General features: G+C 62.5%; 55 protein-coding genes, 1 tRNA gene and 1 pseudogene (1 of these 57 cut by a window edge). 35 read left to right on the top strand and 22 right to left on the bottom strand.

What is annotated here, in order from left to right:
* A protein-coding gene (gene metK, locus J7392_RS09585) for a methionine adenosyltransferase (protein WP_209217352.1) crosses the window boundary here: on the top strand, positions 1-1,165 show its 3' portion. It extends 17 nt beyond the left edge of the window; 1,165 of the gene's 1,182 nt are visible here — the last part of the coding sequence; its start codon lies off the left edge, out of view; its stop codon occupies positions 1,163-1,165.
* Positions 1,166-1,210: 45 nt separating this feature from the next.
* Here the strand turns inward: metK and J7392_RS09580 are convergent, their stop codons facing one another.
* From J7392_RS09580 to trmB, 4 genes are all read right to left on the bottom strand, one after another.
* Positions 1,211-1,837 carry a d(CMP) kinase gene (locus tag J7392_RS09580; protein WP_209217351.1) on the bottom strand — a complete coding sequence of 209 codons (627 nt, stop codon included), beginning with the start codon at positions 1,835-1,837 and terminating at the stop codon, positions 1,211-1,213.
* A complete protein-coding gene (locus J7392_RS09575) occupies positions 1,834-2,337 on the bottom strand; it encodes a hypothetical protein (RefSeq protein WP_209217350.1) in 504 nt (167 codons plus the stop codon). Before J7392_RS09575 ends, J7392_RS09580 begins: the two co-directional genes overlap by 4 nt.
* Positions 2,334-3,686, bottom strand: coding sequence for a 3-phosphoshikimate 1-carboxyvinyltransferase (aroA, locus tag J7392_RS09570; protein WP_209217349.1), 1,353 nt, complete (start codon positions 3,684-3,686; stop codon positions 2,334-2,336). Before aroA ends, J7392_RS09575 begins: the two co-directional genes overlap by 4 nt.
* A 106-nt stretch (positions 3,687-3,792) precedes the next feature.
* The gene (gene trmB / locus J7392_RS09565; RefSeq protein WP_209217348.1) at positions 3,793-4,494 is read right to left on the bottom strand and encodes a tRNA (guanosine(46)-N7)-methyltransferase TrmB; all 702 of its coding nucleotides are present in this window, start codon (positions 4,492-4,494) and stop codon (positions 3,793-3,795) included.
* A gap of 130 nt (positions 4,495-4,624) precedes the next feature.
* Here trmB and J7392_RS09560 point away from each other — a divergent pair, with 130 nt between their 5' ends.
* The 5 genes and pseudogenes from J7392_RS09560 (at position 4,625) to J7392_RS09540 (ending at position 9,045) form a co-directional block, all read left to right on the top strand.
* Positions 4,625-5,377 (top strand): response regulator, encoded by a 753-nt coding sequence (locus J7392_RS09560; protein WP_209217347.1) that lies wholly within the window; start codon positions 4,625-4,627, stop codon positions 5,375-5,377.
* Positions 5,378-5,774: 397 nt separating this feature from the next.
* Positions 5,775-7,469, top strand: a pseudogene (gene rpsA, locus J7392_RS09555) (30S ribosomal protein S1); the annotation flags it as partial.
* A gap of 284 nt (positions 7,470-7,753) precedes the next feature.
* Entirely contained in the window at positions 7,754-8,038 is a 285-nt protein-coding gene (gene ihfB, locus J7392_RS09550) for an integration host factor subunit beta (RefSeq protein WP_067261426.1), read from the top strand.
* Complete coding sequence (locus J7392_RS09545) at positions 8,038-8,388, top strand: lipopolysaccharide assembly protein LapA domain-containing protein (protein ID WP_067261428.1); 351 nt, start codon at positions 8,038-8,040, stop codon at positions 8,386-8,388. Before ihfB ends, J7392_RS09545 begins: the two co-directional genes overlap by 1 nt.
* A 9-nt stretch (positions 8,389-8,397) precedes the next feature.
* Positions 8,398-9,045 carry a phosphoribosylanthranilate isomerase gene (locus J7392_RS09540; RefSeq protein ID WP_209217346.1) on the top strand — a complete coding sequence of 216 codons (648 nt, stop codon included), beginning with the start codon at positions 8,398-8,400 and terminating at the stop codon, positions 9,043-9,045.
* A 76-nt stretch (positions 9,046-9,121) separates the two neighbouring features.
* On the opposite strand, the gene J7392_RS09535 is transcribed toward J7392_RS09540, so the two are convergent.
* From J7392_RS09535 to J7392_RS09515, 5 genes are all read right to left on the bottom strand, one after another.
* A complete protein-coding gene (locus J7392_RS09535; protein WP_209217345.1) occupies positions 9,122-10,618 on the bottom strand; it encodes a phosphomannomutase/phosphoglucomutase in 1,497 nt (498 codons plus the stop codon).
* Between the two features lie 30 nt (positions 10,619-10,648).
* Positions 10,649-11,482 (bottom strand): 3-deoxy-8-phosphooctulonate synthase, encoded by an 834-nt coding sequence (gene kdsA / locus J7392_RS09530; RefSeq protein ID WP_209217344.1) that lies wholly within the window; start codon positions 11,480-11,482, stop codon positions 10,649-10,651.
* Positions 11,479-13,215 (bottom strand): capsule biosynthesis protein, encoded by a 1,737-nt coding sequence (locus J7392_RS09525; protein WP_209217343.1) that lies wholly within the window; start codon positions 13,213-13,215, stop codon positions 11,479-11,481. The genes kdsA and J7392_RS09525 overlap by 4 nt, the downstream gene beginning before the upstream one ends.
* Positions 13,193-13,852 (bottom strand): ATP-binding cassette domain-containing protein, encoded by a 660-nt coding sequence (locus J7392_RS09520; protein WP_067261436.1) that lies wholly within the window; start codon positions 13,850-13,852, stop codon positions 13,193-13,195. The genes J7392_RS09525 and J7392_RS09520 overlap by 23 nt, the downstream gene beginning before the upstream one ends.
* 231 nt (positions 13,853-14,083) lie before the next feature.
* The gene (locus J7392_RS09515) at positions 14,084-14,890 is read right to left on the bottom strand and encodes an acyl-homoserine-lactone synthase (protein ID WP_209217342.1); all 807 of its coding nucleotides are present in this window, start codon (positions 14,888-14,890) and stop codon (positions 14,084-14,086) included.
* A gap of 210 nt (positions 14,891-15,100) precedes the next feature.
* On the opposite strand from J7392_RS09515, the gene J7392_RS09510 reads away from it, so the two are divergent.
* Positions 15,101-16,576, top strand: a complete 1,476-nt coding sequence (locus J7392_RS09510) for an ATP-binding protein (protein WP_209217341.1) — start codon at positions 15,101-15,103, stop codon at positions 16,574-16,576.
* A 126-nt stretch (positions 16,577-16,702) separates the two neighbouring features.
* On the opposite strand, the gene J7392_RS09505 is transcribed toward J7392_RS09510, so the two are convergent.
* Together J7392_RS09505 and J7392_RS09500 are read right to left on the bottom strand one after the other, a co-directional pair.
* Positions 16,703-17,734 (bottom strand): permease, encoded by a 1,032-nt coding sequence (locus J7392_RS09505; RefSeq protein WP_209217340.1) that lies wholly within the window; start codon positions 17,732-17,734, stop codon positions 16,703-16,705.
* A complete protein-coding gene (locus tag J7392_RS09500) occupies positions 17,727-18,068 on the bottom strand; it encodes a metalloregulator ArsR/SmtB family transcription factor (protein WP_093928568.1) in 342 nt (113 codons plus the stop codon). The genes J7392_RS09505 and J7392_RS09500 overlap by 8 nt, the downstream gene beginning before the upstream one ends.
* Positions 18,069-18,171: 103 nt before the next feature.
* On the opposite strand from J7392_RS09500, the gene J7392_RS09495 reads away from it, so the two are divergent.
* Positions 18,172-18,771 (top strand): uracil-DNA glycosylase family protein, encoded by a 600-nt coding sequence (locus tag J7392_RS09495; protein ID WP_209217339.1) that lies wholly within the window; start codon positions 18,172-18,174, stop codon positions 18,769-18,771.
* 28 nt (positions 18,772-18,799) lie between these two features.
* Positions 18,800-19,582 (top strand): SseB family protein, encoded by a 783-nt coding sequence (locus J7392_RS09490; RefSeq protein ID WP_209217592.1) that lies wholly within the window; start codon positions 18,800-18,802, stop codon positions 19,580-19,582.
* 74 nt (positions 19,583-19,656) lie between these two features.
* On the opposite strand, the gene J7392_RS09485 is transcribed toward J7392_RS09490, so the two are convergent.
* The gene (locus J7392_RS09485) at positions 19,657-20,271 is read right to left on the bottom strand and encodes a GcrA family cell cycle regulator (protein WP_209217338.1); all 615 of its coding nucleotides are present in this window, start codon (positions 20,269-20,271) and stop codon (positions 19,657-19,659) included.
* A 363-nt stretch (positions 20,272-20,634) separates the two neighbouring features.
* Between J7392_RS09485 and J7392_RS09480 the strand changes: the two genes are divergently transcribed.
* The 3 genes from J7392_RS09480 to J7392_RS09470 all read left to right on the top strand — a co-directional run bounded on the left by J7392_RS09480 (position 20,635) and on the right by J7392_RS09470 (position 23,820).
* On the top strand, positions 20,635-21,810 hold the full coding sequence (locus J7392_RS09480) for an aspartate aminotransferase family protein (protein ID WP_209217337.1): 1,176 nt from the start codon (positions 20,635-20,637) through the stop codon (positions 21,808-21,810).
* Positions 21,811-21,883: 73 nt separating this feature from the next.
* Entirely contained in the window at positions 21,884-22,789 is a 906-nt protein-coding gene (argF, locus tag J7392_RS09475) for an ornithine carbamoyltransferase (RefSeq protein WP_209217336.1), read from the top strand.
* On the top strand, positions 22,786-23,820 hold the full coding sequence (locus J7392_RS09470; RefSeq protein ID WP_209217335.1) for a 2-dehydropantoate 2-reductase: 1,035 nt from the start codon (positions 22,786-22,788) through the stop codon (positions 23,818-23,820). Before argF ends, J7392_RS09470 begins: the two co-directional genes overlap by 4 nt.
* Positions 23,821-23,839: 19 nt before the next feature.
* On the opposite strand, the gene J7392_RS09465 is transcribed toward J7392_RS09470, so the two are convergent.
* Positions 23,840-25,321 carry an inorganic phosphate transporter gene (locus J7392_RS09465; RefSeq protein WP_209217334.1) on the bottom strand — a complete coding sequence of 494 codons (1,482 nt, stop codon included), beginning with the start codon at positions 25,319-25,321 and terminating at the stop codon, positions 23,840-23,842.
* Positions 25,322-25,484: 163 nt separating this feature from the next.
* On the bottom strand, positions 25,485-25,946 hold the full coding sequence (locus J7392_RS09460) for an NUDIX hydrolase (RefSeq protein WP_067261455.1): 462 nt from the start codon (positions 25,944-25,946) through the stop codon (positions 25,485-25,487).
* 136 nt (positions 25,947-26,082) lie between these two features.
* Between J7392_RS09460 and gndA the strand changes: the two genes are divergently transcribed.
* Positions 26,083-27,531 carry an NADP-dependent phosphogluconate dehydrogenase gene (gndA, locus tag J7392_RS09455; protein ID WP_209217591.1) on the top strand — a complete coding sequence of 483 codons (1,449 nt, stop codon included), beginning with the start codon at positions 26,083-26,085 and terminating at the stop codon, positions 27,529-27,531.
* Positions 27,532-27,707: 176 nt separating this feature from the next.
* On the opposite strand, the gene truA is transcribed toward gndA, so the two are convergent.
* Entirely contained in the window at positions 27,708-28,481 is a 774-nt protein-coding gene (gene truA / locus J7392_RS09450) for a tRNA pseudouridine(38-40) synthase TruA (protein WP_209217333.1), read from the bottom strand.
* Between the two features lie 89 nt (positions 28,482-28,570).
* On the opposite strand from truA, the gene J7392_RS09445 reads away from it, so the two are divergent.
* The 3 genes from J7392_RS09445 to J7392_RS09435 are packed head-to-tail and all read left to right on the top strand — an operon-like array spanning position 28,571 to position 31,463.
* On the top strand, positions 28,571-29,998 hold the full coding sequence (locus J7392_RS09445) for a YcjX family protein (protein ID WP_209217332.1): 1,428 nt from the start codon (positions 28,571-28,573) through the stop codon (positions 29,996-29,998).
* The gene (locus tag J7392_RS09440; protein ID WP_348540697.1) at positions 29,995-30,459 is read left to right on the top strand and encodes a GNAT family N-acetyltransferase; all 465 of its coding nucleotides are present in this window, start codon (positions 29,995-29,997) and stop codon (positions 30,457-30,459) included. The genes J7392_RS09445 and J7392_RS09440 overlap by 4 nt, the downstream gene beginning before the upstream one ends.
* Positions 30,459-31,463, top strand: coding sequence for a TIGR01620 family protein (locus tag J7392_RS09435; protein WP_209217331.1), 1,005 nt, complete (start codon positions 30,459-30,461; stop codon positions 31,461-31,463). The genes J7392_RS09440 and J7392_RS09435 overlap by 1 nt, the downstream gene beginning before the upstream one ends.
* Before the next feature lie 4 nt (positions 31,464-31,467).
* On the opposite strand, the gene J7392_RS09430 is transcribed toward J7392_RS09435, so the two are convergent.
* The gene (locus J7392_RS09430; protein WP_209217330.1) at positions 31,468-32,247 is read right to left on the bottom strand and encodes a sulfotransferase; all 780 of its coding nucleotides are present in this window, start codon (positions 32,245-32,247) and stop codon (positions 31,468-31,470) included.
* 150 nt (positions 32,248-32,397) lie between these two features.
* On the opposite strand from J7392_RS09430, the gene J7392_RS09425 reads away from it, so the two are divergent.
* Genes J7392_RS09425 through J7392_RS09410 form a run of 4 tightly spaced genes read left to right on the top strand, consistent with a single transcriptional unit; the run spans position 32,398 to position 37,673 of the window.
* Positions 32,398-34,449 carry an HAD-IIB family hydrolase gene (locus J7392_RS09425; protein ID WP_209217329.1) on the top strand — a complete coding sequence of 684 codons (2,052 nt, stop codon included), beginning with the start codon at positions 32,398-32,400 and terminating at the stop codon, positions 34,447-34,449.
* Entirely contained in the window at positions 34,446-35,603 is a 1,158-nt protein-coding gene (locus J7392_RS09420) for a glycosyltransferase (protein WP_209217328.1), read from the top strand. The genes J7392_RS09425 and J7392_RS09420 overlap by 4 nt, the downstream gene beginning before the upstream one ends.
* On the top strand, positions 35,575-36,519 hold the full coding sequence (locus J7392_RS09415; RefSeq protein WP_209217327.1) for a galactosyltransferase-related protein: 945 nt from the start codon (positions 35,575-35,577) through the stop codon (positions 36,517-36,519). The genes J7392_RS09420 and J7392_RS09415 overlap by 29 nt, the downstream gene beginning before the upstream one ends.
* Positions 36,516-37,673, top strand: coding sequence for a glycosyltransferase (locus J7392_RS09410; protein WP_209217326.1), 1,158 nt, complete (start codon positions 36,516-36,518; stop codon positions 37,671-37,673). The genes J7392_RS09415 and J7392_RS09410 overlap by 4 nt, the downstream gene beginning before the upstream one ends.
* On the opposite strand, the gene J7392_RS24445 is transcribed toward J7392_RS09410, so the two are convergent.
* Positions 37,670-38,419 carry a Crp/Fnr family transcriptional regulator gene (locus J7392_RS24445; protein ID WP_209217325.1) on the bottom strand — a complete coding sequence of 250 codons (750 nt, stop codon included), beginning with the start codon at positions 38,417-38,419 and terminating at the stop codon, positions 37,670-37,672. The two genes, J7392_RS09410 and J7392_RS24445, sit on opposite strands and share 4 nt — an antisense overlap.
* Before the next feature lie 373 nt (positions 38,420-38,792).
* Between J7392_RS24445 and ileS the strand changes: the two genes are divergently transcribed.
* Positions 38,793-41,714, top strand: a complete 2,922-nt coding sequence (ileS, locus tag J7392_RS09400) for an isoleucine--tRNA ligase (RefSeq protein ID WP_209217324.1) — start codon at positions 38,793-38,795, stop codon at positions 41,712-41,714.
* 260 nt (positions 41,715-41,974) lie between these two features.
* Positions 41,975-42,430, top strand: a complete 456-nt coding sequence (locus J7392_RS09395) for a methylated-DNA--[protein]-cysteine S-methyltransferase (RefSeq protein ID WP_209217323.1) — start codon at positions 41,975-41,977, stop codon at positions 42,428-42,430.
* A 15-nt stretch (positions 42,431-42,445) separates the two neighbouring features.
* On the opposite strand, the gene J7392_RS09390 is transcribed toward J7392_RS09395, so the two are convergent.
* The gene (locus J7392_RS09390; protein ID WP_209217322.1) at positions 42,446-43,141 is read right to left on the bottom strand and encodes a CDP-alcohol phosphatidyltransferase family protein; all 696 of its coding nucleotides are present in this window, start codon (positions 43,139-43,141) and stop codon (positions 42,446-42,448) included.
* A gap of 269 nt (positions 43,142-43,410) precedes the next feature.
* Between J7392_RS09390 and rpmB the strand changes: the two genes are divergently transcribed.
* Both rpmB and J7392_RS09380 read left to right on the top strand, forming a co-directional pair.
* Complete coding sequence (gene rpmB / locus J7392_RS09385; protein ID WP_067268014.1) at positions 43,411-43,710, top strand: 50S ribosomal protein L28; 300 nt, start codon at positions 43,411-43,413, stop codon at positions 43,708-43,710.
* 255 nt (positions 43,711-43,965) lie between these two features.
* Positions 43,966-45,606 carry a BCCT family transporter gene (locus J7392_RS09380; RefSeq protein WP_209217321.1) on the top strand — a complete coding sequence of 547 codons (1,641 nt, stop codon included), beginning with the start codon at positions 43,966-43,968 and terminating at the stop codon, positions 45,604-45,606.
* 21 nt (positions 45,607-45,627) lie between these two features.
* Here the strand turns inward: J7392_RS09380 and J7392_RS09375 are convergent, their stop codons facing one another.
* Together J7392_RS09375 and J7392_RS09370 are read right to left on the bottom strand one after the other, a co-directional pair.
* On the bottom strand, positions 45,628-46,326 hold the full coding sequence (locus J7392_RS09375; protein WP_209217320.1) for an NAD-dependent deacylase: 699 nt from the start codon (positions 46,324-46,326) through the stop codon (positions 45,628-45,630).
* A gap of 6 nt (positions 46,327-46,332) precedes the next feature.
* The gene (locus J7392_RS09370) at positions 46,333-47,328 is read right to left on the bottom strand and encodes a LysR family transcriptional regulator (RefSeq protein ID WP_209217590.1); all 996 of its coding nucleotides are present in this window, start codon (positions 47,326-47,328) and stop codon (positions 46,333-46,335) included.
* A 163-nt stretch (positions 47,329-47,491) separates the two neighbouring features.
* Here J7392_RS09370 and J7392_RS09365 point away from each other — a divergent pair, with 163 nt between their 5' ends.
* From J7392_RS09365 to J7392_RS09320, 10 genes are all read left to right on the top strand, one after another.
* Complete coding sequence (locus J7392_RS09365) at positions 47,492-48,367, top strand: carbon-nitrogen hydrolase family protein (protein WP_209217319.1); 876 nt, start codon at positions 47,492-47,494, stop codon at positions 48,365-48,367.
* Positions 48,368-48,448: 81 nt separating this feature from the next.
* Positions 48,449-48,667 (top strand): translation initiation factor IF-1, encoded by a 219-nt coding sequence (gene infA / locus J7392_RS09360; RefSeq protein WP_005978431.1) that lies wholly within the window; start codon positions 48,449-48,451, stop codon positions 48,665-48,667.
* Positions 48,668-48,756: 89 nt separating this feature from the next.
* Positions 48,757-49,335, top strand: a complete 579-nt coding sequence (locus tag J7392_RS09355; RefSeq protein WP_209217318.1) for a Maf family protein — start codon at positions 48,757-48,759, stop codon at positions 49,333-49,335.
* Positions 49,332-50,366: a ribonuclease E/G gene (locus tag J7392_RS09350; protein WP_209217317.1), complete on the top strand. Its 1,035-nt coding sequence runs from the start codon at positions 49,332-49,334 to the stop codon at positions 50,364-50,366. Before J7392_RS09355 ends, J7392_RS09350 begins: the two co-directional genes overlap by 4 nt.
* Positions 50,363-50,554 (top strand): DNA gyrase inhibitor YacG, encoded by a 192-nt coding sequence (gene yacG, locus J7392_RS09345; protein WP_067268003.1) that lies wholly within the window; start codon positions 50,363-50,365, stop codon positions 50,552-50,554. Before J7392_RS09350 ends, yacG begins: the two co-directional genes overlap by 4 nt.
* A 115-nt stretch (positions 50,555-50,669) precedes the next feature.
* Positions 50,670-50,744, top strand: a tRNA-Phe gene (locus J7392_RS09340).
* Positions 50,745-51,051: 307 nt separating this feature from the next.
* Entirely contained in the window at positions 51,052-51,882 is an 831-nt protein-coding gene (locus J7392_RS09335; protein WP_209217316.1) for a ParA family protein, read from the top strand.
* Positions 51,872-52,390, top strand: coding sequence for a hypothetical protein (locus J7392_RS09330; protein WP_209217315.1), 519 nt, complete (start codon positions 51,872-51,874; stop codon positions 52,388-52,390). The genes J7392_RS09335 and J7392_RS09330 overlap by 11 nt, the downstream gene beginning before the upstream one ends.
* Positions 52,323-53,075: a hypothetical protein gene (locus J7392_RS09325; protein WP_209217314.1), complete on the top strand. Its 753-nt coding sequence runs from the start codon at positions 52,323-52,325 to the stop codon at positions 53,073-53,075. The genes J7392_RS09330 and J7392_RS09325 overlap by 68 nt, the downstream gene beginning before the upstream one ends.
* 236 nt (positions 53,076-53,311) lie before the next feature.
* Complete coding sequence (locus J7392_RS09320; protein WP_209217313.1) at positions 53,312-53,515, top strand: AlpA family phage regulatory protein; 204 nt, start codon at positions 53,312-53,314, stop codon at positions 53,513-53,515.
* Positions 53,516-53,692: 177 nt separating this feature from the next.
* On the opposite strand, the gene J7392_RS09315 is transcribed toward J7392_RS09320, so the two are convergent.
* A complete protein-coding gene (locus tag J7392_RS09315) occupies positions 53,693-53,995 on the bottom strand; it encodes a hypothetical protein (protein WP_209217312.1) in 303 nt (100 codons plus the stop codon).
* An 823-nt stretch (positions 53,996-54,818) separates the two neighbouring features.
* Here J7392_RS09315 and J7392_RS09305 point away from each other — a divergent pair.
* Positions 54,819-55,088, top strand: coding sequence for a hypothetical protein (locus tag J7392_RS09305; RefSeq protein ID WP_209217311.1), 270 nt, complete (start codon positions 54,819-54,821; stop codon positions 55,086-55,088).
* Between the two features lie 8 nt (positions 55,089-55,096).
* Here the strand turns inward: J7392_RS09305 and J7392_RS09300 are convergent.
* On the bottom strand, positions 55,097-55,831 hold a 735-nt coding region (locus J7392_RS09300; RefSeq protein WP_209217310.1), incomplete at its 5' end, for a hypothetical protein.

The following is a 55,831-nucleotide window of genomic DNA, read 5'->3' as shown; positions in this document are numbered from 1 at the left end:
TACTTTCACTTCGGAATCCGTTTCCGAGGGGCACCCGGATAAGGTCTGCGACCGGATTTCCGATGCCATCCTCGACGCTTTCATCAGCGAGGAACCCGAAGCGCGGGTCGCCGCCGAAACCTTTGCCACCACCAACCGCGTCGTGATCGGGGGCGAGGTCGGGTTGGCCAACAAGACCAAGCTCGATGAATATCTGACGGGTGTCGAGGATATCGCCCGCGCCTGCATCAAAGACATCGGTTACGAGCAGGACGAGTTCCACCACGCGACATGTGAGATCACCAATCTGCTGCACCCGCAGTCGGCGCATATCGCCCAAGGCGTCGATGCCGCCGATGGCAAGGAAGAAGGCGCAGGCGATCAGGGCATCATGTTCGGTTTTGCCACCGATGAGACGCCCGAGTTGATGCCGGCCCCGATCCACTACGCCCATGCGATCCTGCGCCGTCTGGCCGAGGTGCGCAAAGACGGGACCGAGCCGACCCTGCGGCCCGATGCGAAAAGCCAACTCTCGGTGCGTTACGAGAACGGCAAACCGGTGGGCGTAAGCTCCATCGTGCTGTCGACCCAGCATGAGAGCGAAAGCCAGACCAGCGCCGATATCCGCGAGATCGTGGAGCCCTATATCCGAGAGGCTCTGCCCGAGGGGTGGATCGACGCCGACACCGTTTGGCATGTGAACCCCACCGGCGTCTTCGTGATCGGCGGGCCGGATGGCGACGCGGGTCTCACGGGCCGCAAGATCATCGTCGACACCTATGGCGGGGCCGCACCGCATGGCGGCGGCGCGTTCTCGGGCAAAGACCCGACCAAGGTCGACCGTTCGGCAGCCTATGTGGCGCGCTATCTGGCCAAGAACGTCGTGGCGGCGGGGCTGGCGAACAAATGCACCATCCAGCTGAGCTATGCGATTGGCGTGAGCGAGCCGCTGTCGATCTATTGCGACACCCACGGCACTGGCGATGTGCATGACGCGGCAATCGAAAAAGCGATCCGCCAGATCATTGACCTGACCCCGCGCGGCATTCGTGAGCATTTGCAGTTGAACAAGCCGATCTACCAGCGCACGGCGGCCTATGGCCACTTTGGCCGCGCGCCCGACGCGGATGGCGGTTTCAGCTGGGAACGCCGTGATCTTGTCGATCAGTTGAAAGCGGCTGTGTAAGTATTGAGGGGGTGGGCGACAGCGCCCCCCCTTTCGCGGCGGAGGTCAGCCCCGTTTCGCCTCGACCAAGGCCACGGCGGCGGCCACCGCATCTTCGATCGCCATTTCCGTCGTGTCGATCTGTTTGGCGTCCTCGGCGGGTTTCAGCGGCGCTTGGTCCCGGCTCATGTCGCGCAGATCGCGCTGGCGCACGTCTTCCAACACATCTTCATAGCTGGTCTCGATCCCCTTGCCCGACAGTTCGGCGAAACGGCGCTGTGCGCGCACTTCGGGGCTGGCGGTGATGAAGAGTTTGACCGGCGCGTCGGGGCAGATCACCGTGCCGATGTCCCGCCCGTCAAGCACCGCGCCGCCCGCGCGGGTGGCAAAGCTGCGCTGGAACCGCACGAGGGCGGCACGCACCGCGGGGATCACCGCCACTTTGCTGGCCTCTTGGGCAACCTCGGGGCTGCGCAGTGTAGGGTCTTCCAGATCGACGGGGGCGAGGGTCTGGGCCGCTTCTTCCGGCTCCATCCCGGTAAGGGTCTTGGCCGCGACCGCGCGGTACAAAAGCCCGGTGTCGAGATGCGCAAAGCCGAAATGCGCCGCCACGGCCTTGGCCACGGTGCCCTTGCCCGCCGCGGCGGGGCCGTCGATGGCAACGGTGATGCCGTTGGTTTTGTTATCCGTCATTGCAAATTCCTCTTGTTCCGGGCCCGCAGGCCAAGCAGCAGGGCCGCCGTGAAACAGCCCGCCAGTATCACCCATTTCGCCTTTGTGAACAGGCTCGCCGTAGCGACGGCCTGTGCGGTGATCCGGTCCGGCCCCAATTCGACCAGCCGCCCGATCAGCATGTTTTCGGTGTAATCCGCCCCCAGATACAGCGCCACGGCCAGCGTCAGCCCCAGCCGCAGCCCGCCCGACGACCAGCGCCGGAACCACAGCAGCAAGGCCAGTGCCAAAAGGGCAGGAAACGCGGTGTCGGCCAGCCGGAACTGGCCCAGATACAGCGCCGTCTGATCGGGGCTAAGTGCTGACAGATAGGCGCGCACCTCGGGCAGATCGTAGCCCAGAAGCCGCCCGTCCAAGACGCCCATGCCTGCCGCGCGCAGATGTGTCTCGGCAAAGCCCGCAAGGGCTGCAAAGGCCAGTGCAGCGCAAAGGCTGAGCCAGATCAGCCGGTCGCCTGTCACGCAGGCAACCGTTCGACCTGCGCGCCCAAGGAGGCCATTAGCGGCTCGAAAATTGGGAAGGAGGTGGCGATGGGTCCGCCGTCATCCACCTGCACCGGCTGTTGCGCGACCATGCCAAGGATCAGGAAAGACATGGCGATGCGGTGATCGAGGTGGCTCTGGCAGGTTGCGCCTCCGGGGATGTTGCCGTGGCCCAGCCCTTTGACAGTCCACCAATCCGGCCCGTCTTCGACCGCGACCCCATTGGCGCGCAAGCCGCTTGCCATGGCCTCGATCCGGTCGCTTTCCTTGACGCGGAGTTCCTTGACGCCGCGCATCACGGTCTCGCCCGTCGCACAGGCCGCCACGACCGAGAGCACGGGGTATTCGTCGATCATGCTCGCCGCACGTTCGGGCGGCACTTCGATGCCCCTGAGGTTGGGCGAGAACTTTGCGCGCAGGTCGGCCACAGGCTCGCCGCCCTCGGTACGTTCGTTTTCATAAGTCAGATCCGCACCCATCTCGCGCAGGGTGGTGAACAGCCCGGCGCGGGTCGGGTTCAACCCAATGCCCGGCACCAGCACATCCGAGCCGGGCACGATCAGCGCGGCGCAAACGGGGAAAGCGGCGGAGGAGGGGTCGCGCGGCACGTCGATATGCTGCGGCTTCAACTCTGGCTGGCCGGTCAGGGTGATGACGCGGCCCTCGTCGGTCTCTTCAACCGTGATCTCTGCGCCAAAGCCCGCCAGCATCCGTTCGGTATGGTCGCGGGTGGCCTCGGCCTCGATCACCACGGTTTTGCCCGGCGCATTCAGCCCCGCCAGCAGCACCGCGGATTTCACCTGCGCCGAAGGCACGGGCACAGTGTAGCGCACCGGCACAGGCTCGGCGGCACCCACGAGCGTCATCGGCAGGCGGCCCCCGGCGCGGCCCACGGATTGCGTGCCAAACAGCGCCAGCGGGTCGGTCACACGCGCCATCGGGCGGCTGTTCAGGCTGGCGTCGCCGGTGAAAGTGACAGAGATCGGAGAGGTCGCCATCGCCCCCATCAACAGCCGCACGCCGGTGCCGGAATTGCCGCAGTCGATCACATTGTCCGGCTCGGCAAAGCCGCCGACGCCCACGCCGTGCACTGAGTAAGAGCCGCCGCCGTGGTCGACGACCTCGGCCCCGAAAGCGCGCATGGCTTTGGCGGTGTCGAGCACGTCTTGCCCCTCCAAAAGCCCGGTGATCGTGGTCTCGCCCACGGCCATGGCGCCAAGGATCAGGCTGCGGTGCGAGATCGACTTGTCGCCGGGCACTTCGGCGGTGCCGCTAAGCGGCCCGCAGGCGCGCGATGACATGGGAATGGGGCTGCCGTGACTGGACATGAGGTACCTCTGATCTGCTCAAGGTTCCTATTATCGCAGGCGGGCGGCAGCGTCCATCGCCGCGCGTGCGATGGATTGTAGACGGGGTGGTATCAGGCGCAAATACTTAGCGTTTGCGAAAGGTCAGGTAATGCGGGGTGCGCCCTTCGCGCAGCGCCTTTTGCTCATAGCGGGTCGAAATCCAGTCATCCCAAGGTGCGCGCCAATCGTCAGGCCCTTCGGCCAGCCAATCAAACCCATGCTGCGGCACCTGTTCGAGCGTCTGGCGGACGTAGTCTTCGATATCCGTCGCCACGCGGAAGATCGCACCGGGTTTCAACACGCGGGCCAGCGGCTCCAGATGCTCGGGCGTGACAAAACGGCGGCGGTGGTGGCGGGTTTTCGGCCAAGGATCGGGATAGAGCAGGAACGCCCGGTCGATGGAGGCTTCGGGCAGCACGTCGAACATATCGCGCACGTCACCGGGGTGAATGGCAAGGTTGTCCACGCCCGCGCGCCGGATTTTGCCCAGCAACATGGCGACGCCGTTGATGTAAGGCTCGCAGCCGATGATGCCTACATCCGGGTTTTGCCCGGCTTGATGCACCAGATGCTCACCACCGCCAAAGCCGATTTCCAGCCAGACCTTGCGCCCGACAAACAGCGTATCGAGGTCGAGGGGCCTACGGTCGGGATTGCTCTCCCAATCGACGGCCCCCGGCGACAATGCGTCGAGGTCTTCGTCGATATAGGTCTTTTGCGACTTCTTCAGCGCTTTGCCTTTGAGGCGGCCATAGAAGTTGCGGCGGGGGCGTGTTGTATCACTCATGGCGGCTCATGTAGCGGCCCCGCCGCGCCACCGCAACATTCCTCTGCGAGGCTGGCGGCGAATAGGGGCGGGTTAACCAATTGTTAGGCTCCGTGGGTCTAAATGCCGAGGCAAAGCAGGGGGACGGCTGATGAGCGTGGCAAGGCGCGGAAGCGGTGCAGGCGATAGGGCGGATGGCACGGCTGAGCCTTTGGCGGCGGCGCGCATCCTGATCGTCGATGACCAGCGCTTTGACCGGATGCGGATCAAACGGCTCTGCGGGGGCTTGGACTTTCCTGTCTCTTTGACAGAGGCGGAGAGCCTCGCCGCCCTTGCTCAGCAGTTGGATGAGGGGGCGTTCGACCTCATCTTGCTGGACTACAACCTGCCCGATGGGGATGGTCTGCGCGGCTTGCAGATGATCCGCGCCCACCCGCGCAACGGCGGTGTGGCCACGGTGATGGTCACCGGGACGGAGCAGAGTGACGTCGCGATCGAAGCGCTGCGCGGTGGTTGTAGTGACTATATCGCCAAGGATGAATTGTCGCAAAGCACGCTCAGGCGTTCCGCCTTTCACGCGCTTCACAAGACCGCGCTGCAACTGGGCGTGGCCACGCAGGAGCAAAAACGGTCTGAGCTGCAAAGCGTTCTACGGCGGTTCACCGAGGAATGCGCGCAGGATATCAAGCCGATGGTGAATGAGAACATGCGCGCGCTATGCGCCTTGGACCGGTCGAACCCCGCCGCCGTGGCGGAGGCGTTGGGAAAGGTCGATTACACTTTTCTGCGTCTGTGGGAGTTTGTTGAGGACCTTGCCAGCTATCAGGGCAGTGACCTTGCCGAAGGCGAACTTGCCGATCCGCCGAAACCCGCGCCGGGGCTGGGCGCGGGCTGGGGCGGGTGAGCGGCAAGCCTACCGCGGCGGAGGCTGTGCAGATTGCTATGAGAAGGTTGCAGCGCCCGGATGGCCCTAATCCGTTGTGGTGCCCTCTATCCCCGGGCGCGCTACGGAACCCTCGCCCGGCAGAACCCCGCATATCCCCCGGCCAGCACGCCATAGCCCTTGCAGGAGCGTCAAAATTCGCCTATACGCGCCTTGTCTAAGGGGCGGTTACAGCTTCGGACGCGATATAGCGGGCAGGGTCGGTACTAACCGGCCCTCTTTTGTTTGCGTTCGGCTGCGGGTCAACCGCTGTGCTTTTATGTCGGAGCTTCTCTGACAAGATCGGCACGGTGCCACCACAACGACCAATTGCAACTCCAGACCGGCGGAGACAACCGCGCGGCCAGAAACATTTGATAAGGATACGAAAAGCTACATGACCAAAGCAATGGACGAATTCGAAGCGCTTCTTAACGAGAGCTTTGAAATGGACACGCCCCAAGAGGGCACAGTCGTCAAAGGCAAGGTGATCGCTGTCGAAGCGGGCCAAGCCATCATCGACGTCGGCTACAAAATGGAAGGCCGCGTTGAGCTGAAAGAATTTGCTGATCCCGGCGAATCCCCCAAAATCGAAGTTGGCGACGAAGTCGAAGTTTTCCTTCGCCAAGTCGAAAACGCGCGTGGCGAAGCCGTCATCAGCCGCGAAATGGCCCGCCGTGAGGAAGCCTGGGATCGTCTGGAAAAAGCCTATGCTGCAGAAGAGCGTGTCGAAGGCGCGATCTTTGGCCGTGTCAAAGGCGGCTTCACCGTCGACCTCGGTGGCGCAGTTGCATTCCTGCCCGGCTCCCAAGTCGACGTGCGCCCCGTGCGCGACGCAGGCCCGCTCATGGGTCTCAAGCAGCCGTTCCAAATCCTCAAGATGGACCGCCGTCGTGGCAACATCGTGGTATCGCGCCGCGCGATCCTCGAAGAGTCCCGCGCCGAACAGCGTGCCGAAGTCATTGGCAACCTGACCGAAGGTCAGACCGTCGATGGTGTGGTCAAGAACATCACCGAATACGGTGCGTTTGTTGACCTTGGCGGTGTCGACGGCCTGCTGCACGTCACCGATATGGCATGGCGCCGCGTGAACCACCCGTCCGAGATCCTGTCGATCGGCGAGACCATCAAGGTTCAGGTCATCAAGATCAACAAAGAGACCCACCGCATCAGCCTCGGCATGAAGCAGCTGCAAGAAGATCCGTGGGATCTGGTTGGCGCGAAGTACCCGCTGGGTTCCGTGCACAGCGGCCGCGTGACCAACATCACCGACTACGGCGCATTCGTCGAGCTGGAGCCCGGTGTCGAAGGTCTGGTTCACGTCTCCGAGATGTCCTGGACCAAGAAGAACGTGCACCCCGGCAAAATCGTGTCCACTTCGCAAGAAGTCGAAGTCATGGTTCTGGAAATCGACAGCGCCAAGCGTCGTGTTTCCCTTGGTCTCAAGCAGACCATGCGCAACCCATGGGAAGTCTTTGCTGAGACTCACCCCGAGGGCACCGAAGTCGAAGGCGAAGTCAAGAACATCACCGAATTCGGTCTGTTCGTTGGCCTGCCCGGCGACATCGACGGTATGGTTCACCTCTCCGACCTCAGCTGGGACCAGCGCGGCGAAGAAGCGATCCAAGACTACCGCAAAGGTGACGTGGTTCAGGCCGTTGTCTCCGAAGTGGACGTCGAGAAAGAGCGCATCTCGCTCTCGATCAAGAACGTCGGCGGTGACAAGTTCGCCGAAGCCGTGGGCGGCGTGAAGCGCGGCTCGATCGTGACCGTGACCGTGACCTCCATCGAAGATGGCGGCATCGAAGTCGAATACGAAGGCATGAAGAGCTTCATCCGTCGTTCCGACCTCAGCCGTGACCGTGCCGAACAGCGCCCCGAGCGTTTCTCGGTCGGTGACAAGGTCGACGTGCGCATCACCAACGTCGACGCGAAAGCACACCGTCTGGGCGTTTCCATCAAGGCACGCGAGATCGCGGAAGAGAAAGAGGCGGTACAGCAGTACGGTTCCTCCGACTCCGGCGCGAGCTTGGGCGACATCCTTGGTGCGGCGCTGAAAGGCGACGACGAGTAACCATATTCCGCGTTGAATATGTAATCTTAGCGAAGGCCCCGCATGGCGACATGTGGGGCCTTTTGCTGTTCCGGGGGCAGGGTCGAATCGCGAAGCGGGTTTTGGCCCTTATGCCCAATCCCTACGCGCCTTGGCCTTCAGCGGCAGCAGACGGCGGAAAAAGGCCGAAATAACAGAGGTTTCGCTGCGAAAAATCTATCGCGGCGCTGGTGGAACACCTTCCCGTGTGGGGCGTTATTTCCTATAGTCGGGTAAGACATCAATAAATTCTCGGGGGACGTGCCATGATCCGGTCGGAACTGATCCAGAAGATCGCTGACGACAATCCGCATCTTTATCAACGTGATGTTGAGCGGATCGTAAACACGGTCTTTGATGAGATCACGGGCGCCATGGCGCGTGGGGACCGGGTCGAATTGCGCGGATTCGGTGCCTTTTCCGTCAAGAAACGCGATGCCCGTGTGGGGCGCAACCCGCGCACCGGTGAGACGGTGAATGTCGAAGAAAAGCATGTGCCCTTCTTCAAGACGGGCAAGCTCTTGCGTGACCGGCTGAACGGGAAAAGCTGATGCGTTACATTCGTTATGCCTGCATCGCGCTTTTCGCGATTGCGCTGGTTTCCGTTGCTTTGGCGAACCGGAATATCGTGACACTTCAAGTGCTTCCGACCGAGATTTCAGGTTGGTTTGCCGTGAACCCCTCTATCGAACTGCCGCTCTTTATCGTGATCCTTGGCGGGATCATCGTAGGGCTTTTGGTGGGCTTCGTTTGGGAGTGGATCCGCGAGCACGGCCACCGGGCCGAACTGGCACGGCAGGCACGCGAGCGGCGCCGGTTGGAGCGTGAGGTGATCCGCCTCAAGGAAGAGAAGCATCAGGGCAAGGATGAGGTGCTGGCGCTGCTCGACGAAGCAGGCTAAACCCCACCCATGCCTGAGAACGTTAATGTAAAAATCTGCGGTTTGACCGACCCTGCCGATGTGCCCGCCGCCCTTTTGGCGGGCGCACGCACCTTGGGGTTCGTCTTTTTCGAAAAATCCCCCCGCCATCTGTCGCTGGAGGCCGCGGCGCATATGACCGAGGCAGTGCCTGACGGCATTTGCAAGGTCGCGCTGACCGTCAATGCCGACGATGCGGCGCTGGATGCGCTGCTGGCCGCGGTGCCCTTTCTGGACATGCTACAGCTGCACGGCAGCGAAAGCCCGGCGCGGGTGGCCGAGGTCAAAGCGCGCTATGGGCTGCCGGTGATGAAAGCCGTCGGCGTGGCCGATCGCGATGATCTGGCGCTGCTGAACGACTATGTCACCGTCGCGGATCAGCTTTTGGTCGATGCCAAACCGCCCAAGGACGCGGTGCTGCCGGGGGGCAACGGGCTGGCTTTTGACTGGCGGCTGATCGCCGGGCGGCGCTGGCCGAAGCCTTGGATGCTCGCCGGGGGGCTGAACGCCGAGAATGTGGGGGAGGCGATTGCCCTCACCGGGGCGCGGCAGGTCGATGTCTCTTCCGGAGTCGAGAGCGCGCCGGGGGTGAAGGATGCCGATCGCATTCGCGCCTTCTGCGAAGCGGCGCTGAAGTAAGCTCTTTTAGTTCAAAGAAAAAAAGGCCCGGTGGCGATGCCCCGGGCCATTGTCGTTCTGGTGCCGTAAATGGCGATTAGATCGATTGATCGTAATCGCCCACGCCCGGCTCTGTGCGGATCACAGCATCGATATCAGCGAAGATCGCGCGCATTTCCGCGTCAGATTCGGGGCTTTCGCAGACCACGACAAGGTTCGGCGTGTTGGAGGAGGCCCGCACAAGGCCCCAGCCGCCGTTGTCGAGCATGACGCGTGCGCCATTGACGGTAATGACCTCGGCAATCGCGCGGCCGCCGATCTTCTCCCCGGCATCGGCCTTGGCTGTGAGCTTTTGCACGATCCGGTCGAGGATGTCGTATTTCTCGGTGTCCGAGGCATAGGGCGACATGGTGGGCGTCGAATAGGTCTGGGGCAGGGCGCGGCGCAGGTCCGACATGGATTTGTCGGGATTGCGGTCCATCAGCTTGCAGATTTCCACGGCCACGCGCATGCCGCAGTCATAGCCCCGGCCAATCGGCTCGGCCAAGAAATAGTGGCCGGACTTTTCGAACCCCGCCAGCGCGCCCAGTTCTTTGACGCGGCGTTTCATGTGGCTGTGGCCAGTTTTCCAATAGTCGGCCTTGGCCCCGTGTTTCTGCAACTCAGGGTCCGAGGCAAACAGGCCGGTGGATTTCACATCTGCGACAAAAGTGCTGTTAGGGTGCAGTTTGGCCAGATCGCGGGCCATGATGACGCCCATCTTATCGGCGAAGATCTCTTCGCCCTCGTCATCCACCACGCCGCAGCGGTCGCCGTCCCCATCGAAACCAAGCGCCAGATCAGCGCCGGAGGCGCGGACGCTGTCGGCCATGTCGTGCAGCATCTCCATGGCTTCGGGGTTTGGGTTGTAATGGGGGAAGGTGTAGTCGAGCGTGTTGTGGCTATCGACGACCTCGACCCCCAAGCGGCGGAACAATTCGGGGGCGAAGGCCGATGCGGTGCCATTGCCGGTGGCGCAGACGACCTTCAGTTTGCGGGTCATCTTGAAGTCTCCGACGAGGTCATCCAGATAGGCCTCGCGCACGCCGTCGACGAACTCATAACCCCCGCCCGGCCGCCGTTCACCACGGCCATTCAGGACGATGTCGCGCAGCTCGGCCATCTCGTCCGGGCCGTGGGTGAGGGGGCGCTGAAAGCCCATTTTGACGCCGGTCCAGCCGTTCGGGTTGTGGCTCGCCGTGACCATGGCAACGGCGGGGGCGTCGAGGTGGAACTGGGCGAAATAGGCCATGGGAGAAAGCGCCGGGCCGATATCCTTAACCGTGATCCCGGCCTGCATCAGCCCCAGCATCAGCGCGTTCTTGATCGAAAGCGAATAGTCCCGGTAGTCGTTGCCCACGGCGATCACCGGCGCGATCCCGCGCGCGTGCATTTGTGTGCCGAGACCGAGGCCAAGCGCCGTGATGCCGGGCAGGTTGATGTCGTCGGGGTATTTCCAGCGCGCGTCGTACTCGCGGAACCCCGTCGGGGTGATCATCGCGTCGCGCAGGAATTCCCATGTGTTCTGGGTCACGGTGGAGGCCGGTTTACTCACGTCAAATACTCGCTTTTTTTTAAGATAAATTTAGAAAGTCAGCGGATGGCTTTTGGCCAGCGCGTCGAATTGCATCAAAAGGTTGATCAGCCCCGGCATCTGGTCGAGGTAGATCATATTGGGCCCGTCGCTAGGCGCGCGGTCGGGGTCTTCGTGGGTTTCCATGAAGATTGCCGCGACGCCGATGGCGGCAGCACCGCGGGCCATGACGGGGGCAAACTCACGCTGACCGCCCGAAGAACCGCCCTTGCCGCCGGGCTGGGCGACCGAATGTGTCGCGTCCATCACCACCGGGTAGCCGGTCTGGGCCATCTGCGGCAGGCTGCGCATGTCGGCGACCAGCGTGTTGTAGCCAAAGGTGGTGCCGCGTTCGGTCAGCAGGATATTGCGGTTCCCGGTGCTTTCGATCTTGTCGACGATGTTCTGCATCTCCCAGGGGGCGAGGAACTGCCCCTTCTTCACGTTCACCGCCTTTCCGGTCTCCCCGGCGGCGAGCAGCAGGTCGGTTTGGCGGCAGAGGAAGGCGGGGATTTGCAGCACGTCGACCACGTCACCGGCCTGTGCGCATTGCGCCTCATTATGCACATCCGTCAGCACCGGCACGTCATTGGCGCGGGCGACAGATTGCAGGACTTGGAGCCCCTTTTCGATGCCCAGCCCGCGTTTGCCCGAAAGGGAGGTGCGGTTGGCCTTGTCATAGCTGCCCTTGAAGATGAACTGCGCGCCTGCGGCGTCACAGGCCTCTTTCAGAATGCCAGCGACCATCTGCGCGTGGTCTTCGCTTTCCAACTGGCAGGGGCCAGCGATCACGGTGAGGGGACGATCATTGCCGACGGTCAGATTGCCAATGCGCAGCTGGGTCATGAAGTTACCTGTTCTCTTAGAATGGACGCTGTCAGAGACAACATCAGGTAGATGCCTGCAAAGATAAGGAAAGCCAATATCGTGTTTTCGAACTTGCGGGGGTAGGTCGCCTCGTCCGGGGCCACGGGGTTCACGGCCACGGTGAGGTAGCGAACCTGCCGCCCGGCCTCGGTTCGGGCCTGTTCCATAGCGGTTTGCGCGCTTTGCAGCACCATGTCGGCAGAGGCCAGATCGGCCTGCGCAAGCTGGGCGGCGACCGCCTGTTGCGCCAGCGAGTTTTCGCCTTCGTTGGCGGCGGTCATCCGCTCGCGCAGTTTGGTGAGCTGCTCGCGCAGCCGTCGCACATCCCCGCGCGCGCCATCGACCTTGGCTTGGTTCGGGCGCTGGTTGTCGAGCAGGGCGGCGAGTTCGAGTTCCTTTTCGATCAACAGGGTCTCGTAATTGGTGATCTGCGTGCGGATCGAGGCGATCATCGCCTCGGGGTCGACGTTGTTGTCGACCTGCAATTTGATCAGCGCCTCCTGCGCTGCGCGGCGGTTTTCCAGCGCGGTTTCATAACCCTCCAGCGCGTCGCGCATCCCGTCTTCGCGCTTTTGCTTGCTTAGGTCATTCACCCGCTCTTCGGCATAGGTCAGCAGACGTTGCGAGAATTGCTCCGAGACCTCGGGATCGGCGGCGATCACCTCCATCCGGATCACGCCTTCGGTCGGGTCGTAACCGATTTTGACGTTCTTCTTGTAGGTCTTATAGGCTTGTTCGTTGCTGGGGTTTTCCGAAAGCCGTTGGATCGCGTCGATCTCAGGGTCGGCGAAATGGGCGCGAAACCCTGCGTCTTCGTCAAGGCGCAGCATCGCGTCTTTCGATTGCAGATAGGCCTGCGTGGCGATGCTGTCGGCGCTATTGGCGAATTGCGTGGGCAGCAGCCCGCCAAAGGGGCTGGAGCCGCCGCCACCTTCGTTCTGAATGATCAGAAACTGGCTTTCGGTGGCATACATGGGGGTGGCGATTCTGTAGAAATAATAGCCGGCGGCAATGGTCGGCAGCATGACGAAAAAGGCCAGCCGGACCAGCAGCATGGCCGCTTTGCGGCGACGGCGGCGGGTGATGTCACGCTGAATGTCCGAGATCTCGCGCTGACGGCGCTCGGCGGGGCTGACATCGGTTGAGGGCAGGCCGCGCGGGCCGCGGGGCGTGGTCTGGGGCAGTTGCACCTTTGGGTCGCCGGGCTGGCCGCGGGTGGCGGGCAGGCCGCTGTCCGCCGGATCACCCGGCTGCGGCACCACGAGTTCCAGCATGTTGGACCGCTGAAACGGGTCGATTCCCTTGGCCCGCAAAAGGCGCACCGCGTCGAAATCCGAGGTTGGCGCCAGCCCGTGTTTCTGCGCCACCCGCCGCGCCATGCGCAATTGGCGGCCCGTGAGCCCTTCGCGGCGGATCGCGTCGATGTCCTGCTCGGCTGAGACTTCATTGGCGGAAGACACCTCGCCCGTGCGGGCGCTTTCGGAATGGGGCGCTTTGCCGCTGCGGGCGGCATGTTCCAAGGCTTCCTTGCTGTGCGAGGGTTCCACCTCGGTCGCATCGGCGACGGCGCGCAGCTTGGCCTTGCGCGCGGCCTTTTCGGCGTCGGTCTGGCCCGCCTGCGCCTTCTCGGCGCTGTTCGGCGCGGCACTGCTGCCCGAGGGGGGCGGCGCCTTGCGGATGCGGAATTTTCTAGCCTTGGGTTTCGTAGTCATAGAGCTGTTTCGCTTCTTCCAAGGTGTCGAACATATGTAGCTTGCCGTCCAAAAGGACAGCGGCGGAGCGGGCAAATTTCTCAAGCGTATGGGCCTGATGCGAGACGATGATGATCGTCGTGGTCCGCAGCCGTTCTTTCAGAATATCGCCCGCTTTGCGGTTGAATTCCACGTCTGTCGTGCCGGGCATGCCTTCGTCAATCAGATAGATATCAAAATCCAGCGCCAACATCAGCGCGAAAGAGAAACGCGCCCGCATCCCGGCGGAATAGGTGCCGAGCGGCTGGTCGAAATATTCCCCCAAACCGCAGAGCCAGCGGCAAAAGCTTTCCACGTAATCAGGGTCAAGCCCATAGAGCCGCGCGATATAGCGGGCGTTCTCCATGGCTGAGACTTTATTGACCACCCCGCCCATAAAACCCAATGGGAACGAGATGTTACAGCCGCGCCTGATCTCTCCTTCGTCAGGTTTTTCCAGCCCCGCCATCATGTTGATCAGGGTCGTTTTGCCGGTGCCGTTGGGGGCCAGAATGCCCAGAGAGTTGCCAAGCTCCACGCGAAAAGACACCCGGTCAAGAATGACTTTGTGCTGCGATCCCGTCCAAAAGGACTTGGACACATTTTCAAATTCCAGCATTCGCTGCTCCGGTTGGTGCTAAGCGGGGCGTCGCGGCGCCTCTGGTATCAGAGGTATCTTAACCGTTTATTCACGGAATTTGACCACAATATGTCGAAACGCGGGCGTTCGCTGGGGCAGGGCGCCGTGCGGAGCTTTCTGGTGGCGGTAAAATCTGCTGCCCGCAAGACGGGTATCCTGCGGGCGAGGGGGCAAAAGAGGAGGGCATATCGGCCCGCGCCCGCGCGGGGGTCAGTGCAACGTGTGGGTGCTCTCGGTCGGGGCCATCTCGCCGATGTAGCTGACGTTCATCAAGGCCGCCTGCGTGCGGTCACCGTCGATGTTTTGCACCGGGCCCACGGGCACGGCGCTCATCAGGCCAAGCCGGGTCATCCAGCGGCTGAAGGTGGCGGGCACGATGCCCAGAACATGGCTTGCGCCCATGGCATAGGCGGCACCGGCCATCTGGTTCATCAGCATACGTTGCACGGCAATGCGGCGTTGGGCGGGAACTGCGCTGGTCAGGAAAAGGCGGGTGGCTTCCCAGATGTCGTCGCGCACGGGGGCTTTGAAAAACAGCACGTCTTGCGGAATATCCGGCAGCATCCCCAGTTGCGCATCGCGCAGCATGTAACTGTACTGCGCGCAGGTCGAGGTGGTGGGCATCAGGCGGACGCCGCCCATGACCTCCCCATATTCATGCAAAACGATCCAGCGCGCGCGGGGCGTGTCGTATTGGTCAAACTCCATCCCATCAACCTGAGGGAGATCCCATTGCTTGTCGTCGATGAAGATTCGGCGCCGCGCCCGGAGGAAATTAACGAATAATTCCCCGTGCTGATGCATGTTCAAAAATGACAAAGTTGTGGCGCGCATATAGGGGTTGGCCCGGGCAAGAGCCTCGGGGCTATAGGGGTCGGTCTCTGTCGATTTGCTGTTAAGCAGTTTTCGTGGGAAGCGGTTGTTCTTTACTTCCAGCGCCTTAGCGTCCTGTGGCGTCAGTTCGGGAAGAACATCCTGCCAAGATTTTCCACTGAAGCTCCGTCCTTGCAGACTCATGTTGGACCTCGAAAATTCGCTGTAAAAATACCTCTTATCAAGAGGCTAACCTCTAGTTGCATGAAATGGCCATACTTATGTCCCATTTCCGGGTGTAGAAGGGAAGATGATCGCGTCTAACATGTGCTTCGATGCCGAAATGCAACATGTTAAAGGCGTTTATCGGCAGAATGCCGGCATTCGAGCAGCCGACCGAAGAAAACGAGAGCGATGTCGCAGGAAAAAGTAACATACGGCCCGATTCATACGCCGCATCTGGCAGACGCGACAAAGGTGCAGCAGATGCGGGACTACTCCCAAGTCGGCGTTAACCTGTTTTGGCAGCGGCAGATGATCTTTGCGGCGGCCATTTGCCTATCTGCGTTCTACTATGATCTGTGGCTGTCGATCTCGACGGTGATCCTGATCGCGATTTCCGAGACTTTCGACTATCTGCTTTTCCTGCGCATCACGCGTTGGCGCGGACGCAGCCCCCGTTTGGCGCGTTTGTTCATGAACCGCATCTATATCGGCACGGTGCTGAGCGCCGGGGTGATCAGCTATTTCGCCCTTGGGATCGCGCTTCAGCAGGGGGCGACGACGCATTTCCTGCCGCTCTTCTTCCTTTTTGCCGCCGCGCTCTTCGCCTCGATGAACAACCACCATATCCTGCCGGTGCTGATGCTGCGGCTTGCGATCTATGGCGCGACATTCCTCTTCATCCCGATCTGGGACATCGTGCGCACGGGGGCGAGCATCGAATCCGAACTTTGGACCCAGTTGTTCACCGTGGTCTTCGTCCTCTATTTTATCGTCGATTGCTCTCGCATCTTCCTCAAGATGTACCGCACCAATCTGCGCCAGCTTGAAGAACTCAAGGTCGAGCATGAGAAAACCAAGATCGCGTTCAAGGTGAAGACTGAATTCGTCTCGACCATCAGCCATGAGCTGCGCACGCCGATGACCTCAATCAAAGGGTCGCTCGATATGGCCTGCGCCGGGGTTTTGGGCGAAATGACCCCGCAGATGGAGAAGGTCTTGAAGATCGCGCAGCGCAACTCGGCGCGGCTGACGTCGATCATTAACGAGATTCTTGACCTGCAAAAATTCGAGGCGGGTAAAGTCAGCTTTGATATCGAACCGCTTGAGGTGCAGACGATCATTGAAGACGCGATCGAGTTGAACCAATCCTTTGCGGGCAATCTTGGCGTGACGCTGCGCTATGCCAAACCGTCGGAGCCTGCGGGGATCGCCACGGATGAGAAACGCCTGCAACAGGTGATGTCCAACCTTCTGTCGAACGCGGCCAAATTCTCGCCCGCCGGGTCGACGGTCAAGGTCACCTCGGTCAACCTTGGCGACAAGGTGCGGATCAGCGTGATCGACGAGGGGATCAGCCTGGCCGAATCCGAGCGCGAGAAGGTTTTTGACGAATTCTCGCAGATCGATTCCTCGGACCAGCGGGCCGTTGGCGGCACCGGCCTGGGAATGAACATCTCCAAACGGATCATCGAAGCCTTGGGCGGGCAGATCGACTATTTCAAGAACGACGGCCCCGGCACGACCTTCTATATCGATATGCCCTTAGGCAATGGTACGGGGAAGGAATTGCCCCATGGGATGGCCGTCAAAGACATGGTGAATGGCGAGGGGCCGATTGGGGATGAGGCTTCTGACAAGCTAGATGGGGAGCGCGCGGCGGCGTAAGTCGCGAGCGCCTCGCTACCCGGCCTTTCGGCGCGGGCGGCATCTCCCCTCGCCTCAGTGACAGTCGAAACAGAAAAGGGGCGGCATTTCTACCGCCCCCGCATTCGGGTCGTCAGTTTGATGCGGTCACGCGACCAACTGCCAGATCACACCCGCAAAGATCGCTCCGACGAAGGCAAAGCCGATGTAGGCGGCAAAAACACGCGGTTTCACCAGTGCCCAGACCGCGATGGCCGCCGGAATACAGCTTACCCCGCCTGCCACGACAAAGGACATGGCCGCGCCTTGGGTCATCCCTTGCGCCAGCAGCGCGTCGATCAGGGGCACGGCGGCATAGCCATTCAGGTAGGCCGGTGCGCCCACGAATGCGCCCAGAATGATCGGCATGATCCCGGTGCCGCCCAAGACATTGGCGATCCATTCCGCGGGCACATAGGTCAGCATGAGGGCTTCGACCACATAGGCGAGGGTCAGCCATTTGACGAGGAACAGCACATTGGTCAGCGCCGTGTCGGCAAAGCTCGCGCGGCGCTCGGCCTCCTGCCAGAACTTCCAGACCGGCGCGCCGGAGAACGGTTTGGCCGAAGAACAGCAGCTGCTTTTCGCGGGCTGGGGGCGCAGGGGGTCGTTGAAAATCGGCGTGCGGGACAGGGCCATGACGGTGAAACCCCCGAACATGCCGACGCCGAGCGCCGCGATGGTTTTCGCCAGGGCAAAGTCGAAGCCGAGCGTGCCTGAGGTGATCGCGAACATCGCCGGGTCCATCAGCGGGGACGCCAGCCAAAAGGCCATCACCGCGCCGAGCGGGGCGCCGACGGCCAGCAGTGCAGCAATAAAGGGGATCACCTCGCAACTGCAAAAGGGGGACAAGCCGCCAAGCGCCGCCGCCATCACCACCATCCGCGCCGGGTTGCCCTCGAACGCGCGGGCAAGCAGGCTCTCCGCCCCGCTGGCTTTGAGATAGGCCACGGCCAGCACCGCGAAGGCGATGAAGGGGGCGGTGTGCAAAAGCGCCTCGGACGCGAAGATGACCGTCGGCATGACCTGTGGCGGATCCAGCAGTGCGATCAGGGCCAAAAGCGCCAGCGTGATGCCCCAAGCGCCTTTTAGAAAGGCCAAGCGGTGCAGCGCGGGGAGGGTTTGTGTGGTATCAGCCATGGTTATGCTCCGTGCAGCCGTCGATTGCATCCGCGCAGCATTCGGTCAGCAGGAAATTCGCCAAGGCTTGCACCTCTTCATAGGCGACGGCGGCGCAGATGGTGCTCCGGCCTTGTTTTTCCTGTTTCACCAGACCGGCAGAGGCCAAGAGTTTCAGATGATGTGTCAGGGTCGAGCCGGTCACGCCGGTGCGTTCGCCCAGCGTGCCGATGCTCAGCCCCGCCGATCCGGCGCGCACCAATGTGCGCAGCACCAAAAGACGTTGTTCTGATCCAAGTGCTGCAAAGCTGCTCGCGGCGAGGGTGAGGGCGGGGGTTGCGGATTCTTGTTTCATGATTCTAGAAATATCGAAATGACAGCCCATCGCAAGCTTTATTTCGATATTTGTCGAAGTGATCCGCCCTTTATCTTTCGGCCCTACCGCTTATCTCCTCCTCATGAAGGATATCCGAGATGATCTGGCGGCCTGCCGCCTTTGTGCCGAGCGGTTTGCCGTGACGGCGACCCAGCATCGCCCACGGCCCATCGTCTGGTTCAAACCCGGCGCGCGGCTGCTGATTGCCAGCCAAGCGCCCGGCAAACGGGTGCATGAGGCGGGCAAGCCGTTTTGGGACATGTCCGGCACCCGTCTGCGCGACTGGTTGGGCTTGGACGAGGCGACATTTTATGACCGCAACCGGGTCGCCATCGTGCCGATGGGCTTTTGCTTTCCGGGCTATGACGCCAAGGGCAGTGACCTGCCGCCGCCGCGTATCTGTGCCCAAACTTGGCGCAAGCCCGTGCTTGAGATGCTGCCCGACCTGCGTCTGACGGTGCTGATCGGGGCCTATGCGATGAAGTACCACCTGCCCGGATTCCGCAATGTGACCGAGGCCGTGGCGGGCTGGCGGGATCATCCACCGGGGGTCTTTGCCTTGCCTCATCCGTCTTGGCGCAATACCGGATGGTTGAACAAGAATCCCTGGTTCGCAGAAGAGGTCTTGCCCCGTCTGCGCGCCGCCGTGTCCGAGGTGATGAATGACCGACCGCCAAACTGACCCCCAAGCAGACCCTAAGACAGCCCGGCTGATTGAGCCGACCCCGCTGGACCAAGCCCATGCCGCGATGATGGCCGCCCCCGAGGACGACGCCGCCCGCCTGCGCTTTTACGAGCGTATCGCGGATGTTGAGCTTTTCATGCTCTTGGAGGATGAGCCGCAGGGCGATCAGATCAGCCCGGTGCTGCTTGAGGACAGCTATGTCATGGTTTTCGACCGCGCCGCACGGCTCTCGGCCCATGTGGGGGAGGCGTCTCCCTATGTGGCGCTTTCGGGCCGGGCGATTGCTGCGATGTTGGAGGGTCAGCCGCTTGGCATGGCGGTGAACATCGGCGTGGCCCCGTCGGAAATCCTGTTGCCTGCCGAGGCGTTGGACTGGCTGCGTAGCACCTTGGCCCATGCGCCGGGCGAAGTGGAGGCGGGCATCGATCAGGTGTTCCCCCCGCAGGGGCTGCCAGAGACGCTGATCGCCGCGATTGACGCCAAGCTGGCGACAGCGACCGGCATGGCGGCAGGCGCGTTCCTTGTGGGGGTCGAATATACCGGCGGCGGGCGCGGGCACCTGCTGGCCTTCGTCGGCGCGATCCCCCGTGCGCAGGACGCGCTGGTGCGGGCAGCCTCAGAGGCGCTGACCTTCTCGGGGATCGAGGCGGGGGCGATGGATGTGGGCTTCTTTGGTCCCAACGATGCGGTGGTCGAAAAACTGGCCCGCGTTGGCCTGCGCTTTGACCTGCCGCAGATGGAGCCTTTGCAGAACACGCCCCGGATGGCCCCCGGCAGTGATCCGGCGAAACCGCCGAAACTGCGCTGATTTTGCTTTGAAGCAAAGAAAAGGCGGGCAGGGCAATCACGCCCGCCCGCCTTTTTCATTCCATCGCGCCGGTCTTAGCGGCGGCGGTCGCGCCGCGCGCTCATCGGCTGGAAGGCGACGCCGACATGGGCCTCGCAATAGGGTTTGCCCTGTTGCACGGGCAGGCCGCAGAACCAGAAGTCATCGGTCGCGGGGTCGCCGACGGGCCATTTGCAGGTCCGCTCGGTCAGTTCCATCAGGCCGATCTTCTTGGCCTTCTTCTCAACTTCGCTGACCTTGGCGAGCGCCTCTGGGCTGATCTCATTGGCCGAAGGCTGCGGCGGCAGCGGTTGGCCTGCGGGGATGATCTGCTTGCGCGCGGGCAGGTTGGGCTTGGGCGCCGGGGCTGCGGCGGGCTCTTCGGCTTCGGGCGCAGGGGCGGCTTCGGCCTCGGGTTCCGCGGCTGGCTTAGCGGCGGGCTTTGGCTTGGCCTCGGCTTTGGGCGCTGCGGGCTTGGCCTTGGGTTCTGGCTTGGCGGCCGCTGCGGCGGCAGGTGCCCCGGCGGTGCGGTTCGACAGGCCCAGACGGTGCACCTTGCCGATCACGGCATTGCGCGTCACCCCGCCCAGTTCTTTCGCGATCTGGCTGGCGGACTGGCCTTCGCCCCACATCTTTTTAAGTGTCTCTACGCGCTCATCAGTCCAGGACATACGGGGTTCCCCAGTTAAAAAGCGGCCCCATAGCCCGGACCGCTTTGTCAGTGTATCGGCCCCCATTTTATCTTCTGGGGCCGCAGGTGCAAGCGCCGATGCCCCTTGAGGGCGGCGCGCTGCGATTGGGGCTTTACGTGGGGGATGAAGGGCGGCTATGCAAGGCCCATGATCAAATGTGCCACATATTCCATCCGACGACGCTTCGTTCGATAAACATGGCGCCCTTTAGGGGGCGGCGTGATGGCCTGATCTCGCAGCAGACATGCTGCACCCTTTCAAAAACAACCAAATCCCATTGACCCTGCGCCAGCCCCATGCCCTTTTACCGGCGTGACGCGGCCCTCTTTTAAGGACAAACAGATGATCCCTTCCGTTCTGCCAACCTACAATCGCGCCCCTTTGACCTTTGTCAAAGGCGAAGGCACATGGCTGATCGAGGCGGACGGGCGACGCTTTCTTGATCTTGGTGCGGGGATCGCGGTGAACGCGCTTGGCCATACGCATCCAGCGCTGGTGAAGGCGCTGACGGATCAGGCCCAAGCGCTGTGGCATACCTCGAACCTCTACCACATTCCGCAGCAAGAGGCGCTGGCCGATCGGCTGGTGGCCGAGACCTTTGCCGACACAGCCTTCTTTTGCAATTCGGGGACCGAGGCCTGCGAATTGGCGGTGAAGATGGCGCGCAAGTATTTTTACGAGGCAGGCCAGCCCGAGCGGGTCGAGATCATCGCCTTCAACGGGGCCTTTCACGGCCGCTCTTCCGCCGGGATCGCGGCGGCGGGGTCTGAGAAGATGACCAAAGGCTTTGGCCCGCAACTGCCGGGTTTCGTGCATCTCGACCTTGGCGACAGCGCCGCGCTTGAGGCTGCCATCACCGACAAGACCGCCGCCATCATGGTCGAGCCGGTACAGGGCGAAGGCGGTATCCGCGCCGTGCCGGATGCCGAGTTGCAACAGATGCGCGCGCTTTGCGACGCTCACGGGCTTTTGCTGATTTGCGATGAGGTGCAATGCGGCGTGGGCCGGACCGGGCGGCTCTTTGCCCATGAATGGGCCGGGATCAGCCCCGACATCATGATGGTCGCCAAGGGCATCGGCGGGGGGTTCCCGCTGGGCGCGGTGCTGGCCACGGAAAAGGCGGCCTCGGGCATGACCGCAGGCACCCATGGCTCGACGTATGGCGGCAACCCGCTGGGCTGTGCCGTGGGCTGCGCCGTGCTGGATGTGGTGGCCGACGCGGCCTTTCTGGCCGAGGTGAGCCGCAAGGCGGGGCTGCTGCGTCAGCGTCTCGAAGGGCTGGTGGCTGAGCATCCGGAGGTTTTTGAAGAGGTGCGCGGCGCGGGGCTGATGCTGGGGCTGAAATGCAAGGTGGCGAATGCCGATGTGGTCGCCTCGGGCTATGCCCATGCGCTGATCACCGTGCCCGCCGCCGACAATGTGATCCGCCTGCTGCCGCCGCTGACCATTTCCGACGATGAGATTGCCGAGGCGGTGACCCGGCTCGACGCCATCGCGCGTGACCTGACCCCGGCCTGAGCGCCATTCACCCCAAAACATTCCTCGGGCTTTCAAGGCCGTGGCCTTGGACCCCGCAAGACAGAGACGACAGATGAACCATTTCCTCGATATCCACCAAACTGACCCCGTTGATCTGCGGCAGATCATCGACAATGCCGCCGCCATGAAAGCCGCGCGCAATGGCCGCCCGCGCGGCGCGCCGGATGATGACCTGCCGTTGAAAGATCACATGGTCGCGCTGATCTTCGAGAAGCCCTCGACCCGGACGCGTGTCTCTTTCGACGTGGGCGTGCGTCAGATGGGCGGGCAGACGATGGTGCTTTCGGGCGCCGATATGCAGCTCGGCCATGGGGAGACCATCGCCGACACCGCCCGCGTGCTGTCGCGCTATGTGGATATGATCATGATCCGCACTTTCGAAGAGCAGACCCTGCTGGAGATGGCGGAATATGCCACCGTGCCGGTGATCAACGGGCTGACCAACCGCACGCATCCCTGTCAGATCATGGCGGACATCCAGACCTTTGAAGAACACCGCGGCCCGATCAAGGGCCGCAAGGTGGTCTGGTCGGGCGATGGCAACAACGTTTTCGCCAGTTTCGCCCATGCGGCCAAGCAGTTCGACTTCGACCTTGTCTTCACCGGGCCTGAGCCGCTCGACCCCGAGCGCGCGCTCGACGGGCTTTATACCACCGAGCGCGACCCCCAGAAGGCCGTGGAGGGTGCCGATCTGGTGGTCACGGACACGTGGGTCAGCATGCATGATCCGCAGTCCGCGCGTGAGCGGCGGCATAATCAGCTGCGCGGCTATCAGGTCAACGATGCGCTGATGGCGTTGGCGAAGCCGGATGCGCTCTTCATGCATTGCCTGCCCGCACACCGCGATGACGAGGCGACAAGCTCGGTCATGGATGGGCCGCATTCGGTGATCTTTGACGAGGCCGAGAACCGTCTGCACGCGCAGAAAGCCGTCATGCGCTGGTGTCTGGGCGCATGAGCGATGGCCCCCGCATCGTTGTTGCGGGCGCGGGGGCGGTGGGCTGCTTTGTCGGCGGGCAGCTGGCCGGAGCGGGCCATGCCGTGACCCTGCTGGCGCGGCCCCGCATTCAGGCCGAAATCCGCACCCATGGGCTGACCCTGACGGATTTCGGCGGCATGGCGCGCTACCTCTCGCCGGATGATCTGAACCTTGCAGGGGATGAGACCTGCCTGCGCGATGCCGATATCGTGCTGGTCACGGTCAAATCGCGCGACACCGAAGACATGGCCCGTCTGATCGCCCGCCACAGCGCGCCCGGCGTGCAGGTCATCAGCCTGCAAAACGGCATGGGCAACCGCGCGGCCTTGGCCCAGCACCTGCCGCAGCATGATCTGCGCGCGGGACTGGTGCCGTTCAACGTCGTGGCCATGGGGCAGGGCTGCTACCACCGGGCAAGCTCGGGCGATTTGGTGATCGAGGCGGGCCCGGCTGATCTGGCCGCGCGCCTGTCGCTGCCGGACCTAAAGGTAGAGGAACGCGCCGATATCACCGCCCTGCAATGGGGCAAGTTCCTGATGAACCTCAACAATGCCCTGAACGCTTTAAGCGGTCTGCCGTTGCAAGCGCAGTTGCAGGATCGGGCGTGGCGGTGTCTGATGGCCGATCAATGGGCCGAGGCGCTGGCGGTCTTGCGCGCCGACAAGATCCGCCCCGCCATGACCACGCCGATCCCGGCGCGGCTGGTGCCGACGCTCTTGCGCCTGCCGACGCCGATTTTTATCCGCGTCGCCGCCACCATGTTGCAGATCGACCCGCAGGCGCGGACCTCCATGGCGCAAGACCTCGCCGCGCGCCGCCCGACCGAGATCGATGCGCTCCAAGGCGAGGTGCAGCGCCGCGCAAAGGCGCTTGGCCGCGCGACGCCGGTGACGGATATGGTGCTGCGGGTGATGGGTTGGGCAGAGCTTGCGGATGAAGGCCTGCCGCATCTGCCGGTCACCGCCTTGCGGGCCGAAATGGCGGCAGGGCAGGACCGGCAAGAGGGGTGAGGCGCGCCCGCGCCTGACCTTAGTTCACGAAGGCGTTGAGCACCCAAAAGACGATGCCAGAGAGCAGCGCCGCTGCGGGCACGGTGATCACCCAAGCCGCGACGATCGTCATGAAATGCGAGCGGCGCACCAGCTTGCGGCGGCGGCGCTCTTCCTTGGCGATGCGCTTGACCTCACCGGTCTTGGCCCCGACCCGGCGCAGGCGGCGCTCCATATGCCATTCACGGTAAAATCCCACGCCAAAGACCCCACCCACGGCGATATGGGTCGAAGACACGGGCAGGCCCAGCCACGACGCCACGATCACCGTGATCGCCGCCGAAAGCGCCACGCAATAGGCCCGCATCGGGTTCAGCTTGGTGATCTGGCTGCCGACCATGCGGATCAGTTTCGGCCCGAACAGGAACAGACCAAAGGAGATGCCGAAGGCCCCGATGATCATCACCCATGTGGGAATGCTCACCTTATCCTCGAAACCGCCGAACTCGGTCGCATGGACGATCGCCGCCAGCGGGCCGACCGCATTTGCCACATCATTGGCCCCATGGGCAAAGCTGAGCAGCGCGGCGGAGAGCACCAGCGGCAGGCCAAAGAGCGTTTTGACCGAGCGATTGCGGTTCTCCATCCCTTCCGAGGCGCGGCGGATCAGCGGGGCGGAGATGGCATAGACCACCAGCCCCGTCACAAGCCCGATGATCAGGGCGACCGGCATGTCGATGCTGATGATCTTTTTGAGACCCTTGAGCGCCAGATAGGCGGCAAAGACCCCGGCCATTAGCCCCACCAGCACCGGCACCCAAGTGCGCGAAGCAGCGATTTTGTCGTCTTGGTAGAGGATGCGCGCCTTGATGAAGGCCAAGAACATCGCCGCTACGGCGCCGCCCAATACGGGCGAGATCACCCAGCTTGCGGCGATCATGCTCATCGAGCTCCAGTTGACTGCGCCAAGGCCCGCAGCTGCGATGCCCGCGCCCATGACACCGCCCACAACCGAATGGGTGGTCGACACCGGCGCGCCGACCCATGTGGCAAGGTTTACCCAAAGCGCGGAAGACACCAGCGCTGCCATCATCGCCCAGACGAAGATGCGCGTGTTGGCCACGCTGGCCGGATCGATTATGCCCTTGGAAATGGTCGAGACGACATCGCCCCCCGCCAGCAAGGCGCCGGCGGATTCGCACAGGGCGGCAATCACGATCGCCCCGCCCATGGTCAACGCATTGGCCCCCACGGCGGGGCCCATGTTATTGGCCACGTCATTCGCGCCGATGTTCACCGCCATATAAGCGCCGAAGATCGCCGCCGCGATCACGACAAAGCTAGAGGGCTGATGCCCGAAGAAGACCGCCGCAACGGCACCTGCCACCACGATAAAGGCCAGCGCAATGCCCGGCGCCACGAGGGGGCGGGCGACATAGGTCGCGGCCAGTTCGACTTGCGAAATACGGTTGAGGTCCTTGTCCAGTGTCTTCCACTGGCTGCCCTGCGGTTCCGTTGCCATTCCTGTATGATCTCCCAACGATCCTAACGTTCAGCGGGGGGTGACATAAGGCTATCGAGGGCGCAAGTCACCCTGTCACAAAATTGTAACATTCGGCGAGGGGCGTCATTGGCTGTGGGGGAAGGGCAATGGGCACCGGGCCGAGACCCGGTGCCGTTAGGCTTTAGTGAAAAGCGGATAAGATTGCTTTAAGATCAGGCTCATCCACGAGTTCTGATGCCTCCTGCGGGGTGAACCATGCACGCTTGCGCATGCCCGCTTCGGGGTATTCCTCGCTTAGATCGCGCACGCGGGTGAGATAGACCTGTGTGGTCACGGGCACGGTCAGGCCTTCGCCGAGACCCTTGTCATAGTCGAAAATACCCATCGGATCGGATTCGATATCGGCTTTGGTCACCCCGGCCTCTTCCCATGCTTCCTGCAAGGCGGCCCCGGCACCGTCCAACCCGTCGATCGGCCAGCCCTTGGGCAAAATCCAGCGGCCCGTGTCGCGGCTGGTGATCAGCAGGACCTTTTTGCCCGCCTCGGTGTCGCGGTAGCACAGGGCGGCAACCTGCACACGGCGGGGACGTTTGAAAATAGGAAGGACCATATCCTCCCATGCGCGTCTAAATACTTGTGTCATTACAGAACTATGCCTCGGTCGGGTGTTTTTCTTGTTATCCGCACATTATATAGTCTTCCCGAACGCAAATCAAACTGCGGCCCGCCGGATAGGTGGGCTTGGCAGTATGACAGGCTAGAAATGAGGCATGATCGTTATGGCAACTGGCACGCAGGCGGACGGGGGCGCAGCACAGGGCGCAGGCGCCGATATCGGGGTATACGGTCTGGGCACCATGGGCTCGGCACTGGCGCTGAATTTGGCCGACAATGGATTTACCGTGGCGGTCAGCAACCGCGAGGCCGATTGGATCGTGCCGTTCCTTGACGAGGCCGGACCGCTGGCCGAGCGCCTGATCGGGACCGAGCGGCTTGAGGATTTCGTCGCCGCCATTGCCCGCCCGCGCAGCATCCTGTTCATGATCCCCTCTGGCGCGCCGGTCGATGCGATGATCGAGACGATCAAACCGCTGCTGGATGAGGGCGACACCTTGATCGACGGCGGCAACGCCGATTTCCACGACACCCGCCGCCGCAGTGCCGAACTCGAAGGCACGGGGCTGCATTTCGTCGGCATGGGCGTGTCGGGTGGCGAGGCCGGGGCGCGCAATGGCCCGTCGATGATGGTCGGCGGCAGCGCGCATTCTTGGACCCAGTTCAAACCGATGGCCGAGAAGATTGCCGCGCAATTCGAGGGCACGCCTTGCGTGGCGCATCTCGGCCCCGACGGGGCGGGGCATTTCGTTAAGACGGTGCACAACGGCATTGAATATGCCGACATGCAGATGATCGCCGAAGTCTACGGCCTGCTGCGCGATGCGGGCGGGCAGGGCGCGGTGGAAATTGGCAATCTCTTTGCCGACTGGCGTAAGGGGCCGCTGAACTCCTATCTGATCGAAGTCTCGGCCGCGGCGCTCTTGTCGGTCGACACCCAGACCGGCACGCCGATGGTCGATGTGATCCGCGATCAGGCCGGGCAAAAGGGCACCGGGCGCTGGACCTTGATCGAAGCGCTCAAGATGGGGCAATCGGCCAATACCATCGAAGCCGCCGTCGGCGCGCGCGGTTGGTCGAGCGAGAAGTCCGTGCGCGAAATGGCCGAGCCGCTACTGCCCGAAGGCGTGCAGGACGCGCCGCTGCCCGAAGAGGCGGATCTTGAGATGGCGCTTTTGGCGGGGCGGATCATCGGCCACGCGCAGGGCTTTCGCATCCTTTCGTCGGCGTCAGAGGAGTTTGACTGGTCGCTCGACATGGCGCGTATTTCTGAGATTTGGCGGGCAGGCTGCATCATCCGCTCGGCGCTGCTGGACGAGTTTGCCGATGCCTTCCGGGGCGAATTGCCCGGCGGGCATCTGATCCTCGCCCCCGCCATGCGCAAGCGCTTGGAAGAGAGCATTCCGGCGCTGCGCCGGGTGGTGGCGGCGGGCGCGTTGCTCGGTGTCGCGCTGCCCGCGCTGTCGGCGGCGCTGGCGTGGTATGACAGCATGCGCCGGGCACGGGGTACGGCGAATATGATCCAAGCGCAGCGCGATTTCTTTGGTGCGCATGGGTTTGAGCGGATAAGCGAAGAGGGCAAGTTCCACGGGACGTGGACGCCTCTGCCGTAAAAGGGCTTATAGGTCCGGAAACAAGCCGAAGGCGCCGGACCATCGCCTGCCCGCCCGGTCGGGGAGGCGATTTTGCCAGGGGCGGTGCCCTCTGGATAGCGCGCCCCTAGGCTGCCCGATAAAGTGGCATGAACCGACTGAAGCATCGCCACCCCGCGGGCAGGCGATGGTCCGCGTCACGCCTTAGCGAACGGGTCCACCGGATAGCTCACATGCGCCAAGTATAACCCCTGCGGCGGGCAGACCGGCCCGCAGGCAGCCCGATCCTTCGCCGCAAGTGCTGCACCCATATCCGCCACGCTCCAAGACCCCGCGCCGACCCGCTCCAGCGAACCGACGAAACTGCGCACCTGATTGTGCAGGAAGGACCGCGCGCGCACGTCGAAGTGATACTCCGTCCCGGCCATGGTCTCGACCTCCGAAACCTGTAACCGGTCGAGCGTTTTCACGGGGCTTTCCGCCTGACAAACGGTCGAGCGGAAGGTGGTGAAATCATGTTTGCCCACCAAAAGATCCGCCGCCGCCTGCATGGCCGCGACATCTAGGCGGTGTTTGATCTGCCAGACCAGCCCCGCCTGATGCACCGCCGGGGCACGGCGGCTGAGGATGCGGAAGTGGTAGCGCCGCTCAAGCGCCGAAAAGCGGGCGTGAAAATCCTCGGGCGCCAGCACGCAATCGGTGATCGCGATGGGCTGCGGCTTGAGATGATAGTTCAGCGCCTCGCCCAGCCGGAAGGGCGACCAATCGCGGGCCATGCCGCAATGCGCGACCTGCGCCAGCCCATGCACCCCGGTATCGGTACGCCCGGCGGCGGCGATGGTGTGGTCACCGGGTTCCAGCTTGGCCAAAGCGGCCTCGATCGCGCCTTGCACTGTGGGCTGGTCAACCTGACGCTGCCACCCGTTGAAGGGCGCGCCGTGGTATTCGATTTTCAGGGCATATCTGGGCATGACCGGGGCCTTAGCGCGGGCGGGCGCTTCTGGCAATCCCTGCCTGCCGGCCCTATGTTGAGGCCAAAGAAAGAAGGACGGGCGCAGCTTTGGGTATCACAGGCATTGCCGACGGGATTTGGCGGCAGTTTGAGAATGTCACCGACACGGTGGGCGAGACGTTTTTCGAGCCGGTGATCCGGCTTGGGGTCACGGGGCTTGCGCGGTCGGGCAAGACGGTTTTCATCACCTCGCTGGTGGCCAACCTGCTGGACCGCGGGCGGATGCCGGGGCTGCTCGCGGCCTCTGAGGGGCGGATTGAGGCGGCGTTTCTGCAGCCCCAGCCCGACGATACCGTGCCCCGGTTCGAGTATGAGACCCACCTTGCCGCGCTGACCGGAAAGACGCCCCATTGGCCCGAGAGCACGCGGGCGATTTCGGAACTGCGGCTGTCGCTCAAGGTGCGGCCCAATGGGTTGCTGGCGGGCTTTCAAGGGCCGCGCACCTTGCATCTGGATATCGTGGATTACCCCGGCGAATGGCTGCTGGATCTGGCGCTGATGGATGTCACATACGCCGAATGGTCGGCGCAGGTCATTGAACGCATCGCCGCGCGTGAAGAGGCGGCGGGCTACCGCGCACTGGCCGAGCAGACCGATCCTCATGCCGAGTTGGAGGAAACCACCGCCCGCAGGCTTGCCGACAGCTTTGCCGACTATCTGCAAACCGCCCGCGCCAATGGCTATTCCGACTGCACGCCGGGGCGCTTCTTGCTGCCCGGTGATCTCGCCGGATCGCCGGTGCTGACCTTCGCGCCGCTGCCGGGATCGGAAGGCGCGCCGCGCAAATCGCTGATCCGCGAAATGGCGCGGCGGTTCGAGGCCTATAAGAAACAGGTGGTGCAGCCCTTCTTCCGCGATCACTTTTCGCGCATTGACCGGCAGGTGGTGCTGGTCGACGCGCTTGGCGCGATCCACCAAGGGCCGCAGGCGGTCGAAGACCTGCGTGGCGCGATGGCCGATATTCTGGGCGCGTTCCGGCCGGGAACGAACAACTTTCTGACCACCCTCCTGCGGGGCAAACGGGTTGAGAAAATCCTTTTTGCCGCGACCAAGGCCGACCATCTGCACCACAGCCAGCACCCCCGCCTGAGCGGTATCATGCAGGCGCTGATCCGCGAGGCGCGGGACCGGGCGCAATATGCGGGCGCGGGCACGCGGGCCATGGCCATCGCCAGCCTGCGCGCCACGACCGAAGACGTAATGACCCATGGGGGAGAGCCGCTCGACGTGGTGCGCGGCACGCTCTTGAACGACGACGAGACGCGCGGGCGGCAGGCGGCATTCTACCCCGGTGAACTGCCCGAAGATCCGGCGCATCTGCTGACCCCCGCACGGCAGGGCGCGCAGGAATGGCTGGGGGCGGATTATCAGATCATGCGCTTTGCTCCTGCGGTGTTGGACCTGCGCCCCGGCGATGGGCCGCCGCATATCCGGCTCGACCGTGCGGCGGAATTCCTCATTGGGGACCGGCTGTGAGCGCGGTGTTGGCACGCCCCGCCACCCTGCGACCCGCGCAGCCCCTCGACGCAGGCGCCGTGGGCGGCATCATGAGCGATTTCGCCCGCGACACGGCGTGGTTGCCGCGCATTCATACCGGTGCCGAGGATATCGCCCATGCGGATGCGATGATCGCCCGGGGGTGGGTCACGGTGGCCGAGCGGGAGGGCCGCGTCGCCGGTTTCGCGGCTTGTGAGGGCGGCGCATTGGACGCGCTTTTCGTGGCGCAATCGGCGCGGGGGCAGGGCATCGGCTCGGCCCTTTTGGGCGCGTTAAAGACACGGCATAAGTCGCTGACCTGCTGGACCTTTCAGGCCAATGCGCGGGCCATCGCATTCTACCGCCAACACGGGTTTGCCGAGACCGCGCGCAGCGATGGCAGCGCCAATGACGAAGGGCTGCCCGATTTGACATTGCACTGGCAAAGGGAGGCCGCCTGATGGCCCGCGGACCGATCCTGTTCGACCTTGAAGAAGACGCCAAGCCGCAGCCCTCGGTCGCCGATGCGCCCGCCGTGCCCGAGTTGGACGTCGAGGCGCCGCCGCCCAAGGGCCAAGCGATGCAGATCGCGGCCCGGCTCGCAGCGCGCAAACCGTCGCGCTTGGTGCGGCTGTTCTGGGCGCTGGCGGGGGCATTGGTCACGGCGCTGGTGTCGATCGCGGCTTGGACCTTCGTGACCGACCTGATGGCGCGTTACCCGTTGCTGGGCTGGGCGATGACACTGCTGATCGGGGCGTTCCTGCTGGTCCTCTTGTTGCTGTCGCTGCGTGAAATGGCGGCCTTTGGACGGCTCGCGCGGCTCGACGGGCTGCGCCATGACGCGGGCGAAGCGCTGGCGCAGGGGGATCTGACCGCCGCGCGCAGCGTCACGGACCGGCTTGAGGCGCTCTACAAACACCGTGAGGATACCCGCTGGGGCCGCGACCGGCTGGCGGAGCTGCGCGGCGATCAATTCGATGCCGAAGCACTTCTGGGGCTGGCCGAGAGCGAGGTTCTGGCCCCGCTGGACCGGGCCGCCACCCGCGAGGTCGAAGCCGCAGCCCGGCAGGTCGCCGCCGTGACCGCGCTGGTGCCTCTGGCGCTGGCCGATGTTGCCGCCGCCCTCAGCAGCAACCTGCGGATGATCCGACGCATCGCCGAAATCTATGGCGGGCGGTCGGGCTTTTTTGGCTCGTGGCGGCTGACCCGCGCGGTGCTGTCGCATTTGGTGGCGACGGGGGCCGTGGCTGTGGGGGATGATCTGATCGAGCCACTCTTGGGCGGGTCTATCGTCGCCAAGCTGAGCCGCCGTTTCGGCGAGGGGCTGGTGAATGGGGCGCTGACCGCGCGCGTTGGCGTGGCCGCGATCGAGGTTTGTCGCCCGCTGCCCTTTGCCCGCGAGAAACGCCCCGGGGTGCGGGGCATCATCAAACGCGCGCTGACCGGGGTGCTCGGCGAGGGCTGACCGATCAGGCCGCCTCGACCGCTTCGCGCACCGCGCGCAGCGGGTGCTGGACCAGACCGGGCCAAGGCGAGACCTGCAACCCGGGGCCATAGCCCCACCGCGCGGCCTCGGCCGCCTGTGCCTTCGTCATCTGCGTGGCCCCGGCGTAGGTTTGATTTCCATCCGCAATGCCTTCGGGCAATGCCGCCTCAGGCAGGTCCACAAAACGCGCGATCCGGCGCAGGGCGCGGGGGGCGTCGGCGACGATATCCTCGTAGCGCAGAACCAACACCGCATGCAGATAGGGCAGGTCATCCAGCATCTGCGCCTGCGCCGCGATCCAATGGTCGATCAACGCCTGCGCCGGGGCATCGACCCATGACGCGACCGAGGCGGCGACGGCCTCAGGGTGGCGCAGGACGACGATGAATTGCGACATGGGAAAGAGGTGTTGCATCAGGCGCATGCGGGTCAGGTTCACCGGCGACTTCTCAACCCGCCAGTGCAGGTCCGGGGCAAACCACGGCGCCCAATCCTGCGCCAGCCGGGTCTTTGTCTCCAAACTGTTGAGCGAATGCGCCTCGGTCAGATGTTCCTCAGGGTTGGTCGCGAAATGCATGGGCAGCCCGGATTGCGCCGTATGGGGAATGGCCCCTTGCAGGTAGACCCCCTCATTCTCGGGTGCCGCCGATCCGGTGATGCCACCCGCGCCGGGCAGGGCATTGGCCAAGCGGTTGACCAGCGAGGTGCCAGAGCGGTGCAGCCCGCCGATGAACAGGTAGCGCGGGGGGATTTCTGAGGGCATCACGACGGCTCTGATTGGGGGAGAGAGGCGGGGTTCAATGGCAGGCAGCTAGGGCGTCCAACCGCGCTGTCCAGCGATGTATGCATTAACATTTGTTATCGGAACGGATGGGCCGTGAGGGGGGTCACCCCTCCATAAGGAGACCCATTCATGTTCATTTGTCACATTGCCCTCGGGGGCTGCCTCACGGCGCCGTCTGTCAACTATGGCGTGACCGAAGATACCGGCGGTCACATCGCCTATATCTTGGGGGCGGCCCGCGCGCAGGCGGCGCGGGGCGATGTGGATGCGGTGCAGATCGTGACCCGTGCTTTCGATGAACCAAGCCTTGGGGCCGTGCACGCCCAGACCGAGCAGCAGGTCAGTCGTAGCCTGTCGATCCGGCGGCTCTGGACGGCGGAGCGGGGGTATCTGAGCAAGGAAAACCTCGCCGCGGAAATCCCCGCATTGGTCGAGGCGTTCCTTGAGGACTTGGCGCAGGCCAAACGGCTGCCGGATGTGATCCACGCGCATTTCGCCGATGCGGCGCAACTGGCGCTGGCGGCGCGTGCGCGGTTTGGCATTCCGGTGATCTATACCCCCCATTCGCTGGCCTTGAGCAAGTCAGGGGCAGAGGTGGATGCCGCGCGCGTGGCGGCGGAGCGCCGCGCGCTGTTGGGGGCCGATGCGGTGGTGCTTTCCTCGCGCGATGAGGCCGAGGTGCAAGTCGCGGCCTATGGGGCGGATGCGCAGGCGCGGGTGCACCGCGTCTCTCCGGGCGTGTCGCTGCGCCGCCCGGCTGAGGCTGGGGCGGGCCGTGCGCTTTTGGCCGATCAGTTGAGCGACCCCGACCGCCCCACGCTACTTGCCGTGGCACGCCCCGTGGCCCGCAAGAACCTTGCGACCTTGGCGCGGGTCTATGCGCGAAGCCCCGCTTTGCAGGCGCGGGCGAACCTTGTGATCCTCGCCGGCCAGCATGGCGATGCGCTACAGGCGAATGCAGAAGCCCGTGCGGAGCTGATCCGCCTGCGGGAGACGTTGGAGGTGCCGGAACTGCGCGGCAAAGTGGCGCTGCCGCCGAACCATACGCAGGGCGATGTGGCGGCCCTCTATGACCGCGCGGCGCAGACCGGTGGGGTTTTCGTCAACCTCGCGCTGCATGAGCCCTTTGGCCTGACCATGTTGGAGGCGGCATCGCATGGCCTGCCGGTGGTGGCCACGCGCGAAGGCGGCCCTGCCGATATCGTGGCGGACCTTGGCCATGGTCTGTGTGTGCCGCCGCGTGACATGGATGCGATTGAGGCGGCGCTGTTGAAGCTGTTGGACGATCGCGCGTTCTGGGCCGAGGCCTCTGAGGCCGGGCGCGCCCATGTCGGGCGCTACGACTGGTCGAAATGGGCCGAGGACGTGCAGCACATCTGCGAAGATATTCGCCTCGCCGCGCCGGTGACGACGCCCGCGCCGGTCCTGCTGGCCAGCGATATCGACAACACGCTGACGGGCTGCGCGCCATCCGCCGCCCTCTTCAACGCATGGATCGCCCGGGACCGCCCGCTGTTTGCGGTGGCCACGGGGCGAAGCCTGCCGGAGGCCCGCCGTATCCTTCGCGATTGGAACCTGCCAAGCCCGCGCGTTTTCATCACCTCTGTCGGGACCGAGGTCTATCTGCCCGATGCCGAGGGAAGGCTGTGTCTGGATGAGCGTTTCGCCCAAAAGCTCGACGCCGGATGGGACCGGGCCGGGGTGGAGCGGGCGCTGAAGGAGTTCGGCTTTAACTGGCAAGCGCCGGTTGAGCAGCGGCGGTGGAAGCTCAGCGGTTTTGGTGACATGCGCACCGCGCGCCGGTTGGAGCGGCATCTGGCCCGGCGCGGTGCTGCGGCGCAGATCGTGGCCTCGCATGGGCGGCTGATCGATGTTCTGCCCTTGGCGGCGGGCAAGGGGCCTGCCGTCTGTGCCGCCGCGCGGCGGTTGGGCATGCCGATGGACCGGGTCGTGGTGGCCGGGGACAGCGGCAATGATTTCGACATGTTGCAGGCGGTGGAGGATGGTCCGGGTCGGGGCATCTTGGTCGGCAATGCGATGGACGGGCTGCGCGAACGTCTGAGCGGCAGACGGCTCTACCACGCCCGCGCGGCCCATGCCGCCGGGGTCTTGGAAGGGCTGGAGACTTTCGGTTTTGCCCTCAATGCGATGGAGCCGCCCGTGAAGATGGTGGCGCAATGACGCGGCCCATCGGTTATTTCGTCCACCATCAGGGCCGCGGCCATGCGGAACGCTGCGCGGCGGTCGTCAACGCGCTGCCCGAGAGCCAGCCGGTGACCGTTTTCTGTGCGAAACCGGACATTTTCCCCGCCTTCACCCGGGCGGTGGAGGTCATCACCCTGCCATCGCTTTTCGAGGCGACCGGGGCCGAGGACATCAACGACACCACCAGCGCGCCGGATACGGTGCATTGCGCGCCGCTTGGCTGGCCCGGCATCCGGCAGGCCATGGCACAACTGGCCGCTTGGTTCGCCAACGCCAATCCGGTGCTGATGATTAGCGACGTCTCGGCTGAGGTGGCGCAGCTTGCGCGGATCTGTTCGGTGCCGCATGTGAAAGTGCTGCAACACGGTCAGCGCGGTGATCCGGGGCATCAGGCGGCCTATGACGGGGCGGTCGGGCTGCTTTGTCCCGCCGCCAAGGCGCTGGCGCAGCCGGACTGGCCCGCGCGGCATATGGCCAAGACGCATTTCGCCGGGGGCTTGGGCGTCGATGTGAAACGCCCCGATCCCGCGCGGCGGGACAGGTTGCGCGAGAAGCTTGGCGTCGGGTCGGAGCAGCGCATGGTGCTGGTCATGTCGGGTGGGGGCGGCACGGGGTTCGCCTCCGCCCCTTTCGGCATCGCGGCGCGGGCGATGCCCGAGACGGCTTTCATCACCATCGGGCGCATGGCCCGCGATTGGCACGCGACCGAACCCGCCAACCTGCGCCATCACGGCTGGGTCGAAAACGCGGCGGATTATCTGGCGGCGGCGGATATGGTCGTGGCCTCGACCGGGAACACCACCTGCCACCAGATCCTCGCGGCAGAGACCCCGTGGCTCGCCGTGCCGGAGTGGCGCTATTTCGACGAACAGGTCGAAAAGGCCGAGGCGCTGGCGCGGGCGGGGGCGGCGCATCACCTGCCGCATTTCCCGTCTTCCGCCGCGGCATGGCGCCGCGCGCTCCAAGACACCTTCGATGCCCATGACCCCGCCCTGCAACGGGCCTTGGTCAACGAGGATGCCGCCGTAGAGACGGCCAATTGGCTGATCGGCCTGACCGAGCAGCTGCTATTAGAAACACCCAAAGATACCGGAGACTTACATGACGTCGTTCACCCCATCCGTGCCTGAGAATACCACAGTTAGCGCGCTGACGCTCGCGCGGGGGCGGGCGGCGCATCTGCGCAATGTGATCCTTGGCCTGACCCGACAGACCCGGCAGCCGGATGAACTGGTGATCGGGGTTATGCAGGACAGGCTTTACGACGACCTGCCGCAGACCGATTTCCCGATCCGGCAGGTTCAGGTGACGGGCAGTGAACTGCCGCTGTCGCGCGCGCGCAATACCGTCGCGGCAGAGGCCAAGGGCGACTGTCTGGTCTTTCTCGACGTAGATTGCCTCCCGGCGCCGGAGTTGATCGCCGACTATATGGGCTATGCGGTGCCGGGCAACGGGTTGATCATGGGCGAGGTCAACTACCTCCCCGCAGGCACGGCCACCGAAGGTTGGAGCTATCCCAAACTGGAAGCCGTCGCCGTGCGCCATTCCGACCGTCAGGGGCCGCCCGCCGAGGGGCTGAAACGCTGCAACGATTACCGCTGCTTCTGGTCGCTGAACTTTGCGATCCACCGCGAAGATTGGGACCGCTCCGGCGGTTTTGACGAGCGTTTCACCGGCTACGGGGGGGAAGATACCGATTTTGGCCGAGAGTTGGACGAACGCGGCGTGCCGATCCACTGGGCGAAGGGGGCGAAGGTGTTTCACCAGCATCACCCGCATTGCATGCCGCCGATCCATCACATCCCGTCGATCCTGCGCAATACCGAGATTTTCGCTGACAAATGGGGCCATCGCACCATGAACCACTGGCTCACCGCCTTTCGCCTCATGGGGCTGGTGGGGAGCGACGGCGACGCGCTGGTGCAGCTGCGCGAGCCGGATGCGGATGACTTCGCACTTTGCGAGCAGCAGTCGGACCAGCCTTACGCCAATACCGCACGGGTGCTGCGCTATCTGCGCGGCGAAGAGCGGATCGCGGCGGAATGACCCTGCGCATCGCTATCGTCGGCCATATTCGCCATCCCATCGCCGCCCCCTTCAAGGGCGGGATGGAGGCGTTTACCCACGGTCTTGCCCGAATCTTGGCCGAGCGCGGGCATGAGGTGACCCTATTGGCCAGCGAGGACAGCGCGGCGAGCCTGCCGCCGGGGGTGAAGCTGCTGCCGATCTGCGACGCGCATTACGACGCGCGTTTTCCATGGCATGACTTTCACGGCACCGACGCGCTGAACGACCACCTCGACGCCTGCTATGCTCGCGCCGCGCGGCTCTTGCTAGAGGGCGGCTTTGACGTGGTGCACAACAACGCGCTGCACCGCTTCCTGCCGCGCCTGTCGCGGGCGGAGCGGCTGCCGATGGTGACCTCGCTGCACATCCCGCCGTTCAAAGTGTTGCGGGGCGCGCTGATGGACGCGGCGGCGCCATGGCATCTGTCCTCCGTCGTCTCGGCCCGGCAGCGCGGCATCTGGTGGCCCGAGGGCGCGCCCGACACGGCGCATGTGGTGCACAACGGGATCGACCTTGACGAATGGCCCCAAGGCGGGCCGGGGGATGGCAGCGCCGTTTGGGCGGGGCGGATCACCCCGACCAAGGGCACTCATCTGGCGGCAGAGGCGGCGCAGATCGCAGGGGTGCCCCTGCGCATCTACGGGGTGGTCGAGCATCAGGATTACTTTAACGATATGGTAAGACCGCATCTTTATGGCGATGTGGCCTATGTTGGGCATCTGGAAACGGCGGCGCTTGGGGCGGCCTATCGGCGGGCCTCGGTGGCGCTCTTCACCCCGCAGTGGGAGGAACCTTTTGGCCTTGCCGCGGTGGAGGCGATGGCGACGGGCCTGCCTGTCGCCGCGACCCCGCATGGCGCAGTTGAGGAGGTGCTTGGCGAGGCGGGTGTCATCGCGGCGGGGGATAGCGCGGCTGCCTTGGCGCAGGCCTTGCTACAGGCGCGCGATATCCCCGCCGAAGTGCCCCGCGCCCGTGTGGCACGGCTCTTTGATGCGCAGGCAATGGTGACGAAGTTCGAACGGCTCTATCACGCGGCCCGGGCGCAGAGGGATGTCGCGCTGCCGCGTAAAACCTATCCGGCGATTGCTTTGCAGGTGGAGCGTGCGCCCCAGCCTCTGGCAGAGGCGGGCTAAAGCGCCGCTTCGGCTTGGGGCATGTAAAGGTAGGCAGGCTCGAACTGGCCCACTTTATGCAGCCCCGCGCGGTCGTGGATCAGCAGTTTGCCGCCCGTCACAGCACAGCAGCCATGTTCGCGCAGCTCACGCAGGGTGCGGCTGACATGGACGGAGGTGAGGCCGGTGGCATCGGCGATATCGGTCTGGCGCAGGCTGAAGGGCAGGCTCTGACGCTCCATCCCATAAGCGGCGGTCATGCGGGCATCGAATTCGCTCAGGAAATTCGCCACCCGCGCCAGCGCGCGCATGGCGCTGTTGCGCATCACCCAATGGCGGTGGATGGAGGCATCGACCAAGGTCATCAGCCAGAGTTTCCGGGCCATCTCGACATCGCCATTGAGCAACTCGCGCAGCGGCTCATGCGAGATGATGGCGACATGGGTATCGGTCAGCGAGATCACATCATGGTCGAGTTGCTTCAGCGGGAAGGCGTGCAGATCGACAAACTCACCGGGGAATTGGAGGGCGACGAAGGTGCTGCGGGCACGCTGTCCGCGCGGCACGCTGCGGGCGATCAACCCATCGAGCAGCAACAGGCTGTGATCCAGAAAATCCCCCCTGCGGCTGATCACGGTTCCGGGCGTGAAACGCTTGTGATGGGTCATCAGCGGGGCAAGCTTGGCCCATTGCGCGCCGCTTAGATGGTCGACCATGCCCGACGGTTTTACGGCCATATCGTGATAAAAGGTGTCTTTGATGGTCACACGTAGGTCTTTCTGCCCATTAGAATTGTCGCGGGTTCCCCAAAACGGAGCCCGCGGAAATAAAGCTTTGTCGAATACCTTATGATGCTGTTTTCGCCGAAAAATTCAAGCGAAGGCCGGGGATCATAAAAAATGTTAAGTCCGGCGGGCGGCGACGCTGGCAGTGTTTTCAGCCCCGATTGTCGCGCGTCTTCCGGGGCTTGTCGGGGCAGGGGGGGCTGTTTATAAGCGGGCCCATGACACGCCTCACCGCGATCATTATTCGAATTATATTCCCGGCGCTCTAAGCAATTGAGACGCCGGGCCGAGGTGCTTGAGCCATTCGCACCGACCGAGATTGAATAACCCCCCAAATGCCTAAAGGACGCCCCCCATGTGCGCCGAGACCCCCGACTACAAAGCCACGTTGAACCTGCCCAAGACCGATTTCCCCATGCGCGCCGGACTGCCCAAGCGCGAGCCCGGCTGGCTGGAGCGTTGGGAGAAGATCGGCGTCTATGACCGCTTGCGCGAGAAAGAGGGGCGGGAGCCCTTCACCCTGCATGACGGCCCGCCTTACGCCAACGGCAACCTGCACATCGGCCATGCGCTGAACAAGACGATCAAGGACATGATCGTCCGCTCCCACCAGATGATGGGCTATGACGCGCGCTACATCCCCGGTTGGGATTGCCACGGCCTGCCGATCGAGTGGAAGATCGAAGAGCAGTACCGCAAGAAGGGCCGCGACAAGGATCAGGTGCCGATCAACGAGTTCCGCGCCGAGTGCCGCGACTTCGCCGCCAAATGGATCGACGTGCAGCGCGAGGAGTTCAAGCGCCTCGGCATCACCGGCAATTGGGAAAACCCCTACCTCACCATGGATTTCCATGCCGAGCGGGTGATCGCCGAGGAATTCATGAAGTTCCTGATGAATGGCACGCTCTACCAAGGCTCCAAGCCCGTGATGTGGTCGCCGGTCGAGAAGACCGCGCTGGCCGAGGCCGAGGTCGAGTATCACGACAAGGAAAGCTTCACCGTCTGGGTGAAGTTCAACGTCGTCGGCACCGACAGCGAGTTGGATGGCGCCAAGGTGGTGATCTGGACCACCACGCCTTGGACCATGCCCTCGAACAAGGCCGTGGTCTACGGCGAGGGCATCTCCTACGGCCTATACGAGGTCACGGGCACGCCCGAGGAATGCTGGGCCAATGTCGGCGACCGCTACCTTTTGGCCGACGATCTGGCCGCCGACGTGCTGGGCCGGGCGCGGCTGGAAGATGGCATGTGGCGCCGGGTGCGCGGCGTGAGCAATGACGAATTGGCCAAGGTCTCGCTCCAGCACCCCTTTGCAGGCGCCGAGGGGGCAAACGGCGAATGGGACGACCTGCGCGATTTCCGTGCCGCCGATTTCGTCACCTCGGACGAGGGCACGGGCTTTGTGCATTGCGCGCCCTCCCACGGTCTGGAGGAATACGAGCTCTACCGTGATCTCGGCATGCTGCCGCAGGTCATCACCTACAACGTCATGGAAGATGGCCGCTTCCGCGACGATCTGCCGTTCTTCGGTGGCAAGGCGATCCTCAAGCCCAACGGCAAGGAGGGCAACGCCAACAGCGCCATTATCGACAAGCTGGTGGAAGTCGGCGGGTTGCTGGCGCGCGGCAAGATCAAACACAGCTACCCGCATAGCTGGCGCTCCAAGGCGCCGGTGATCTATCGCAACACGCCGCAGTGGTTCGCCGCCATCGACAAGGAAGTCGGCGACGGTCTGGATCAGAACGGCAAGACCATCCGCGAGCGTGCGCTGACCTGCATCGACAAGGTCAACTGGGTGCCGAAATCCGGGCGCAACCGCCTGCATTCGATGATGGAGGCGCGGCCCGACTGGGTGCTGAGCCGCCAGCGCGCCTGGGGCGTGCCGCTGACCTGCTTCGTGCGCAAGGGCGTGGCGCCGACGGACGAGAACTTCCTGCTGCGCAACGAGGAAGTGAACCAGCGCATCACCGAGGCTTTCGAGGCCGAGGGGGCTGACGCGTGGTATGCCGAAGGCGCGAAAGAGCGGTTCCTCGAAGGCATCGTCGACCCGGCGGAATTCGATCAGGTGACAGACATCCTCGACGTGTGGTTCGACAGCGGCTCGACCCATGCCTTCACCCTGCGCGACCGTGAGGACGGGACCGAGGACGGCATCGCCGATGTCTATATGGAGGGCACCGACCAGCACCGCGGCTGGTTCCATTCCTCGCTGCTGCAATCCGTCGGCACCACGGGCCGCGCGCCTTACCGCAACGTGGTGACCCATGGCTTCACGCTGGACGCCAAGGGCATGAAGATGTCCAAGTCCATCGGCAACACCATCGTGCCCGAAAAGATCGTGCAGCAGTATGGCGCCGATATCCTGCGGCTCTGGGTGGCGCAGACCGATTACACCGCCGACCAGCGCATCGGGGATGAGATCCTCAAGGGCGTCGCCGACAGCTATCGCCGCCTGCGCAACACCATGCGCTACATGCTGGGCGCGCTGAGTGACTTTTCCGAGGCGGACCGGGTGGACCCCGCCGAGATGCCGGAGCTTGAGCAGTGGGTGCTGCACCGGGTGGCGGAACTCGACAAGGTCGTGCGCGACGGTTTCGCGCGTTTCGACTTCCAAGGCGTGTTCCAGGCGGTGTTCACTTTTGCCACCGTCGATCTCTCGGCCTTTTACTTCGATATCCGCAAGGATGCGCTTTACTGCGATGGCGACACCCTGCGCCGCCGCGCCGCGCGCACGGTGCTGGATATCCTCTTCCACCGTCTGACCACTTGGCTGGCCCCGGTGCTGGTCTTCACCATGGAAGAAGTCTGGCTGGAGCGCTTCCCGGGCGACGACTCCTCGGTGCATCTGGTCGACATGCCCGAGACGCCCGAAGCATGGTTGAACCCGGAACTGGCGGCGAAATGGGCCAAGGTCCGCGCCGCGCGCCGGGTGGTGACCGCAGCGCTCGAAGTGCAGCGGACCGAGAAGGTGATCGGCGCGTCGCTAGAGGCGGCCCCCGTGGTACATGTCGACGACGCGGCGCAGCGCGAGGCGTTGGAGAGCGTGTCCTTCGAGGATGTCAGCATCACCTCCGACATCACCGTGACCGGCGATCCGGCACCTGCCGAGGCTTTCCGCATGCCGGAGACCGATGGCGTGGCTGTGGTGTTTGAAAAGGCCGAAGGCGCGAAATGCGAGCGCTGCTGGAAGGTGTTGCCGGATGTCGGCACGCATGAATATCCCGGCGTCTGCGGGCGCTGTGATGAAGCGGTGCGTGAGGCATTGGCGGAAGCCTGAGGCGTTTCCAGAGAGTGATAAAACGGGCGTCGGGGTAACCGGTGCCCGTTTTCGTTTGTCAGGTCGCCAAAGCCCCGCCCGTGGGAACCACGGGCATCGCCCTCCCTCCCCCCGGAGGGCGATTTTGCAGCGTTTGCGCAATTCGCACCTTTAGCGTCTCTTGCAAGTCCACACCCGCCAGATAGGTCGTATCGCCCCCCAGGGAGGGCAATGCCCTCAGCGCTCTTTCGCAGGAGTGATTTCTGGCGCAGAGTGGGTTGATGAAACAAGCTTCCCTCTCCACGCCCTTCGGCGATCTGATCGTCACTGAAGAAGGCGGCGCGATCACGGCGCTCGGCTGGGGGCAGGCGTCGGGGCAAGATCGCTCGGAGGTGCTCGACACCGCACTGCGCCAACTTAACGAATACGCCACAGGCCAGCGCCAGCACTTTGACCTGCCGCTGCGCGTCACCGGCAGTGACTTCCAGCGCGCGGTCTGCGCCGCCATCGCGGCCATTCCCTTCGGCCACACCCGCACCTACGGCGAGATCGCCCGTGACCTCGGCGTGCCAGCGCAGGCCGTGGGTGGGGCCTGTGGCGGCAATCCGATCCCGATCCTCATCCCCTGCCACCGCGTCATAGGTGCCAAGGGGCTCACTGGCTTCAGCGGCGCGGGCGGGGTCGAGACCAAGGTCGCCCTGCTGCGCCATGAAGGCGCGGCAGGGCTGTTGATTTGAGGAGCAATGGCGGGTTTAATCGTCGCCCGACGGGATCAATTGCTGCGCGGCACCGGCGCAGATCAGGTAGACCGAGGTGATCACCAGACCCCAATGCGCCCAGCTTTCGGGGTGGAAGTTCACCCAAGCGGACCAGCCCGCGAAAAAGGTCCAAGCCAGCGCCATGGGCAGCGTCACGGGGCGCCAACGCTCGGTCCGGACGGGGTGGACGAATTTGATCGGCAAAAACATCGCTGCGGCAAGGATCATGACCACGATCAGGCTGATCCACCACTCGGGCTGCAGAGCAAAGAGCACCAGCACCAGCATGTTCCAGCAGCCGGGGAAACCTTTAAAGGAATTATCCTTTGTTTTCATGCGCGTGTCAGAGAAATACATGACACTGGCGAAGGTGATGATAATGATCATCGCCCAACCGCTCCAGCCATCCATCAGCCCCGAGGTAAAGAGCGCGAAGGCCGGGATGAAGACGTAAGTCAGATAATCGATGATCAGATCCATCAAGACGCCATCGAACTCGGGCGCGTTGGTCTTCACGTCATATTTGCGCGCCAGCGGCCCGTCGATGCCATCGACGAAAAAGGCGATCACCAGCCATAGGAACATAAGGTCCCATTTCTCCTCCACGGCGGCGAGCATGGCGAGCATTGCCAGCACCACACCGGTGGCAGTGAAAAGGTGAACGAAAAGGGCGCGCATCTGTATGGTCATGCGTCTGCATCGCAAATCCGCCGGGGGGATGCAAAGGAAACTCTGGCCCCGATGGCAAAAACCAGCGTAGCGGGGGCAGGGCGGGGCAGCTGCGCTTGACGCGATCGGCGGCGGGCGCAGGAAATATGGCCAAGTCCCGCGCATCGGGTTGACGGCTACCGCGATTCCCCTTAAAGCCAGCGAACCAATTCAGGGTCGGCTCTGCGCGGCCCCCACGTTATGTGTGTTTCCGGATCGCTGGAAAGACACAACAGCAAAAGGATGAACCCATGTCGCGCCGTTGCGAATTGACCGGAAAAGGCCCGATGACGGGCAACAACGTAAGCCACGCCAACAACCGTACACGCCGTCGGTTCCTGCCGAACCTCAACGACGTGTCGTTGCAGTCCGAAGCACTGGGCCGCGCGTTCAAGCTGCGCATCTCTGCCGCAGCCCTGCGCAGCGTTGACCACCGTGGTGGTCTGGACAAGTTCCTGGCAAAAGCCAAAGACGTTGAACTGTCCGACAACGCGTTGAAAATCAAAAAGGCCATCGCGAAATCCAGCGCGACTGCCGATGTGCTGAGCTAAGGCTTACTGCATAGAGATTGGGGCCTCGATCCGAAAGGATCGGGGCCTTTTTCGTTTCGGGCTTAGGGATTTGTTAGGGTTTCCTGCCTATCAGGGGCTAGGGCCGTGGCGGCTCGGGGTAATTTTCTTGCGCAGGGGCATGTTTTTATTCGGGAAACCTTGGAAAGGCGCGCTAAATGATCTTCCGACAATTGTTGTTCTGGCCATGCTACCTGCCGAGCGGGGTTCAGACAGTGCATCAAGATCGGAGACTCCATGACCGACCCCACACCCGGCACGTCCAGTTCCACTACGCCACCCGATACGAATGAGATTGAGACAGATTTCGAGGTCGGCCAAGACAATATCGACGGATCCCTCGGCCCGTTGGGTTTTGACATTCACAACCCGGTCTTCATGGTCTCGGGCCTGACGGCGGTGGCCTTTGTGCTGCTGACCATGCTCTTCCCGGATCAGGCCGGGGTGGTCTTCCTCGCCGTTCGCGATTTCGCCACGACCAAGCTGGATTGGCTGTTCATGATCATCGTGAACATCTTCGTTCTGTTCTGCATCGCGCTGATTTTCATGCCGATTTCAAAGGTCAGGCTCGGCGGGCAAGAGGCCGTGCCGGAATATTCCTATCTCGCGTGGTTCGCCATGCTCTTTGCCGCTGGCATGGGCATTGGCCTGTTGTTCTTCGGTGTGCTCGAACCGGTGTACCATATGAGCGTCTCGGGTCCGCTGGGGGTGCCCCTGCCGATTGCCGAGGATGGGTCGATCATTCCCGAAAATGTGGAGGCCGCCCGCGCCATGGGTCTTGCGGCGACCTTTTATCACTGGGGGCTGCACGGTTGGGCGGTCTATGCGATCATGGCGCTGGCCTTGGCGCTCTTCACCTATAACAAGGGGCTGCCCTTTTCGATCCGGTCTTGTTTCTACCCGCTGTTGGGTGATCGGGTCTGGGGCTGGCCGGGGCATATCATTGATATTCTGGCGGTTTTCGCGACGCTCTTTGGTCTTGCGACATCGCTTGGCCTTGGTGCCCAGCAGGCCAATGCGGGGTTCAACTTCGCCTTTGGGCTTGAGATTTCGACCAATGTGCAGGTGATCATCATTCTCTTGGTGACCGCCGTGGCGCTGGTGTCGGTCTGGCGCGGGCTGGACGGCGGGGTGAAGATCCTGTCGGAGGTGAACATGATCGTGGCGGTCTTGTTCTTCCTCTTCGTGCTTTTCGTCGGCCCGACGCTGGTGGGGCTCGACGGGTTCTGGACCGGTCTGTTGGCCTATACGCAAGAGATCATCCCGCTCTCCAATCCCTTCGGTCGGGAGGATGATTCCTACCGCGAAGGCTGGACCGCGTTCTATTGGGCCTGGTGGGTCTCTTGGGCGCCTTTCGTGGGCATGTTCATCGCGCGCGTCTCGCGCGGGCGCACGGTGCGGGAGTTCATCATTTGCGTGTTGCTGATCCCGTCGCTGGTCATCTTCATCTGGATGGGCGTCTTTGGCGGCATCGCGATCGATCACATCCTTGCCAGCCCGGAGACCTCGCTGGTCAAGGCCAATGTGATCGACAGCTATTCGCCGGAACTCTCGCTCTTCGGGATGCTGAATGAGCTTCCCTTTACCAAGATCGCCTCAACCATCGCGATCCTTCTGGCGCTGGTGTTTTTCGTCACCTCGTCGGATTCGGGGTCGCTGGTTGTCGATACGATCACGGCGGGGGGCAAGATCGACGCCCCGGTGCCGCAGCGCATCTTCTGGTGCATCGTCGAAGGGTTGATCGCCATCGTGCTGCTGATCGGCGGCGGGCTGTCGGCGCTGCAGGCCGGGGTCACCGCGACGGGGGTGCCCTTCGCGATCCTGATGCTGGTGATGTGTTACACGATCTACAAAGGGTTGCGCAGCGAACCGCGCTGACGGCCCGTGGCGCGCCGGTGGTTAGCGGCGCGCCTCAAGCACTTCGGCCACCCATTCCGGCACCGTCTGGCTGGCCGGGCCGATGCGATGTTCGGCGAACTGATTGCCCACGGCGGAGCGTTCGAGATTGAATTCAATCGTATGCGCCCCGGCGCGGCGGGCCTCAGCGACGAAACCGGCGGCGGGGTAGACATTGCCCGATGTGCCGATGGCGGCAAAGATATCCGCCTCGGCCAGATGGTCGAAAAGCGCGTCCATCTCATAGGGCATCTCACCGAACCAGACGATATCGGGCCGCGCGGCGGGGGCACCGCAGGCGGGGCAGGGATCGCCCGGCGCCATGACCATGGGCGCGGGCCACCGATGATCGCAAGCGGCGCAGAGCGCACCTTTGAGCGCGCCATGCATATGCATAACCTGCCGCGAGCCGCCCTTTTCGTGCAGATCGTCGACGTTTTGGGTGATCACCACCACCTCGCCGTCCAACTCGGCCTCCAGCCGGGCGAGGGCGTGGTGCGCGGCGTTGGGGGCCACTTCGGCGGCCTGCGCGCGGCGGGCGTTGTAGAAGTCGACCACAAGTTTGGGATTGCGGGCGAAACCTTCGGGCGTCGCCACGTCTTCGACCCGGTGCTGCGCCCAGAGGCCATCTGAGGCGCGGAAGGTCTCAAGCCCGCTTTCGGCAGAGATGCCCGCGCCGGTGAGGATCACGATCTTGGTCATGGGGCATTATTCTCCGATAGGGTCCATGTCTTCAAGCAGGTGAAAGCCGTCGGCCAGCCAGGGCAATTGCGCGATGGCGGGGGCGATCATATGGGTCTGCATCAACTGCCGCAGGGTCTGGGCGATGTCGCGCGGCACGGGGCCGGACCATTCCGCGCCCGCGAAGAGAGAGATGGTGCGCGCAGGCGGTTGGGCATGCGCCGCCGCGGGCAGGGGGTGCGCGGCGAGGCGGTCGTGAAAACGGGCGGCGCGCATGTATCCCAAGGGCGTCGTCATCGCCCAGCCAATCCCGCGGGCCACCATGGCCATCAGCGCCAGATGGCTGCCAATCTCGAAACGGGCGGGCAGGCTATGGCCCTCAGATGCAAGATGCGCCTCGATCTGCCGCGCGATCAACTGATCGGCGGCATAGCGCAGAAATGGCAGGTCGGTGGCGCCGCGCAGCAGGGTGTCGGGATCGGCAGAGGTGCCCGCGGGGGTGACGAGGATAAACGGATCGCGGGCCAGCGGGTATTCCAAAACCCCCGCCATCGCCCCGTCAATCTGCGCCGAGAGTGCCATATGCAGGCTCTTGTCGCGCAGTGCCCCGGCCAATTCATTACTGCCTGCGGTGATCATCCGAAAGCGGCATCCGGTCAGGCTGTCGCCAAGGATCGTGGCAAGGCGCGGGGTCAGGTCATCATCGAAATCGTCGATCACGCCGAGGTTCAGCGCCTCCAGATGGGCCAAATCCATCACCGTGACTTCGCTCTGCGCTTGGCGCAATTCGCTGAGCGCCTGTTCGGCCCGGCGCAGGAACATCTGCCCGGCTGGGGTCAATCGCATGGGGCGGCGGGTATGGTCGACCAGTTCCGCGCCGATGGCCGCTTCGAGGTTGCGCATCTGCTGGCTGACGGCAGGCTGGCTGAGCCCCGTGGCCTCGGCCGCCTGCGCCACCGACCCGCTTCGCGCCAGCGCCTCAAACACTTCGATGCCCCGCAGGGTGATGCCCTTGTTCAGCATATGGTCCCATCTCTTTCGGATCTTGTGAAACCCCGCGCGGGTCAGGTCAAGCCTTTGCCCAAGCAAGCGGCAGCCCCTCGGACGGTTCCATGAAAGCGACGCCGCCCGTCTTGAAGCCACCGGTAAAGCCGCGCAGACTGCGCGAAAATGAGGAGCCTTTTGAATGAAAATCGCCACAGCCGCCTATCCGCTCGATGTTCTGACATCATGGGCGCAGTACGAAGACAAGCTGGCCCATTGGGTCGCCGAGGCGGCGGTGCAGGGGGCGGAACTGCTGGTTTTCCCCGAATATGCGGCGATGGAACTGGCGACGCTCGACGGGGCCGAGGTGGCGGGCGATTTGGAGCGGTCGCTCTTTTCGGTGTCGGACAAGCTTGAGGAGGCGGACCGGTTGCATGTGAAACTCGCCGCCGAGCATAACGTGCATATCGTGGCAGGCTCCGGCCCCGCAGCGACCGGGAGCCGCCCGGTAAACCGTGCCCGGCTGATCACGCCCGCGGGGCAGATCGGCGTGCAGGACAAGCAGATCATGACCCGTTTCGAGCGTGAGGAATGGCGTGTGATCGGGGGCAATGCGCTTCAGGTCTTTGACACGGCGATGGGCAAGATCGGGATGCTCATCTGCTATGACAGCGAGTTTCCCCTGCTGGGCCGTGCGCTGGCGGAATGTGACGTGATCTGCGTGCCCAGTGTGACCGAAACGCTTGCGGGCTATTGGCGGGTGCGCATCGGCTCCATGGCGCGGGCGCTTGAGAATCAGTGTATCACTGCCATGTCTTCGGTCGTGGGCAAGGCCGATTGGTCCGAGGCTTTGGGTCAATCCTATGGCGCGGGCGGGATTTTCTGCCCCCCGGATCGCGGCTTCCCGCCCACGGGGATTTTGGGTGTGCGCGAGGTCAACGCCCCCGGCTGGACCGTGGCCGACGCCGATTTGGCGCAGGTCGCCGAGGTGCGCGCGGATGGCATCGTGCTCAACCGAAGGGACTGGCAAGACCAGATTGGCCGCGACGGAAAGGCGATAAACGTCGCTTTGCGCTGAATCCCCCTTGAAAAAGCGCGAAAATGCGCCCATTTAAGCCTGCGCCCTCGTTTTGGAGGGTTTTGTGCTCAAGGAGAGACCATGGCCAAGGAAGATACGCTCGAATTTCCCGGTGTCGTGAAGGAACTCCTGCCTAACGCGACGTTTCGGGTCGAGCTGGAAAACGGCCATGAGATCATCGCGCATACGGCAGGCAAGATGCGGAAAAACCGCATCCGTGTTCTGGCTGGCGACAAGGTTCAGGTGGAAATGACACCCTATGATTTGACCAAGGGTCGGATCAACTATCGCTTCAAGTAAGCGGCACCGCGTTCGCGCGTTGCGCGGCGCAGGCGGGGCCGTGCGCGGCCCCGACCGGGCCGCCGGCCTCAGGCAAAGAGGCCCATAAGATGCAATTCATTCTTGGATCAGGATCGCCGCGCCGGTTGGAGCTTTTGGCCCAGATCGGCGTGACCCCCGATGCCATTCGCGCCCCCGACATCGACGAGACGCCCCATAAGGCCGAGCTGCCGCGCCCCTATTGCGCCCGTATGGCGCGCGAGAAAGTGGCGGCGGTGCCCGCGGGCGCGGATGACATCGTGCTTTGCGCCGATACCACCGTGGCGCTTGGCCGGCGCATCCTCGGCAAGCCCGAGGATGTGGCCGAGGCCGAAGCCTTTTTGCGGCTGATGTCGGGCCGTCGGCATAAGGTGGTCACCGCCGTCGCCGTGAAGCGCGGCGAGAAGTTGTGGCAGCGCGATGTGCAAAGCAGCGTGAAGATGAAAGCCCTGTCCGAGCCTGAGATTCGCCGTTACCTCGCCACCGGCGATTGGCGCGGCAAGGCGGGCGGCTACGGCATTCAGGGCCCCGCGGGCGCGTTGATCCCTTGGATCAGCGGGTCATTCACTGCAATTGTCGGCCTGCCATTGGCCGAGGCTGCGAACCTGCTGCAAGCGGCAGGCTACCCATTTGACGGAAGGACGCCATGAAGGGCCGTACGATTATTCTCGACCATCTCGGTGATATCGAGGCCGCCGCCCTGATGGTGGACGGCAAGCTGGATGACTTTCTGATCGACAGTGACGGGCCGCGCGTCGGCACGGTTTATCGTGCGATTGCGGATCGTCCGGTGAAGGGGCAGGGGGGCATGTTCCTCAAGACCCCCGATGGCGCGGCGTTCCTGCGTCAGATCAAGGGGCTGGCCCCGGGTCAGACGATTCTCGTGCAGGTCTCGGGCCATGCCGAGCCGGGCAAGGCGATCCCGGTGACCAATAAGCTGCTCTTCAAGTCGCGCTATGCCATCGTGACGCCGGATGCGCCGGGGCTGAACATCTCGCGCAGTATCAAGGATGAGGAAGAACGCGACCGGCTGCTGGAGATCGCCCATGAGGTGGCGGGCGGCGCCGATCTGGGCCTGATCCTACGGTCCTCCTGCGCCGGTGCCGATGCCGAGGATATCGCCGAGGATATCGCCAATATGCTTAGCTTGGCGGATACCGTGGCCAATGATGGCGCGCAACAGATGGAGGTGCTGAGCGAAGGCGATGGTCCGCATCTGCTCGCTTGGCGCGATTGGACCGCGCCCGCCGAGGTGGTGACCGAGGCCGGCGGCTTTGATGACCACGGCGTTCTGGAAGAGCTCGACCGCGTGGCCTCGGCGCAAGTGCCGCTCGGCGGCGGCGCGTCGATCTTTGTGGAGCCTACACGCGCGCTGGTTGCGGTCGATGTGAACACCGGCAACGATGCCTCGCTCGCCGCCGGGATGAAGGCCAATATGGCCTGTGCTAAAGCGCTGCCCCGCGCCCTGCGTCTGCGCGGGTTGGGCGGGCAAATCACGCTCGACCTTGCGCCCATGCCCAAGAAAGACCGCCGGACGTTTGACAGCGCCCTGCGCGCTGCTTTCCGTGCCGACGATGTGGATACGACGCTGGTCGGCTGGACGCCTCTGGGCCATTACGAGCTGCAACGCAAACGTGCCCGCCCGGTGCTGGCGGAGGTGTTGGCAGGGGCAGGCCAATGAGCTGCCCGATCTGCAAAGCCGAAACCGTCAAGGCGCATCGCCCCTTCTGCTCGCGCCGCTGCGCCGACATCGATCTGGGCCGCTGGTTCAACGGCAGCTACGCCGTCCCCTCGCGCGACCCCGAAGACGTGGAAGCCGCCATCGACGCCGCCGAAGCGGCGCAAGACCGTCCCGCAAAGCCCCATTAACACAGGAAAATTTGCGTTTTTTGAAAAGAAGTGGGTTTCAGGGCAAAATGGGGCTGGACACCCCGCGCCACAGGTCCTAGAACCCGCTCACCCGACCTCGAAAGAGGTGACCCGTGCCCGGGTAGCTCAGGGGTAGAGCAGTGGATTGAAAATCCTCGTGTCGGTGGTTCGATTCCGCCCCCGGGCACCATTATTATTGTTTCAAACTAAAGGTTTGACGTTTCGGCCTTTTTCGCACCTCCGGGTTTAGATGCCCGGGGACTTCACCGGGACTGCGTTCAGCATACTGGGTTCGCTCACATTGCCAAGGCGGTAATACCATACGCGCGTCTTGGGGTTTCGCACATATGGAGTTTCTTGATCCGGCTGCGCTCACACGGTTCGACGCCAAAGCGCAGATCGTCCTAATTTATCGAACTGGATCGAACCGTATTCGACTGTGGACATGAATAGCGCGACAACTTAGACCTAATCGCATTTGGGATGGGGATAAGTTCATGAAAGTGATTTCGTTTGTCAATATGAAGGGCGGTGTTGGTAAGACCACACTTGCTGTGAACGTCGCAGATGTCTTGAGTCGACGCCTTGATAAGCGGGTGCTGCTTGTAGATTTGGATCCGCAGTTCAATGCAACGCAGAGTCTTTATGGTGGCGAAGCATACTTGGAGCTCCGCAAGAGCGGGGCAGACACGATATATGATGTTTTCGCGAACCCCGCTCCGATCATCAGTGCGGTAAAGGGTGCGACGACACCTCAACCTAAGAAGCTATCGGATATTACTCCGACTGCTTTCTCTGATAGTTTACATGTGCTCCTTGGTAACTTGGAGATCTACCGAGTTGAGATGGGGGGCGGTCAAGGCACAGAGATGCGCCTTAAAGGTTTTCTTAAGCACAAAATCGATGACTATGACTATGTTATCATCGATACTCCTCCTACGCCATCAGTCTTCATGAGTAGCGCGCTCTTGGCCAGTGACTTCTACGTGGTCCCGGTTAAGCCTGAGCCGATGTCACGAGTTGGTATCGACCTGCTGCAAGGGGTCATCAATCGCGTCAGCGAAAACAACGGCCATGACATTAGGTGTGTTGGCGTAGTTATCACGATGGCGCAGAAAAACACTGTGGTATACAAAGACTGTCTAAGACAACTTCAAAGCGAACCTAAGTGGAGGAAACGCCTTCTCCGACACTCCATTCCTCAGCGAACGGCAATAGCACGAGAGCAAGGCAACCAGAGACTGATCCTTGACGTGAACGATACAGACGCCAACCGAGCGATCGTCAACGTGGTCGCCGAAATTGTGAAAAAGACAGATGACACGTAATCCGACCAAAAACACGAAACAAAAACGCTCCGACCCCAGAGAGCTTTCGCGGTTCGTCGAAGAGTTGTCTTGGCTCCTGAAGACTTTTGAGAACATTGACTACGATGCCCTGTCCAGTCTTAGTCATGAGATGGAATTCTTTTTCTCTAATAGCCAGAGGCTGAGAAAAAGGGACGGAGTTAGTCGTAATACTGCAATATTGGTTGGCATACTCCCAGATTTTCTAATGGACAGTTCCCTTTTCCCAACAAATGAGGGAATTGTTGAATTTGCAGATGCAGCTTTGGGGTTGCCGATAAGTCGTTGGCAGAAGAAATCTAAATACGAAATTATTGGACAAATCGTATGCCATACGAACGATGCGTCCCCAAATAAAGTCCGGCTTCTATCTGAGGTAATTGAAGAAATGCTTGATAGTAAGACCAGCCTGCGGAGAGCTATTGAAGCGAACCGTGATAACGGTCAGTCTTGGGGTGAAGTTATCAGACACCTTTACAATGATTTCTAAACATAAACCAGATGAAGGACTCCAAGAGCTAAAACGCTTTATTGAGACCGCTAAACTGGATGCGAGCGCGCTTAGGGATATCGATGCAGAAACGAAGGTTCTGTATCGGAAATTTTATGCTCTGCTTGTTTTTGATCATCTTCTTCAAGGCTCGCTAAGTGACGCGATTCAAAAAAACTATGCCCGCGAAACCGTATCTGATTTATCTCATGGGTTTTTTCTGACATGCATCGGATTGTATAAGCCAGCTCGCACCTCTGCTCGAAGTGCCATTGAGAACTTAATCAGGTTTCTCCTCCTCCATAGAGGAGTAGATGCCATGAGTATTACTGCGGTTTATGCCCTCTTTGAAGAAGCGAATAGAACTTTCTTAGCCGATGAGGAGCAATTTAAGAGAATAGGAAGACTGCGTAGCGTCTATAGTGAGCTCTGCAAGACAGTGCATTCCTCCAGCGCAGACTATATGAACCTGGAAGTTCCTTTCAATACGATGCTCACCTTTGATAAAGGTAAGTTCTCGGATAACCGCGATATTGTCCGCGAATGCTGCACGATTGTTGGTGAACTTCTTTTTGTGGAGTTCGATAGCTTGGTTCAAAGCGCGCATTATACCCACAGAGATATTCTGTCGGAAAGCGTGTCGAAGAGCGTTCGGCGCGAAGCCCGTAGCTCAAGAACGATCTGATCGGGAGGTTCGGTAAAAGACCAGTGGCTCACCGCGTAAGCCGGAAAGCTTTCAATCTTGAATGACAATTTCGCCCTTGTAGAACAGAGTTTTAGATTTAAATACTATTAGATGCCTTTGCCAAGTTCGCACCGTGTTCCATTCTTTTTTTGGCTCAGCCCAGTATTTTTCGGTATGAGCTTCGGTTTGGAGGAAAAAGGTAAATATAGCTTTCGCCAAAACTATTAAGGAAAGCTATGACCATTCGAAACGAAGCCATTGTCGACCGATTGGTCGATATCAAGACCGTCTGTGCCGTTCTGAGCCGTTCACGTGCGAGCATTTATCGCGACATTCAACGCGGCGATTTTCCGAAACCGATCAAGCTGGGTGGATCGTCACGTTGGAAGCTATCGGATCTCAGCATAGTAATGAACGGTGAAAGCTCATTTGCCGCGTAGCATTCTCCAAACCAAACGAGCGCTGCTATCGTGTCTCCTGGATAGCCCCGCCACGGCGGGGCTTCACCGGTTGGCGATGTAGCGCTCTCGGCTGTTTATTAGCGCTATCGGTCGGAGAGGTTGTCCGTGCGATAATGGCAGGAAGTAGCCGCGCACGCAAAGTGTCCCGCAACATGATCAGTTCATGATATAACCGCCTAATACTCCCCCTGCGATGAAGATGCCGAGAAAGCCCACGACTGGCAAGCGGTGAGAACGCTGGAAGCGTGAAGATACCCGTATTCCTTGACTTGGCGGGGGCTGGACAGCCTGAAGCTCTTCGAATGCTTTGGTCAGTTTGGCGAGCTTGAGTGAATGGCGGTCGATCTCGCGTAAAAGCTTGGCCATTCCCGCCACCGCATGCTCGCTGTTCTGCGAAGCTGCTGCTGCGCTCCGGCGTGTTGTGTCCATCGCCTTCTCCCAATCGTAGGGTTCCTGCATTATGTCGTTCCTCCTTCAATGCATTGATTTCGCGTATAACAGCATTCGCTTCGGCTCGGGTGTGGCCTTGGTCGATGCGCTGCCACTCCTTTTTCGGGGTTTTTTTTACCCCCGCCGTCGCGCGGGCGGATGCGCCCTCGTGGATCATCGGAATCCTGTCGATCCCACGATCCGAATAGGATAAATGGCTAATCTCAGAACTGTGTTCGAACCCCCATTCGCGCATCATTCGGTTGTGTAGCTTTGCCCATAGGCTTGCGGCGTTCTCGATTGCGTTTTTGCGGGCCATGCCAAGGGTGCTTCTCGGTCTGCCACGACCGCCTGTCTTCTTCTGGACATCGAAGAACACGAAATGGGCATGTGGGTTCTTGATGTCATTGCCGTGCTGATCATGTATCGCCGCAACATATCCCGCCACCCCTTTGCTCAATTGCTCGGCCAGAGACCGCACCAAGGCCTCCCGCTGGGAAGGGGAGGCCTCTACCGGCAGAGCGATCACAAACCGTTCGCAGACGCGCCCCCTGCGCTTCTGGGCCTCTTTCTCTGATATGTGAGCTGCCTCTACCTGAGATCGCCCCGGGAGCCGTTCTTGCAATACTACTCGGGCGGCTTGCGGGCGTGTGATGTATCGCAGGTGAGCGGCCGTTTGGCCTGGCTCCGCCGCTCGTGCGTCATCCCTGCGCTTGTCTGAAAATGTCTTGACTGAATGCCGAAACGAAAACAGTGCCATCTCTTCCCTAAGGGTGGCAGGGATAAAAACCATGTTTTTATCCGTTGTGCGCCTTCCCTATCTCCTTCCCGGACTGGAAGTAGGGATATGTCAATGAAAGCCGAAAACTCTGATATCCTGGCCGATAAGCGAAAGCAGAACGGGCAGATATTGATGATGATCTCGAACTACTGCCGCAAACACCGCATGCTCGATGTGGGGCTTCGGAGCCTGTCTGCGGAAGCGGCCAATGCTATCGGCAATGAGATCGTTGATATGTTCGTGGAGCGTGTAGCTGAGTGCCAAAAGGAAACGCCCCCTGACATGGGGGCGCTTGGCGAGGGCAATGTCGTTGATCATCGGGGTCGCCACCGGGCGCGGTAGATGGTGGGTCAGACCGTCGCTCTGCCCCCCGCCGCGCAAAGCCTGACGCTATCGCCAGCTTGTTCAATCTTGCCCTCGGAAAGTAGCGCCTTCAACGCCGCATTCACCTGTTTTCGCATGGTGTCGGAGTTTTGGCGAATTTCGTTAAAGGGTTCGCCGGACATTTGACCAACTTCCTTTCGTTTGTGCCATTCGCCGCCGTCTTGTTGGTGTAGATGGGTGAGGACCCTCAGCAAGTCCTTAGCGCGCCGACTGGCCAGCGTCGGTTCAGGTTTGTTAGCTGACTTGATGGCTTGGCTCTCGATCAGCGAACTGTCGGGCTTGAAGGGAACCGCCCACGGCACAGTGGTCTTCTCGCCGTGCCGGTTGTAGCCGATCTCGAAGCCCTTGATCTTGAAAGCCAGGGGTGCGGGCTTTTCGTCTTCGCGTTGCTTATTGACCCGAATGAAGACCGTTCCATCGGGATGGGATTCGTCCGCTTTGTGCAGCGTGAATCCCGTATCGACATTCGCGGTAAGGGTTGTCGAGCCGCGCGGCCTTGATGTTTCGGATGCCCCCATATGATGGACGATCAGAACATGGGCGTTTGTTGTCTTCGCAAGGTAGTTCGCATTTGTGAACTGGCCCCCATTTCGACCGGACACCTTGGACTGACCAAGGAGGCTTAAGGATAGCCTTAAGCACGTGCTTATGTCTGAGATGGAAATCATTACTGATGGCGGGCGCCGTCGACGCTGGTCTGC

This window comes from Sulfitobacter sp. R18_1 (assembly GCF_017743915.1).
Lineage (GTDB): Bacteria > Pseudomonadota > Alphaproteobacteria > Rhodobacterales > Rhodobacteraceae > Sulfitobacter > Sulfitobacter faviae.
The sequence above is the reverse complement of the archived record's forward strand: the minus strand, read 5'-3'. Positions and strand labels throughout refer to the sequence as shown.

Coding starts and splice junctions, on each gene's coding strand:
- J7392_RS09425 (WP_209217329.1), top strand. CDS start 32,398: ATGTTCATTTGTCACATTGCCCTCGGGGGCTGCCTCACGGCGCCGTCT.
- gndA (WP_209217591.1), top strand. CDS start 26,083: ATGGCAACTGGCACGCAGGCGGACGGGGGCGCAGCACAGGGCGCAGGC.
- J7392_RS09370 (WP_209217590.1), bottom strand. CDS start 47,328: ATGCTGAACAAGGGCATCACCCTGCGGGGCATCGAAGTGTTTGAGGCG.
- J7392_RS09365 (WP_209217319.1), top strand. CDS start 47,492: ATGAAAATCGCCACAGCCGCCTATCCGCTCGATGTTCTGACATCATGG.
- J7392_RS09330 (WP_209217315.1), top strand. CDS start 51,872: ATGACACGTAATCCGACCAAAAACACGAAACAAAAACGCTCCGACCCC.
- J7392_RS09460 (WP_067261455.1), bottom strand. CDS start 25,946: ATGACACAAGTATTTAGACGCGCATGGGAGGATATGGTCCTTCCTATT.
- J7392_RS09485 (WP_209217338.1), bottom strand. CDS start 20,271: ATGTCCTGGACTGATGAGCGCGTAGAGACACTTAAAAAGATGTGGGGC.
- aroA (WP_209217349.1), bottom strand. CDS start 3,686: ATGTCCAGTCACGGCAGCCCCATTCCCATGTCATCGCGCGCCTGCGGG.
- J7392_RS09480 (WP_209217337.1), top strand. CDS start 20,635: ATGATCCCTTCCGTTCTGCCAACCTACAATCGCGCCCCTTTGACCTTT.
- yacG (WP_067268003.1), top strand. CDS start 50,363: ATGAGCTGCCCGATCTGCAAAGCCGAAACCGTCAAGGCGCATCGCCCC.
- ileS (WP_209217324.1), top strand. CDS start 38,793: ATGTGCGCCGAGACCCCCGACTACAAAGCCACGTTGAACCTGCCCAAG.
- J7392_RS09560 (WP_209217347.1), top strand. CDS start 4,625: ATGAGCGTGGCAAGGCGCGGAAGCGGTGCAGGCGATAGGGCGGATGGC.
- J7392_RS09355 (WP_209217318.1), top strand. CDS start 48,757: ATGCAATTCATTCTTGGATCAGGATCGCCGCGCCGGTTGGAGCTTTTG.
- J7392_RS09375 (WP_209217320.1), bottom strand. CDS start 46,326: ATGACCAAGATCGTGATCCTCACCGGCGCGGGCATCTCTGCCGAAAGC.
- J7392_RS09540 (WP_209217346.1), top strand. CDS start 8,398: ATGCCTGAGAACGTTAATGTAAAAATCTGCGGTTTGACCGACCCTGCC.
- J7392_RS09515 (WP_209217342.1), bottom strand. CDS start 14,890: ATGAGTCTGCAAGGACGGAGCTTCAGTGGAAAATCTTGGCAGGATGTT.
- rpmB (WP_067268014.1), top strand. CDS start 43,411: ATGTCGCGCCGTTGCGAATTGACCGGAAAAGGCCCGATGACGGGCAAC.
- J7392_RS09410 (WP_209217326.1), top strand. CDS start 36,516: ATGACCCTGCGCATCGCTATCGTCGGCCATATTCGCCATCCCATCGCC.
- kdsA (WP_209217344.1), bottom strand. CDS start 11,482: ATGACCCAGCTGCGCATTGGCAATCTGACCGTCGGCAATGATCGTCCC.
- J7392_RS09335 (WP_209217316.1), top strand. CDS start 51,052: ATGAAAGTGATTTCGTTTGTCAATATGAAGGGCGGTGTTGGTAAGACC.
- J7392_RS09580 (WP_209217351.1), bottom strand. CDS start 1,837: ATGACGGATAACAAAACCAACGGCATCACCGTTGCCATCGACGGCCCC.
- J7392_RS09315 (WP_209217312.1), bottom strand. CDS start 53,995: ATGCAGGAACCCTACGATTGGGAGAAGGCGATGGACACAACACGCCGG.
- J7392_RS09305 (WP_209217311.1), top strand. CDS start 54,819: ATGAAAGCCGAAAACTCTGATATCCTGGCCGATAAGCGAAAGCAGAAC.
- J7392_RS09500 (WP_093928568.1), bottom strand. CDS start 18,068: ATGAAACAAGAATCCGCAACCCCCGCCCTCACCCTCGCCGCGAGCAGC.
- J7392_RS09465 (WP_209217334.1), bottom strand. CDS start 25,321: ATGGCAACGGAACCGCAGGGCAGCCAGTGGAAGACACTGGACAAGGAC.
- truA (WP_209217333.1), bottom strand. CDS start 28,481: ATGCCCAGATATGCCCTGAAAATCGAATACCACGGCGCGCCCTTCAAC.
- J7392_RS09435 (WP_209217331.1), top strand. CDS start 30,459: ATGGCCCGCGGACCGATCCTGTTCGACCTTGAAGAAGACGCCAAGCCG.
- J7392_RS09430 (WP_209217330.1), bottom strand. CDS start 32,247: ATGCCCTCAGAAATCCCCCCGCGCTACCTGTTCATCGGCGGGCTGCAC.
- ihfB (WP_067261426.1), top strand. CDS start 7,754: ATGATCCGGTCGGAACTGATCCAGAAGATCGCTGACGACAATCCGCAT.
- J7392_RS09350 (WP_209217317.1), top strand. CDS start 49,332: ATGAAGGGCCGTACGATTATTCTCGACCATCTCGGTGATATCGAGGCC.
- J7392_RS09415 (WP_209217327.1), top strand. CDS start 35,575: ATGACGTCGTTCACCCCATCCGTGCCTGAGAATACCACAGTTAGCGCG.
- J7392_RS09320 (WP_209217313.1), top strand. CDS start 53,312: ATGACCATTCGAAACGAAGCCATTGTCGACCGATTGGTCGATATCAAG.
- argF (WP_209217336.1), top strand. CDS start 21,884: ATGAACCATTTCCTCGATATCCACCAAACTGACCCCGTTGATCTGCGG.
- J7392_RS09520 (WP_067261436.1), bottom strand. CDS start 13,852: ATGCTGGAATTTGAAAATGTGTCCAAGTCCTTTTGGACGGGATCGCAG.
- J7392_RS09525 (WP_209217343.1), bottom strand. CDS start 13,215: ATGACTACGAAACCCAAGGCTAGAAAATTCCGCATCCGCAAGGCGCCG.
- J7392_RS09380 (WP_209217321.1), top strand. CDS start 43,966: ATGACCGACCCCACACCCGGCACGTCCAGTTCCACTACGCCACCCGAT.
- J7392_RS09420 (WP_209217328.1), top strand. CDS start 34,446: ATGACGCGGCCCATCGGTTATTTCGTCCACCATCAGGGCCGCGGCCAT.
- J7392_RS09510 (WP_209217341.1), top strand. CDS start 15,101: ATGTCGCAGGAAAAAGTAACATACGGCCCGATTCATACGCCGCATCTG.
- J7392_RS09390 (WP_209217322.1), bottom strand. CDS start 43,141: ATGACCATACAGATGCGCGCCCTTTTCGTTCACCTTTTCACTGCCACC.
- J7392_RS09495 (WP_209217339.1), top strand. CDS start 18,172: ATGAAGGATATCCGAGATGATCTGGCGGCCTGCCGCCTTTGTGCCGAG.
- infA (WP_005978431.1), top strand. CDS start 48,449: ATGGCCAAGGAAGATACGCTCGAATTTCCCGGTGTCGTGAAGGAACTC.
- trmB (WP_209217348.1), bottom strand. CDS start 4,494: ATGAGTGATACAACACGCCCCCGCCGCAACTTCTATGGCCGCCTCAAA.
- J7392_RS09470 (WP_209217335.1), top strand. CDS start 22,786: ATGAGCGATGGCCCCCGCATCGTTGTTGCGGGCGCGGGGGCGGTGGGC.
- J7392_RS09545 (WP_067261428.1), top strand. CDS start 8,038: ATGCGTTACATTCGTTATGCCTGCATCGCGCTTTTCGCGATTGCGCTG.
- J7392_RS09395 (WP_209217323.1), top strand. CDS start 41,975: ATGAAACAAGCTTCCCTCTCCACGCCCTTCGGCGATCTGATCGTCACT.
- J7392_RS09505 (WP_209217340.1), bottom strand. CDS start 17,734: ATGGCTGATACCACACAAACCCTCCCCGCGCTGCACCGCTTGGCCTTT.